Annotated in this window: 54 protein-coding genes (2 of these 54 cut by a window edge); 27 read left to right on the forward strand and 27 right to left on the reverse strand. The window is 60.7% G+C overall.

What is annotated here, in order from left to right; translation table 11 throughout:
- The 12 genes from sppA to VIN96_RS10945 all read left to right on the forward strand — a co-directional run.
- Positions 1–620, forward strand: partial view of a signal peptide peptidase SppA gene (gene sppA, locus VIN96_RS10890; protein ID WP_331896152.1) — the 3' portion only. Its footprint begins 328 nt before the window's first position; only the last 620 of its 948 coding nucleotides appear in the window; the start codon falls outside the window, past its left edge; its stop codon occupies positions 618–620.
- A 133-nt stretch (positions 621–753) separates the two neighbouring features.
- Positions 754–1035, forward strand: a complete 282-nt coding sequence (locus VIN96_RS10895; protein WP_331896154.1) for an integration host factor subunit beta — start codon at positions 754–756, stop codon at positions 1033–1035.
- Positions 1036–1106: 71 nt separating this feature from the next.
- Positions 1107–1535, forward strand: a complete 429-nt coding sequence (locus VIN96_RS10900; protein ID WP_331896156.1) for a lipopolysaccharide assembly protein LapA domain-containing protein — start codon at positions 1107–1109, stop codon at positions 1533–1535.
- 79 nt (positions 1536–1614) lie between these two features.
- Complete coding sequence (gene pyrF / locus VIN96_RS10905; protein WP_331896158.1) at positions 1615–2328, forward strand: orotidine-5'-phosphate decarboxylase; 714 nt, start codon at positions 1615–1617, stop codon at positions 2326–2328.
- Positions 2329–2416: 88 nt separating this feature from the next.
- On the forward strand, positions 2417–3322 hold the full coding sequence (locus VIN96_RS10910) for a hypothetical protein (RefSeq protein ID WP_331896159.1): 906 nt from the start codon (positions 2417–2419) through the stop codon (positions 3320–3322).
- A complete protein-coding gene (locus tag VIN96_RS10915; RefSeq protein ID WP_331896160.1) occupies positions 3319–3858 on the forward strand; it encodes a hypothetical protein in 540 nt (179 codons plus the stop codon). Before VIN96_RS10910 ends, VIN96_RS10915 begins: the two co-directional genes overlap by 4 nt.
- 8 nt (positions 3859–3866) lie before the next feature.
- Positions 3867–4508 carry a phosphoribosylanthranilate isomerase gene (locus VIN96_RS10920; protein ID WP_331896161.1) on the forward strand — a complete coding sequence of 214 codons (642 nt, stop codon included), beginning with the start codon at positions 3867–3869 and terminating at the stop codon, positions 4506–4508.
- 121 nt (positions 4509–4629) lie between these two features.
- Entirely contained in the window at positions 4630–5853 is a 1224-nt protein-coding gene (gene trpB / locus VIN96_RS10925; RefSeq protein ID WP_331896162.1) for a tryptophan synthase subunit beta, read from the forward strand.
- A complete protein-coding gene (gene trpA / locus VIN96_RS10930; RefSeq protein ID WP_331896164.1) occupies positions 5850–6701 on the forward strand; it encodes a tryptophan synthase subunit alpha in 852 nt (283 codons plus the stop codon). The genes trpB and trpA overlap by 4 nt, the downstream gene beginning before the upstream one ends.
- Positions 6702–6726: 25 nt before the next feature.
- Complete coding sequence (accD, locus tag VIN96_RS10935) at positions 6727–7704, forward strand: acetyl-CoA carboxylase, carboxyltransferase subunit beta (protein WP_331896165.1); 978 nt, start codon at positions 6727–6729, stop codon at positions 7702–7704.
- Positions 7705–7738: 34 nt separating this feature from the next.
- Positions 7739–9064 (forward strand): folylpolyglutamate synthase/dihydrofolate synthase family protein, encoded by a 1326-nt coding sequence (locus VIN96_RS10940; RefSeq protein ID WP_331896167.1) that lies wholly within the window; start codon positions 7739–7741, stop codon positions 9062–9064.
- Between the two features lie 32 nt (positions 9065–9096).
- Positions 9097–10212: an NADH:flavin oxidoreductase/NADH oxidase gene (locus tag VIN96_RS10945; protein ID WP_331896169.1), complete on the forward strand. Its 1116-nt coding sequence runs from the start codon at positions 9097–9099 to the stop codon at positions 10210–10212.
- A gap of 55 nt (positions 10213–10267) precedes the next feature.
- Here the strand turns inward: VIN96_RS10945 and trxA are convergent, their stop codons facing one another.
- From trxA to tsaE, 6 genes are all read right to left on the reverse strand, one after another.
- On the reverse strand, positions 10268–10582 hold the full coding sequence (gene trxA / locus VIN96_RS10950) for a thioredoxin (protein ID WP_331896171.1): 315 nt from the start codon (positions 10580–10582) through the stop codon (positions 10268–10270).
- A gap of 97 nt (positions 10583–10679) precedes the next feature.
- A complete protein-coding gene (gene addA / locus VIN96_RS10955) occupies positions 10680–14105 on the reverse strand; it encodes a double-strand break repair helicase AddA (RefSeq protein ID WP_331896173.1) in 3426 nt (1141 codons plus the stop codon).
- Positions 14102–17119, reverse strand: coding sequence for a double-strand break repair protein AddB (gene addB / locus VIN96_RS10960; protein ID WP_331896175.1), 3018 nt, complete (start codon positions 17117–17119; stop codon positions 14102–14104). The genes addA and addB overlap by 4 nt, the downstream gene beginning before the upstream one ends.
- Positions 17116–17838: a nucleotidyltransferase family protein gene (locus tag VIN96_RS10965; RefSeq protein WP_331896176.1), complete on the reverse strand. Its 723-nt coding sequence runs from the start codon at positions 17836–17838 to the stop codon at positions 17116–17118. The genes addB and VIN96_RS10965 overlap by 4 nt, the downstream gene beginning before the upstream one ends.
- Complete coding sequence (locus VIN96_RS10970; protein ID WP_331896178.1) at positions 17835–18851, reverse strand: aminoglycoside phosphotransferase family protein; 1017 nt, start codon at positions 18849–18851, stop codon at positions 17835–17837. Before VIN96_RS10970 ends, VIN96_RS10965 begins: the two co-directional genes overlap by 4 nt.
- Positions 18844–19326 carry a tRNA (adenosine(37)-N6)-threonylcarbamoyltransferase complex ATPase subunit type 1 TsaE gene (gene tsaE, locus VIN96_RS10975; protein WP_331896179.1) on the reverse strand — a complete coding sequence of 161 codons (483 nt, stop codon included), beginning with the start codon at positions 19324–19326 and terminating at the stop codon, positions 18844–18846. Before tsaE ends, VIN96_RS10970 begins: the two co-directional genes overlap by 8 nt.
- Positions 19327–19449: 123 nt before the next feature.
- On the opposite strand from tsaE, the gene VIN96_RS10980 reads away from it, so the two are divergent.
- Genes VIN96_RS10980 through VIN96_RS10990 form a run of 3 tightly spaced genes read left to right on the forward strand, consistent with a single transcriptional unit; the run spans position 19450 to position 21874 of the window.
- On the forward strand, positions 19450–20487 hold the full coding sequence (locus VIN96_RS10980) for an NAD(P)/FAD-dependent oxidoreductase (RefSeq protein ID WP_331896181.1): 1038 nt from the start codon (positions 19450–19452) through the stop codon (positions 20485–20487).
- A 15-nt stretch (positions 20488–20502) separates the two neighbouring features.
- The gene (locus VIN96_RS10985) at positions 20503–21240 is read left to right on the forward strand and encodes a c-type cytochrome (protein ID WP_331896183.1); all 738 of its coding nucleotides are present in this window, start codon (positions 20503–20505) and stop codon (positions 21238–21240) included.
- 37 nt (positions 21241–21277) lie between these two features.
- Complete coding sequence (locus VIN96_RS10990; RefSeq protein ID WP_331896184.1) at positions 21278–21874, forward strand: DJ-1/PfpI family protein; 597 nt, start codon at positions 21278–21280, stop codon at positions 21872–21874.
- Positions 21875–21890: 16 nt separating this feature from the next.
- Here the strand turns inward: VIN96_RS10990 and VIN96_RS10995 are convergent, their stop codons facing one another.
- The 9 genes from VIN96_RS10995 to VIN96_RS11035 all read right to left on the reverse strand — a co-directional run bounded on the left by VIN96_RS10995 (position 21891) and on the right by VIN96_RS11035 (position 32323).
- On the reverse strand, positions 21891–24209 hold the full coding sequence (locus VIN96_RS10995; RefSeq protein WP_331896186.1) for a sensor histidine kinase: 2319 nt from the start codon (positions 24207–24209) through the stop codon (positions 21891–21893).
- 201 nt (positions 24210–24410) lie between these two features.
- The gene (gene ahcY, locus VIN96_RS11000) at positions 24411–25826 is read right to left on the reverse strand and encodes an adenosylhomocysteinase (RefSeq protein ID WP_331896188.1); all 1416 of its coding nucleotides are present in this window, start codon (positions 25824–25826) and stop codon (positions 24411–24413) included.
- 137 nt (positions 25827–25963) lie between these two features.
- On the reverse strand, positions 25964–27724 hold the full coding sequence (gene ptsP / locus VIN96_RS11005) for a phosphoenolpyruvate--protein phosphotransferase (RefSeq protein WP_331896189.1): 1761 nt from the start codon (positions 27722–27724) through the stop codon (positions 25964–25966).
- 4 nt (positions 27725–27728) lie between these two features.
- Complete coding sequence (locus VIN96_RS11010) at positions 27729–28025, reverse strand: HPr family phosphocarrier protein (protein ID WP_331896190.1); 297 nt, start codon at positions 28023–28025, stop codon at positions 27729–27731.
- Between the two features lie 36 nt (positions 28026–28061).
- A complete protein-coding gene (locus VIN96_RS11015; protein WP_331896191.1) occupies positions 28062–28469 on the reverse strand; it encodes a PTS sugar transporter subunit IIA in 408 nt (135 codons plus the stop codon).
- Positions 28469–29434 carry an RNase adapter RapZ gene (gene rapZ / locus VIN96_RS11020; protein WP_331896193.1) on the reverse strand — a complete coding sequence of 322 codons (966 nt, stop codon included), beginning with the start codon at positions 29432–29434 and terminating at the stop codon, positions 28469–28471. The genes VIN96_RS11015 and rapZ overlap by 1 nt, the downstream gene beginning before the upstream one ends.
- 56 nt (positions 29435–29490) lie before the next feature.
- Positions 29491–29925, reverse strand: a complete 435-nt coding sequence (locus tag VIN96_RS11025; protein ID WP_331896195.1) for an HPr kinase/phosphatase C-terminal domain-containing protein — start codon at positions 29923–29925, stop codon at positions 29491–29493.
- A gap of 59 nt (positions 29926–29984) precedes the next feature.
- Complete coding sequence (locus VIN96_RS11030) at positions 29985–31625, reverse strand: stimulus-sensing domain-containing protein (RefSeq protein ID WP_331896196.1); 1641 nt, start codon at positions 31623–31625, stop codon at positions 29985–29987.
- A gap of 14 nt (positions 31626–31639) precedes the next feature.
- A complete protein-coding gene (locus VIN96_RS11035; protein WP_331896197.1) occupies positions 31640–32323 on the reverse strand; it encodes a response regulator transcription factor in 684 nt (227 codons plus the stop codon).
- A gap of 189 nt (positions 32324–32512) precedes the next feature.
- On the opposite strand from VIN96_RS11035, the gene VIN96_RS11040 reads away from it, so the two are divergent.
- The 8 genes from VIN96_RS11040 (at position 32513) to VIN96_RS11075 (ending at position 38388) form a co-directional block, all read left to right on the forward strand.
- Positions 32513–32689 (forward strand): hypothetical protein, encoded by a 177-nt coding sequence (locus tag VIN96_RS11040; RefSeq protein ID WP_331896199.1) that lies wholly within the window; start codon positions 32513–32515, stop codon positions 32687–32689.
- A 70-nt stretch (positions 32690–32759) separates the two neighbouring features.
- Positions 32760–33503, forward strand: coding sequence for a DUF1538 domain-containing protein (locus tag VIN96_RS11045; protein WP_331896201.1), 744 nt, complete (start codon positions 32760–32762; stop codon positions 33501–33503).
- A gap of 1 nt (position 33504) precedes the next feature.
- A complete protein-coding gene (locus VIN96_RS11050; protein ID WP_331896202.1) occupies positions 33505–34308 on the forward strand; it encodes a DUF1538 domain-containing protein in 804 nt (267 codons plus the stop codon).
- Positions 34305–34655 (forward strand): P-II family nitrogen regulator, encoded by a 351-nt coding sequence (locus VIN96_RS11055; RefSeq protein ID WP_331896204.1) that lies wholly within the window; start codon positions 34305–34307, stop codon positions 34653–34655. The genes VIN96_RS11050 and VIN96_RS11055 overlap by 4 nt, the downstream gene beginning before the upstream one ends.
- Entirely contained in the window at positions 34652–35053 is a 402-nt protein-coding gene (locus VIN96_RS11060; protein WP_331896206.1) for a CBS domain-containing protein, read from the forward strand. Before VIN96_RS11055 ends, VIN96_RS11060 begins: the two co-directional genes overlap by 4 nt.
- A gap of 6 nt (positions 35054–35059) precedes the next feature.
- Positions 35060–35809 carry a heme iron utilization protein gene (locus tag VIN96_RS11065; RefSeq protein ID WP_331896208.1) on the forward strand — a complete coding sequence of 250 codons (750 nt, stop codon included), beginning with the start codon at positions 35060–35062 and terminating at the stop codon, positions 35807–35809.
- Between the two features lie 117 nt (positions 35810–35926).
- Entirely contained in the window at positions 35927–36316 is a 390-nt protein-coding gene (locus VIN96_RS11070) for a hypothetical protein (RefSeq protein WP_331896209.1), read from the forward strand.
- A 245-nt stretch (positions 36317–36561) separates the two neighbouring features.
- Entirely contained in the window at positions 36562–38388 is a 1827-nt protein-coding gene (locus tag VIN96_RS11075) for a phosphoenolpyruvate carboxykinase (GTP) (protein ID WP_331896211.1), read from the forward strand.
- A gap of 80 nt (positions 38389–38468) precedes the next feature.
- Here the strand turns inward: VIN96_RS11075 and VIN96_RS11080 are convergent, their stop codons facing one another.
- The 3 genes from VIN96_RS11080 to VIN96_RS11090 all read right to left on the reverse strand — a co-directional run bounded on the left by VIN96_RS11080 (position 38469) and on the right by VIN96_RS11090 (position 40470).
- Complete coding sequence (locus VIN96_RS11080; protein ID WP_331896213.1) at positions 38469–38909, reverse strand: MarR family transcriptional regulator; 441 nt, start codon at positions 38907–38909, stop codon at positions 38469–38471.
- 133 nt (positions 38910–39042) lie between these two features.
- Positions 39043–40050: an ion transporter gene (locus VIN96_RS11085; RefSeq protein WP_331896215.1), complete on the reverse strand. Its 1008-nt coding sequence runs from the start codon at positions 40048–40050 to the stop codon at positions 39043–39045.
- A gap of 48 nt (positions 40051–40098) precedes the next feature.
- A complete protein-coding gene (locus tag VIN96_RS11090; protein WP_331896217.1) occupies positions 40099–40470 on the reverse strand; it encodes a DUF423 domain-containing protein in 372 nt (123 codons plus the stop codon).
- A gap of 54 nt (positions 40471–40524) precedes the next feature.
- On the opposite strand from VIN96_RS11090, the gene VIN96_RS11095 reads away from it, so the two are divergent.
- Positions 40525–41778 carry a GGDEF domain-containing protein gene (locus VIN96_RS11095; RefSeq protein WP_331896219.1) on the forward strand — a complete coding sequence of 418 codons (1254 nt, stop codon included), beginning with the start codon at positions 40525–40527 and terminating at the stop codon, positions 41776–41778.
- 3 nt (positions 41779–41781) lie between these two features.
- On the opposite strand, the gene VIN96_RS11100 is transcribed toward VIN96_RS11095, so the two are convergent.
- On the reverse strand, positions 41782–43254 hold the full coding sequence (locus tag VIN96_RS11100) for a TrkH family potassium uptake protein (RefSeq protein WP_331896220.1): 1473 nt from the start codon (positions 43252–43254) through the stop codon (positions 41782–41784).
- A gap of 193 nt (positions 43255–43447) precedes the next feature.
- On the opposite strand from VIN96_RS11100, the gene VIN96_RS11105 reads away from it, so the two are divergent.
- Positions 43448–44026 carry a DUF924 family protein gene (locus VIN96_RS11105; RefSeq protein ID WP_331896221.1) on the forward strand — a complete coding sequence of 193 codons (579 nt, stop codon included), beginning with the start codon at positions 43448–43450 and terminating at the stop codon, positions 44024–44026.
- Between the two features lie 76 nt (positions 44027–44102).
- Entirely contained in the window at positions 44103–44429 is a 327-nt protein-coding gene (locus VIN96_RS11110; protein WP_331896222.1) for a hypothetical protein, read from the forward strand.
- A gap of 73 nt (positions 44430–44502) precedes the next feature.
- On the opposite strand, the gene VIN96_RS11115 is transcribed toward VIN96_RS11110, so the two are convergent.
- The 4 genes from VIN96_RS11115 to gltB all read right to left on the reverse strand — a co-directional run bounded on the left by VIN96_RS11115 (position 44503) and on the right by gltB (position 51653).
- On the reverse strand, positions 44503–44739 hold the full coding sequence (locus VIN96_RS11115) for a DUF1178 family protein (protein WP_331896223.1): 237 nt from the start codon (positions 44737–44739) through the stop codon (positions 44503–44505).
- 69 nt (positions 44740–44808) lie between these two features.
- On the reverse strand, positions 44809–45000 hold the full coding sequence (locus tag VIN96_RS11120; RefSeq protein ID WP_331896224.1) for a hypothetical protein: 192 nt from the start codon (positions 44998–45000) through the stop codon (positions 44809–44811).
- A 577-nt stretch (positions 45001–45577) separates the two neighbouring features.
- Entirely contained in the window at positions 45578–47005 is a 1428-nt protein-coding gene (locus VIN96_RS11125; protein WP_331896225.1) for a glutamate synthase subunit beta, read from the reverse strand.
- Between the two features lie 4 nt (positions 47006–47009).
- Complete coding sequence (gene gltB / locus VIN96_RS11130) at positions 47010–51653, reverse strand: glutamate synthase large subunit (protein WP_331896227.1); 4644 nt, start codon at positions 51651–51653, stop codon at positions 47010–47012.
- 377 nt (positions 51654–52030) lie between these two features.
- Here gltB and VIN96_RS11135 point away from each other — a divergent pair, with 377 nt between their 5' ends.
- Positions 52031–52840 carry an undecaprenyl-diphosphate phosphatase gene (locus tag VIN96_RS11135; RefSeq protein WP_331896229.1) on the forward strand — a complete coding sequence of 270 codons (810 nt, stop codon included), beginning with the start codon at positions 52031–52033 and terminating at the stop codon, positions 52838–52840.
- 19 nt (positions 52841–52859) lie between these two features.
- Here VIN96_RS11135 and VIN96_RS11140 read toward each other — a convergent pair whose 3' ends face one another.
- The 4 genes in view from VIN96_RS11140 to VIN96_RS11155 are tightly spaced (at most 2 nt apart) and all read right to left on the reverse strand, a layout consistent with a single transcriptional unit that may run on beyond the window.
- Entirely contained in the window at positions 52860–53792 is a 933-nt protein-coding gene (locus VIN96_RS11140) for a glyoxylate/hydroxypyruvate reductase A (RefSeq protein ID WP_331896231.1), read from the reverse strand.
- The gene (locus VIN96_RS11145; RefSeq protein ID WP_331896233.1) at positions 53789–55414 is read right to left on the reverse strand and encodes an ABC transporter ATP-binding protein; all 1626 of its coding nucleotides are present in this window, start codon (positions 55412–55414) and stop codon (positions 53789–53791) included. Before VIN96_RS11145 ends, VIN96_RS11140 begins: the two co-directional genes overlap by 4 nt.
- Complete coding sequence (locus VIN96_RS11150; protein ID WP_331896235.1) at positions 55411–56484, reverse strand: ABC transporter permease; 1074 nt, start codon at positions 56482–56484, stop codon at positions 55411–55413. The genes VIN96_RS11145 and VIN96_RS11150 overlap by 4 nt, the downstream gene beginning before the upstream one ends.
- A gap of 2 nt (positions 56485–56486) precedes the next feature.
- Positions 56487–56818, reverse strand: the 3' portion of a protein-coding gene (locus VIN96_RS11155) for a microcin C ABC transporter permease YejB (protein ID WP_331896236.1). 790 nt of this gene lie beyond the right edge of the window; 332 of the gene's 1122 nt are visible here — the last part of the coding sequence; its start codon lies off the right edge, out of view — the gene reads right to left on this strand; it ends in the stop codon at positions 56487–56489.

A 56818-nucleotide genomic window follows, 5' to 3' on the forward strand; every position in this document is an offset into this window, starting at 1 on the left:
TCTATCTCGGTCTGCGCGACGTGGCTACAGAGAAACCGGTGGTCGCGGTGATGGGCTCGACCGCGACGTCGGCGGCTTATATGACGGCGATCGGCGCAGATCGCATTTTCGCCCGCCAAGGCACGCTGACGGGTTCCATCGGCGTGATCATGCAAACCGCTGACGTAACCCAATTGATGGACAAAATCGGGGTGAAGCCGGAAACCATCAAAAGCGGCGCGTTGAAAGCGCAGCCCAATCCGATGGAGCCGTTGTCCGACGACGCCCGCGAACACGTCCAGCAGGTGGTGATGGACATGTACGACCTGTTCGTCGATATGGTCGCGGAACGCCGCGCCATGGATATCGACGCCACCAAGGCGTTGGCCGACGGGCGCGTGTTCACCGGCAAAAAAGCTTTGGACGCCGGGCTGATCGACGCCATCGGCGGCGAAGCCGAGGCGGTCGCGTGGCTGGAAACGGAGAAGGGCTTGGAGGCCGATTTGCCTGTGGTCGACAAAAAGCCCAAATATCCGCGTCCCGACGTCGTCGAACGCGTTTTTGGAGCGTTTGGAAAAGCGCTGGTTTCAGAACGACTTACACTTGACGGGTTGCTCTCGGTTTGGCACCCTAATCTATAGCTGTTGGCCGCGCGGCGCTGGGATGGGCAATTGGGTCCAGTTTCGGAGATCGACCGAGGCGTTTTACATCGGGTTTTGGCCCGGATTGCCTGGGGTTTTGCCGCAATGGGTAGGTCCGACAGGAGGTGAAAGCATGACGAAATCTGAATTGATTCAACGGCTCGCGGAAGCCAACCCGCATCTCTATTTGCGCGATGTGGAGCGTATCGTCACCACCATTTTCGACGAAATCACCGATGCGCTGGCTCAAGGCGACCGGGTTGAACTGCGCGGCTTCGGCGCGTTCTCGGTCAAGGAACGCGGCTCTCGCACGGGGCGCAACCCGCGTACCGGCGAAGCGGTCGAGGTCCCGGCCAAGTACATTCCGTACTTCAAAACCGGTAAGCAGCTGCGCGAAAAACTGAACATGGGCTGATCCGTCCGCGCCGACGCACGTCTTGACCAAGACGGCGCGGTTGACGGATCGACCAAGACGGGGGCAAGCCTTTGAGGCGTCTTATCTCGTGGCTGATTATGGTGCCTGCGGCGGTGGCCGTGGTGATCTTCGCGCTCAACAACAAAGAGGCGGCGACGCTCAACCTGTGGCCGTTCGCCATGACGCTCGATGTGCCGTTGTATTTGCTGCTGACCATCGTGCTCGGCGCTGGCGTGGTGCTGGGCGGGGTGGTCTCGTGGGCGGGCGCAGGACGGCTGCGTTCGGAATTGCGCAAGCAATCCTATAACGGTGAAGTCGCACGCCGCGAATTGAAAACGGAACGTGAAAAAACCGCTCACCTGGAAGCCGAACTTAAGGGCATCAAGACCTTGCAAGATCATGCCGCCGCCAATGAACGGAAGGCTCGCGCCACGACCATCGAACACGGGCCCGCGTCCGGCGTCCAGGGTCAACTGCCCAAACCACAAAGCGCGGCCTGATTTCTTGCGCGATGTGACGCGATTTATTTTTGTACAATTAAGTCTTTGCCGTTGTGTAGGTGCGAGGTAAAAGAGTCTCATGGTTGGGATCGAACACGCATGGCAACGTATTTTCGTCGCGCTGGACACTACGGATGTCGGGCGCGCGGTTGAGCTTGCTCATGGCTTGAAGGGCTCTGTCGGCGGGGTGAAGCTCGGCAAGGAGTTCTTCACCGCCCACGGCCCCGAAGGTGCGCACCGCGTCACCGAATGCGGCATGCCGTTGTTTCTCGATCTCAAGTATCACGACATTCCCAACACCGTGGCGGGTGCGATCCGCGCATCGCTGGCGCTAAATCCATTCATCGTCAATGTGCACGCGGGCGGCGGACGGCGCATGATGGAGGCTGCCGTCGGCGCGGCCGATCAAGCTGAGGCAGGCAAACGCCCCAACGTCATCGGCGTAACGGTGCTGACCTCGATGGCGCGCGAAGACCTGGCCGAAGTCGGCATCGATGAAGAACCGCTCGAACACGTGCTGCGCCTCGGGCGCTTGGCTAAATCCAGCGGTTTGGACGGTGTGGTGTGCTCGGCCAAGGAAGTGGTCGCGTTGCGTGGCTCGGTCGGTCACGATTTCATGCTGGTTGTGCCGGGCATCCGCCCCGCCTGGGCCAGCGCCGACGATCAGCGCCGGGTGGTGACGCCGAAGGACGCCATTGATCTGGGCGCCGACTATCTGGTTATCGGTCGGCCCATCACCGGACACAAAGACCCCACCGAAGCCGCCCGCCTGATCGCCGAAGAACTGGCCTGAGGCCGATACCCTGTCCACCCGTTTTGCTCTAGCCCGCGCCCGCGTCACTTCCTATAGTGAGCGCGCATCGACCGCTTGAGAGGGCCTTATGAGCGACAACGACCTTGTTGAAAACACCGCCAAATTGAAAATTTTCGCGCTGGTGGCGGACAGCTACCGCGTGGTGTTCGGTAACCCAGGCACGATGGTGCGGATCTTGTGGCTGCCGATGGCGTTGATGGGGATCGTCAATTTTCGATTTCAGGATCGGAATTTTCAAGATCTCAATGCCGCACTGCAGGTGGACACTGATCCGGCCGCCTTGCAGGCCCAGTTGGACGCCGCGTTCGATCCGATGTTTTTCATCTACATGCTGGTGTCGTGGGTGGTGATGTGCGCGGTGTTCGTGTCGCTGCACCGTTTCGTTTTGTTGGGCGAGCAGCCGCCGACGCTGGGTTTTACGGTGCGCAAGCGCGAATGGCGCTATTTGGGCTATGTGATCGCTATTCTCGTGACTGCTTCTGTGGCGATGTTTGTTTCCATGATGGGCCTGATCATATTGGAATTGCTTGTTTCAGCCTTGGTTGGCACGGAGGGCGCCATGGTTGGCATTCTGTTTTTTATGGTGGTGCTTGTATTGATGGTTATAAGTGTGACCATCTACGTTCGACTGGGGTTCGTGTTGCCGACCATTGCACTCGATCAAGAAGGTGGGGTGCGACGTCGGTTTAAAGGGGCTTGGGCCCTGGCCAAGGGCAACACCCTGCGCATGTTCGTGGCTTTGTTCGTGGCGTCGCTGCCCTATATGCTGATTTTTGGTATTTGGTCGTACGCCTTCATGCAGTCCGTGGCTGAGGCGATGGCGATGGGCAGCGGTTTTGAACCGAACATGATCATCACGATGGTGGTGTTCGGGGTGATTTCGTGGTTGTGGTATGGGGTGACGATTGCAATGTATTCCATCGCCTACCGAACTTTGGAGCCGGTCGGACCGCAACAACAGGTCGAAACATGACGCCCGAACACAATACCGGGGATGCGAAGCCCTTTCGTAGCCTTTCATACCAAGCTATTCAAACGCTGACACTGGCCTATCCGGTGGTGTTGCGCTTGGCGCTGTTGCCGTTCGTGCTGTCGGTCGGCGTGGTGATTTTGGCGCGTTTGGTGGGGCCGCCGGAACGCTACGCCTTCGATGCGCTGCACGGCTTGTTTTTATTGTCGTTCATCACCTCGGTGTCGCGGGTTGCGCAGAGCCGGGCGCTGGGACGGCTGGTGACGGGGCCGAGCTTTTTGGGCTTGGCCGTGCCAAACCCGCGCTGGCCGGGGGTGATGGCGCTGCTGGGTATGATCGCCGAATGCCTGCTTTTGATGGTGCCGACCGCGTTGGTGTTGTTCGTGATCGCCGCGTTCATCGGCGGCGCGCTCGGCGACGTCGAGCTTGGTCACATGTCCGTGGCGCTGCACATCTTGCCGGAATTCATCCTCAACACCTGGTTGGGCTTGGTTATCGGTGCGGGGATGGCTAAGATCGCCGCGGATCGGAACGCTTAGGATACCTTATGTCCATCGACGTCAAAATTTGCGGCATCAATTCCGCCGAAGCGCTCGACGCCGCCGCAGCCGGCGGGGCGAAGATGCTGGGCTTTGTGTTTTTCGAAAAATCGCCGCGCAACGTCACCATTGACGAAGCGCGCGATTTGTTGACCCGCGTGCCCGAAGGGATCATCAAGGTCGCGTTAATGGTTAACCCCAACGATACCGAGACCCAATCCATCGCGCGTCAGTTGCCGTTCGACATGATCCAGTTGCACGGTTCGGAAACCGTCGAACGGGTGGCCGAACTCAAAGCCATTACCGGATTGACGGTGATGAAAGCCATCGGTATCGCAGGGTCGGACGATATTGCGCGTGCCCACACGTATGAAGAGGTGTGTGAACGCATCTTGCTCGACGCCAAGCCGCCGAAGGACGCGACGCTGCCCGGCGGCAACGCTTTGAGCTTCGATTGGTCTCTGATCGCGGGTGAAAAGTGGCAGAAACCTTGGCTTTTGGCCGGTGGCCTCAACGCAGGCAATCTGGCCGAGGCGGTCAAAACCAGCGGCGCGGGCTTCGTCGACGTGTCGTCGGGGGTCGAAGACGCGCCGGGGCGGAAATCGGTGGAAAAAATCCGTCAATTTCTGCAACGCGCCCATTCCCTTTAAGGTCACGCGAATGCCACATTCGGCGGTTCAAATCGTTGGCAATCCGGCGCGGAGCTTGCTATGGTCCGCGCTCGCCCCATTTCGGCGCGAACGCCCTTAACCAAGCCCGTGAGTTAAGCCTGTGAGCAAGCCCAATACGTATCGCGAAGGCCCGGACGAAACCGGCCATTTCGGCATCTTCGGCGGACAATTCGTCGCCGAAACCCTGATGCCGCTGGTCCATGAAGTCGCCGAGGCCTATGAAGCCGCCAAGGCCGACCCCGAATTCGCCCGCGAAAAGGCCTATTACCTGGCCCAATACGTCGGTCGGCCCAGCCCGCTGTTTCACGCCGAACGTCTCAGCAAGAAACTCGGCGGCGCGAAGGTCTATTTGAAGCGCGAAGACCTCAATCACACCGGCGCGCACAAGGTCAACAACACCATCGGCCAGATCTTGCTGGCCAAGCGCATGGGCAAGACCCGCATCATCGCCGAAACCGGCGCAGGCCAGCACGGCGTCGCCACCGCGACGGTATGCGCGCTGTTCGACATTCCGTGCACCATCTACATGGGCACCAAGGACATCGAACGCCAAGCGCCCAACGTGTTCCGCATGAAGATGCTGGGCGCCGAAGTCAAGCCGGTGACGGTCGGTTCGTGCTCGCTCAAGGACGCCATGAACGAAGCCATTCGCGACTGGGTCACCAACGTCGAAACCACCTATTTTCTGATCGGCACCGCTGCGGGCATGCATCCGTTCCCGATGATGGTGCGCGATTTTCAGACCGTGATCGGCGAAGAAGTCCGCGAACAGTGCATGGCCGCCGAAGGCCGCCTGCCCGACACCTTGGTCGCGTGCATCGGCGGCGGATCCAACGCCATCGGCCTGTTCCATCCGTTTTTGGACGACGCCGAGGTCAAGATCATCGGCACCGAAGCCGCCGGGCGCGGGATCGAAACGGGCAAACACGCCTCCAGCCTGACGGCGGGTTCGCCCGGCGTGTTGCACGGCAACCGCATGTACCTGCTGCAAGACGACGACGGCCAAGTGATGGAAGCCGACAGCATTTCTGCGGGCCTGGATTATCCCGGCATCGGCCCGGAACACTGCTGGCTGCATGACATCGGGCGGGTCCAATACGTGCCGGTGACCGACGACGAAGCGCTCGAAGCATTTCACACGCTGACCAAGTTGGAAGGCATCATTCCCGCGTTGGAAAGTTCCCACGCCATCGCCCACGTGATGAAAATCGCGCCGACCCTACCCAAAGATCACATCATCGTGGTGAATTTGTCGGGTCGCGGCGACAAGGATCTCAACACCGTTGCGGCCAGCATGGGTGTCGATATGGGGGTGAACCTGTGAACGCGATCAATGCAAAGGCCGTCAAAACGCGTCTCGCCAAACGATTCGAAGATCTCAAGTCCGAAGGCCGGGGCGGGTTGGTGACGTTCCTCACTGCCGGCGATCCCGACGGCGATACGGGGCTGGAAATTCTCAAAGGCCTGCCCGGTGCGGGCGCGGACATCATCGAACTGGGTATGCCGTTTTCCGATCCCATGGCCGACGGCCCCGCGATCCAAGCCAGTTCCCAGCGCGCGCTGGCAAACGGCATGACGTTGCGCAAGACCCTCGATCAGGTGCGCGAATTCCGCAAGGGCGACGACGCCACCCCGATCGTGTTGATGGGCTACTTCAACCCGATCCACCACTACGGCGTCGAGGCGTTCGTCGCTGACGCCAAATCCGCCGGGGTCGATGGCCTGATCATCGTCGATCTGCCGCCCGAGGAAGAGGCCGAGCTGTGCTTGCCGGCGCTCAAAGGCGGCATCAACTTTATCTATCTGACCGCCCCCACCACCGACGACAAGCGTTTGCCGCGTGTGGTGGAGAATGCGTCGGGTTTCGTTTATTATGTGTCGATCACCGGCATCACCGGCACGGCGTCCGCCGCCGTTGGCGATGTCGCGGCGGCGGTGACACGCATCCGCCGCCACACCGATTTGCCGGTCGCGGTGGGCTTTGGCATCACCACGCCCGAGGCGGCCGCCGATGTGGCGTCGGTTGCCGACGCTGCGGTGGTGGGGTCGGCGCTGGTTAAACGCATCCATGACAATCTGGATGCGGACGGTAAAGCCAAACCGGGCTTGGTGGGCGAGGTCTTGGGCTTCGTCACGCAGCTTGCGAACGGCGTTCGCGGTTCAAAAAAATAATGGGCAAGATGTTGAAGGAATACGCATGAACTGGCTCAAGGATTTCGTCAGGCCGAAGCTCAAGGAATTGGTGGGCGGCGGAAAGGACATCCCCGAAAACCTGTGGCACCAGTGCCCAAGTTGTCAGCAGATGATCTTTCATCGCGATCTGGAAGCCAACATTCACGTCTGTCAGCATTGCGGCTATCACATGCGCATCGGCGTTGGAAAGCGCCTTGAACTGCTGTTCGACGGCGGCGAATACAAAACCGCGCAATTCTCATCGAAAGTCAGCGATCCGCTGAAATTCCGCGATCTGAAAAAATATTCCGAGCGCATCAAGGACTCCCAATCCAAGACCGCCGAGGACGACGCCCTGATCGTCGCCCACGGCAAAATGGGCGGGCAGAACGTGGTCGTCGCGGCGTTCAATTTCGCGTTCATGGGCGGTTCCATGGGCACGGCGGTGGGCGAAGGCATCTTGACCGCGGCGCGCTTGGCGCAAGTGCAAGACGCGTCGTTGATCATCATTCCCGCATCGGGCGGCGCGCGCATGCAAGAAGGCATCTTGTCGCTGATGCAGATGGCGCGCACCACCATCGCGGTGGAAGAGGTCAAGGAAAAAGGCCTGCCGTATCTGGTGCTGCTGACCGATCCGACCACCGGCGGCGTGTCGGCGTCGTTCGCCATGTTGGGCGACGTGGCGATCGCCGAACCCGGCTGCGTGATCGGCTTTGCCGGACGGCGCGTGATCGAGCAAACCATCCGCGAGCAACTGCCCGACGACTTCCAAACCGCCGAATATCTGCTCGACCACGGCATGGTCGACATGGTCGTGCCGCGCAAGGAACTGCGTTCGACCATCATCCGGGTGCTGTCGTTGTTGCGCAACACCGGCGCACCGGCGGAAGTGGTGGAGCTGTTGACCGAGCCTGTGATGATGCCCGATACCAAACCGGCACCGATCATCGACGCGCCCATTCCCCACGGTTCGCGCCCGCCCGAAGACAAACCGAGATCTTGATTCAGCAGGGCATGCGCCCTACCTAAGGGCCACCATGAGCACCGAAACCATTCTCACGCGCCTGTTGGCGCTGCACCCCAAATTGATCGACCTAAGCTTGGAGCGCCTGGAACGGTTGCTCGAAGCGCTCGATCATCCCGAACGCAAATTGCCGCCGGTGGTGCACGTCGCGGGCACCAACGGCAAGGGATCGACGGTCGCGTTTCTGCGTGCCTTTGTCGAGGCTGCGGGTTATCGCGCCCACGTCTACACCTCGCCCCATTTGGTGACGTTCAACGAACGCATCCGCCTCGCCGGTCAGATCATCGACGACGACGAACTGAACGCGGTGTTGGAAGAATGCGAACGCGCCAACGCGGGTCAACCGATCACCTTTTTCGAAATCACCACGGCGGCGGCGTTTTTGGCATTTTCACGTCACGACGCGGATGTGGTGATTTTGGAAACCGGATTGGGCGGGCGCTTGGATGCGACCAACGTGATCGAACAGCCGCGCCTGACCTGCATCACCCCGGTGTCGATAGACCACCAGCAATACTTGGGTGAAACCATCGAAGACATCACCGGCGAAAAGGCCGGAATCTTGAAAGCGGGCGTGCCGTGCGTGGTCGCTGCGCAAGGCACCCGGGCGGGGGAAAAGGTTCTCAAAAAGAAGGCCAAGGAGGTCGGTGCGCCGCTGATCTGGGAAGGCGCGGACTGGTTCGCGCGTTCCGCCGGCGGGCGACGCTCACAAGCCGACAGCGGCATGCTCTACAAGGGCCACGGCGCGCAGGGCGAGATCGAGCGTGCCTTTCCCACGCCCGCCTTGGAAGGCCGCCACCAAATGCGCAACGCGGCGCTGGCGATTGCGTGCGCCGAGGCCTTGGCGCCCGAATTCGATATTTCCGACGCGGCCATCAAGATGGGTTTGAAAACCGTCACCTGGCCGGGGCGCATGCAGCGCCTCACCACCGGGCCGCTGGCCGATCAGCTCGCTGAGGGGTGGGAATTGTGGTTGGACGGCGGTCACAACCGCTCCGCCGCCGAGATGATCGCCCAGCACACGCGCCAGTGGCGCGGCATGGATTTGTGGGTGGTTTACGGCGCGCTCAACCAACGCCCGCCGCTGGATTTCCTCAAGCCGCTCGAAGGCAAGGTGCGCGGCATGCGCTGCGTGACCATTCCCGATCAGGAAAACGCGTTGCACGCCGATGAGGGGGCCGAGGTCGCCCGTCAGCTCAACATGAACGTCAAAACGGCGGACTCGGTCGAAACGGCGATTGGGTCTATTATTGACGCGTGCCAAGGGCAAGCGCCGGGGCGCATTTTGATCTGCGGTTCATTGTATCTGGCCGGGCACGTGCTCAAAACCAACGGCTGAGGCCGTCACACTAGACCATCGGGGGGACGACCATGATGTCCAGCGAACTGTTTCAACCGTTTCGCATGCGCGGGCTCGAACTTGCCAACCGCGTTGTCATCGCACCCATGTGCCAGTATTCGGCGACCGACGGCATCGTCGGCGATTGGCATCTGATGCACGTCGGTCAGTTCTCGGTGGGCGGCCACGGCCTGTTCATCGCCGAAGCCACGTCGGTCGAACCGCGTGGACGGATCTCGCTGTCGTGTCCGGGCATCTGGACCGACGAGCAGATGGCGGCGTGGAAACGCGTGGTCGACTTCACCAAGACCTGGGGCAATACCCCCATCGCCATCCAACTGGCCCATGCCGGGCGCAAGGGCTCCAGCCGCAAGCCGTGGCAAGGCGGCGCGCAAGCGCCTGAGGACGAAGGCGGCTGGCAGACCGTGGCGCCTTCGGCGGTGGCGTTCGACGCCGAGCGTCCCGCACCGCATGCGCTCACGGTTGCCGAGATCGATCAAATCAAACAGGACTTCGCCGCCGCCGCCCGGCGCGCCGACCAAGCCGGATTCGACGCGGTGGAAATCCACGCCGCGCACGGCTATTTGCTGCACCAATTCCTGTCGCCGTTGAGCAACCGGCGCGACGACGCCTATGGCGGCAGTTTGGAAAACCGCATGCGCTTGGCGTTGGAAATCTTCGATGTCGTGCGCGAAGCCTTTCCCAACGACAAACCCGTGGGCTTGCGCATTTCCGCCACCGATTGGGTCGAAGGCGGTTGGGATCTGGCCGACAGCATCGCCTTGGCCCAGGCTCTGGAAGACCGCAGCTGCGACTTCATCCACGTGTCCTCGGGTGGCTTGTCGCCGGAACAGGAAATCCCGCTTGGCCCCGGCTATCAGGTCGATATGTGCGCGGCAATCACCGAGGCTACCGAAATCGCCACCATCGCCGTGGGCATGATCAATGATGCGCTGCAGGCGGAAACCATCGTGCGGTCCGGTCAAGCCGACATGATCGCGCTGGCGCGCGGCATGCTCGACGACCCGCACTGGACTTGGCGCGCCGCCAAGGCGCTGAACGCCGAAGCGGCTTACCCGCGCCAATACGAACGCGCCCTGCCGCACTTTCAGACCATGGCCGCACCCAAAGATCCACCGCCGAAATAGCGGACACAAAAAAGCCCCGCTATTTTTAGCGGGGCTTTTTCTTGAGCGATGCGGATCAGATCGAGCTTTCGATCCATTCCTGCAACTTGTTCTTCGGCAAGGCGCCGATTTTCACCGCCGCAGGCTGGCCGTTTTTGAACATCATCAGCGTCGGGATTCCGCGCACGCCGTACTTGGACGGGGTCATCGGATTGTCGTCGATGTTGACTTTGGCGATGACGAGCTTGTCGCCCATTTCGCCGGCAATGGCTTCCAGTGCCGGGGCGATCTGCTTGCACGGGCCGCACCATTCTGCCCAGAAATCGACCAGTACCGGGGTGGCGGACTGGAGGACATCGGCGTCAAAGGTAGCGTCGGTAATCTCTTTCATGAGTTTAGATCCTGAAATCCATGATTTGAATGTAAGTTTGACACAAATCTAAGTGGGCGCGGGGAAGGCGTCAAGCCACCCCGAAACCCGGCGCAGATTATGGTCCGTAAGTCCTTAATATGTCGTCGTTCAATTCCATCACGTGGGGGCCGTCGGTCCACAGCAAAACGCAGCGCACCTGCTTGTCGGGGTAGATTCGAGCCAGAAGTTCACGGTATGTGGCCATCTGCGCCAGATATTGTTCCGGCACGCGGGCCGGATCGGTGGGCGCGGGGCGGTTGGTTTTGTAGTCGATCACCCACACCGCGTCGTCGCACACCAACAAGCGGTCCAGGCGGGCGGAAACCACCCGCGCGTTGATCACCCCCGACAGGCTGACCTCGGCCAGACTGTCGGGGCCGAACAGCGGCGCGAAGTCGGGATGGTCGAGCACATTGAGGGTTTCCGCGACGATGTCGGCCTGGGTTTCGGAATCCAGCCCATGAGCGGGCCGCGCCAGCCACTGTTCGGCGGCGGTGCGGCGTTTTTCGTGGGCCAGACTAGGCAAGGTTTCGAGCAGTTTGTGCACCAGCAGACCGCGTTTGAAGCGCGCGCCCTTGTCGCCGTCGAACGGGCCCAGCGCCGGCGGCGCTTCGGGTTCGGGCCGCGACGGGCTCAAGGGCTTAGGCGGGCTGTCTTCGCTGGGTGGCGGGCTGAGCGCCCAATCGGGTAGCGGGTGGTGGGGTTGCGCCATGGCCTGGACAGCGGCTTTTTTCGCGTCGACCTCTTGCGCGGTTTCGTATCGCCAAGCGGGCTCGCCGCTGGGGTGGGGGATTTCCGTGCCCAGCTCTTGCACCACCGGCTGGATCAGATCGTACCAGCAGCCGTCTGCGCGGCCGCGGCTGTCTTCGTATCCGGTGATGTACAGTCGGTCCTTGGCGCGGGTCATGGCGACGTACAGCAAGCGCCGGTATTCGCGCTCGCGCTCTTCGCGTTGGCGTTCGGATTGATCCTGAAACGCTTGGCATCGGGCATCCTTGTGCGGTGCCCACAGCATGCCCGGCGGGGTGGCGGCATCGCGACCGCCCAGCCATTGTACTCGTCCGTCGAGCCGCCCATCGGGGGTGGTGCAGGTGTCGGTCAGAAACACGATGTTGGCTTCCAGGCCCTTGGCGCCGTGCACCGTCATGACGCGGACCTGATTGCCCATCACCTCCATGTCGCGCTTGATTTGTTGTTGGGTGGCGGTGACCCAGTGCAAAAAGCCTTGCAGCGACGGGGTGTGGTTGCGCTCGAAATCTAGCGCCAGAGCGAGGAATTCGTCGATCGGGTCTTCGGCGTCGACGCCCAATCGCCGGGTCAGCGCCAAGCGTCCGCTGTCGCGCAGCAAGCCCGCATAAAATTCGTATGGCGGCATGAAATCGGCAGCGGCGAGCAGCTTGGCCAGCGCGTCGTGTGCGTGCGCGAAATGGGCATGGTCGTCCCGGCGGCGTTTCAGTTCCGCCCACAAGCTGGCTTTGCGGTCGTGGGCGAGGTCGAACAACTGCTGTTCGTCGAAGCCGATCAGCGGGCTTTTGAGCACTTCGGCCAAGGTCAGGTCGTCTTCGGGCAGCACCGCGAAACGACCGGCTGACAGCAAATCCATCACCGCGATTTGTTCGGTCAGCACCATGCGGTCGGCGCCGGCGACGGGAATGCCCCGGCTTTTGAGCTGGCGAACCATTTCTTCGGCAAAGCGCGCGCGGCGGCGCACCAAGATCAGCACGTCGCCCGCCGCGACGGGGCGGTTTTGCGAGGGCAGAATTTCCTGACCGTCAATCCAGCCCTTGACCGTGTCGGCGATGTCGCGGGCGAGGCGCATTTCCGCGCGTTCTTCGCTGACATAATCCAGCGGCGCGTCCCATGGGTCGGCGTCCGACTTGTCCAGCGGTTTGACGGTCGGCCACACTTCGACCAATCCGGCTTCGCCCAGGCGGTGGGAATCATGCGCCACCCGCTCGCCTGCGAAGGTCAAACCGTCGGCGGCCTGGGGATTGGCGAACACCCGGTCCACCACCCGCAGCACCGCGCGGGTGGTGCGGAACGAGGTGGTCAACGGCACCGAACTGAAACGTTCCCCGGCGCTTTGCACGCGGGCTTGGAAATGTTCTTTCATGCGGCCGAATTCGTGCGGATCCGCGCCTTGGAACGAATAGATCGATTGCTTTTCGTCGCCGACTGCAAACACCGTGCGGGGGTGGGGATGTTCGGTTTTCTGGATGTGGTCTTCGTGCGCGCCCAGGCCGGTGAAGAATTCCGCCGCAATGCGTCCGACGATGTCCCACTGGGCGGGGCTGGTGTCTTGGCTTTCATCGACCAAGATGTGATCGATGCCGCCGTCGAGCTTGAAGTGCACCCAGCTGACCCCGCCATCAGAGGCCAGCAATGCCCGTGCGGTGTCGATCAGATCATCGTAATCAAGGTGCGCGCGCACCTGCTTGAGGCGTTCGTACCCGTTCAACAAGGCGCTGCCGACGGTCAACAGATGCGCGGTCGCGTCCGCCGTGGCGCGGGCCTTGAGCTTTTCCAGCACGCCCATCACCCGGTCTTGTTCGGCGCGCAGAGTATCTTCGGCCGCCTCCGCGCCCTTGGTGGTGAGCTTTTTGCGCGCCTCGCCGGTGGTGGTGACGAACAGCGGCGCGTAGTCGCTTTCGAACCGCGCCGCGCGATCAGGGCTGTTGACGTAGGCCTTGATCTCGGCAGCCAGGGTTTGGCTGGTTTTCGCCCCGCGCGCCAAGGCTTCAGTGGCGCTCAACAAAGCCGCGCCGTCGAGCCGGGCGTCCGCATCGCGCACAATGGTGGCGGCATCGGTTTCGTGTTGGCCCAAACCGACCAACGCGGTCACGGCTGGGGCGATGCCGCCTTGGCGTTCAAAGTGTGTGAGCACGTCTTTGAGCCGTGCGCGGTTGCCCGCCAGATCTTGAATCAAGCTGGCGAAATCGTCTTCGGCGATCAGTTCGGCGATGGCCTCGACGGCGCGCGCCAATGCGGTGTCGGGGTTGTGCACGGTCTGCTCAAGCAGCCGTTCGCGGGCTTCCGACAGCAGCTCGGCGGTGGTGCGTTCGTCGATCACCGAAAAATGCGGCGCGACCCCGGCCTCGATGGGAAAGCGCGCGATGAGGCTTTCGCAGAACGAATGAATGGTGCGGATTTTCAACCCGCCCGGCACGTCGAGCACACGGGCGAACAGGCGGCGCGCGGTTTGCAGCATGGCGTCGTCGGGTTCGCGCTGGCTGAGCAGGCGGATGTCTTCGACCAGCGCTTTGTCGTCCATCACCGCCCAGTGGCCGAGCTGCGTGTTGATGCGTTCCGACATTTCCGCCGCCGCGGTTTTGGTGAAGGTCAGGCAGAGGATCTTTTCCGGCTGCGCGCCGTCCAACAGCAAGCGCGCGATGCGGTCCACCAGCACGCGGGTTTTGCCTGTGCCGGCGTTGGCCGACACCCACACCGAGCGATCGGGCTGCGCGGCGGCGTATTGACCGGCGGTGCGTTTAAAGCCGCTCATACCTCGCCTCCACCGTTGCCGTCGCCACCGGACCATTCCTTGACCCGGGCGAGATGGTCGAAATCGCCGAAGCGGCTTTCGAACATCGGGCGCGGGCGTGACAGGTACGGGGTATGTTCGTCGTCGTACTTGTGCACCAGCTTGACCAAGCCTTCATAAGCCTCTTGGGTTGCTTGTTCGGCGTCGAGATTGATGGGCTTGGTTTCACCCGCGACCCGTCCGCCCGACAGGCGCAGATAGAGCAGGCCCGCAATCGGGGCGTTGGAAATCAGTCCTTCAAACCCGCCGCTTTTGGCGATGGCGGCTTCCAACGGCAATTGCGGGGTCAGGCCGCTTTCGACTTGTTTGGTGGTCGGCGGCAAACCGGTTTTGTAATCGACGATCACCAAACCGCCCGCGCCGTCGCGATCGATGCGGTCGGCTTTGCAGGTCAGAGTGAAGGTGCCGTTGAGCCCGTCGACGTCCATGCGTCCGTCTTGTTCGATCAGCGCCGGGAAAATGCCGGCGTCGCGGCGGCGGCGTTCGAATGCGACGAACCACGCGGCGATGCGTTTGAAGCGCGGCCACCAGAACGCGCGCACGCTGGGACTGGCGATGTATTCATCGAACACTTGGCGGCCGATCTCGACCAATTCGGCCTCGGCGTTTTCCGGCCAGTCGTTCATGTGGCGCTGGATGAAGCGTTCCAGCGCGGTGTGCACGACGATGCCGCGATCCGCCGCGCCGGGGTCGGCTTCCAACGGGTCCAGCGGCTCGAGGCCCAGCACCCGGCGGGCATAGATGGCGTAAGGATCGCGGATCCAGGTTTCCACTTGAGTGACCGACAAACGGGTGGGACGTGCGGAGGTGGGCGGCGTTGGGCGGGGCGGGGAAATGGGTCCCGCGTCGGATGCGTCGGATATGTGCGGACGGGTCAGGGCATCGGCCCAATGCAGCCAGCTTTCGCCGTCGGGTTCGTTCAGCGCGATATGCTCACCGAGCAAGGTTTCCAGCCGCACCAGCCAGCGCGACGGCACCTGCGGGCTGCCGCCGCTGCGCCCCGATCGGGTCAGGTAGATTTGCGACGCGGCGAACGCCTGGACGAAATCGTGGGCGCTGAGACCGATGCGCCGTTCGGGCAATGGCAGGCCGAATTGACGCATCATCGGGCGGCTCATCCACGGGCTGGCTTCCGCTTCCGGCGGCCACACCCCTTCGTTAAGGCCGCCCAAAACCACCACGTCGGCATTTTGCAGGCGCGCTTCGAGCAAGCCCCAGATGGACAAACGCGGGTGCGCGGCATAGCGCGAGCGCACCGCGCGGCCCGCCATCAGGGCTTGGATCAGCGCCGGATAGTGCGCACCCGCGATCGGACCCAGCATGTCCAGTGCGTCGAAGGCCTCGGCGGCGAAGGCGCTGAGCGCTTCGCCCGCGTCTCCGGCCCACAAGCGCCGCTCGTTTTGCTCCGCCCCGCGTTCGCTCAAGGCCACGGCGGTATCGACGTGCAGCTTCAACAGCTGGGCGGCGTTGGCCTTCGGATTTTGCAAGGCGGCGGCGAACGGTTCGACGATCTCTTGCAGCACGGCGATCACGGTGCGGATGTCTTTTTGCGCTAGGCCGTGGCGGGTAAAGCGCTTGGCGGCGCGGGTGTCGTGCACGAACACCCGGTGTTGGTCTTCAAGGCCGCTCAAACCCTGGCCGGGGCGCGGTCCGCGCAACAGGGCGATTTCCAACGCCCGCACTGCGGCGCGCATCTGCGCGGGTTCGAACCCGCCTGCGGCCAACGGGTGCTTGAGGCACGCCAGCAGATGCACTGGTTGAAATCCGCCCGCCGCCATTTCAGCGAGCAAATGAAAGAACGTCCCCGGTGGGGTCTGGTCCAACGGCGTGCCGGCGGAATCGTCGACCTCCAACCCCCAGCGGCCCAACTCGACCGCGACGCGGCGGGCCAAGGCCCGGTCAGGGGTGATCAGGGCTGCGGTCTTGTGCGGGGTTTGCAAGGTGCGGCGCAAGATCAAGGCGATGGCGCTGGCTTCTTCGCGCGGGGTCGGGGCGTCCAGACGCACCACGCCCGCCAACGCGTCGGGCGGCGGCGGACCATCCGCGCGCCACAGATGGGTCGCTTCGGCGGGGACCATGGCGCGGGTGATGACCGCAGCGCGTGCCGCGTGCGTATCTTGGGTGTCGGTCCAATTGCCGACATCCGTGCGCGCCACGCCGATTTTGTCGAGCAGCTGGGCCATGCCGTATTGCGGATGAGTGGGGTCAAAATTGGCCCATACCTCGTCCGGCGCACCGCGTTCCAGTCCCGGCAACACCAATGCGCCGTGGGGCAGGCGCGCGACCACGTCCAAAAGCTCTGCGGTGGCGGGGATGGTGCCGGTGGACCCCGCCGCGATGACCGGCGTTTGCGGCGGGGTGTCGCGCCACGCTTGGGTGCGTGCGCGCATCAGGGCGTTGCGACGCTGAGCGGGGTCGAGCAAGCCTTGCTCATCGAGCACTTGAGGCCAAACCGCGCCGATAATATCCAAAAAATCGACGGTTTTTTGCCAGTGTTCGGATAGATCATTTCGGACCACCAGTTCCTTCAAGCGCGTCAGGTCGAGACCTTCGGTGTGCACCTGATCGACCAGACCGGCCAATTCACCGGCCAGCCGCACCGCTTGATCGGGCGTGGTGTCGGCGTCCTTGGCCATGACCAATCGCGCCAGCAGCGCGATGCGCTTGGCCCCGCCGATGGCGGGCGGCAGATCCAGCGCTTCGAGCAATCCGGCGCTTTCGCCGACGCTACCCAGCGCCAATTCGTCTTCATCGACATCGCCGAGCGGCGTCATCACCGGCAGCAACATCGGCGCGCCGTCACTGAGCCGCAAAAACGCTTCGCGCAGCGACCGACAGGCACGCCGGGTCGGCAGCAGGACGCGCACCTGGGCAAGTTTTTGCGGCGCGTCGCCGACCCGCGCCAGAATGCCTTTGGCCAGTTCGTCGACGAACGGCCTGGTTGGTGCGATGGTGTAGACCTTCGCCATGCTCATTGGCCAAGTCCGTGTTCGATCAGCCACGCTTCGGTGGCGTCGCGGGCCTCCGGCGTGCCGACGTGAAACCACGCGCCGTCATGCACCAGTCCATAAAGCCGTCCGGCGGCCAAGGCGCGGTCGTAGAGTACGTTAAGCGAATAGGCCCCGCCAGGCGTATCGGTAAACAAACGTGGATGCAGCAATTGTACGCCGGTAAACACATAAGCCTTGTTTGCGGGATCGTCCGTGCGGCGCGTCAATTGACCATTGCTGGCTATGGTAAAATCGCCGGGGCCGTCGTAACTCATCGCCTGGGCCGGATCATGCAGCAGCAAAACCCCGTCCATGGTATCGTCATCCCACATGTCGGCGAGGCGTGTCAGCGCGTTTTGCTGGCCGTCCAGCCACAAACCGTCGCTGTTGCAGGCGAAAAAGGGTTCTGTTCCAAGCTCAGCCAGCGCCCGTTCTATGCCGCCGCCGGTTTCCAAGATCGGATCTTCGGGGCTGAACGATATTGTTGGCGCGGTGCGGTCTTTCAGATGCGCTTGGATTTGTTCGCCCAGGTAATGCAGGTTGACCACCGCACGGCTGACGCCCGCGTCAGCGATGCGCGTCAAGGCCCAGTCGATCAGCGTTTGTCCGGCGACCTCGATCATCGGTTTGGGCCGATGGTCGGTGAGCGGGCGCATGCGCAAACCCAAGCCGGCGGCGAGAACCATAGCGGACTTTGGTCTCATGCAATGGGCTCCGGCGCCTGGCGCTTGTCGATGGGGATGTGCTCATCCATCCAGGCTTTCAGATCACCCAAAGCGGGGTGTTCCAAGGCCTGTTCCAGCAATCGCCATACCCGCGCGATATGCTTGAGGTACACCGGCTTGGCGTCGCGGCGGTCCAGGCGGGTGAAGATGCCGATGACCTTGGCATGTCGTTGGGCGGCGAGAATGGCGTAAGCGCGTGCAAAGTCGTCCCACGCGGGGCCGGACAGGTTCAAGGCGTCGCGGTAGCGCTCCAACATATCGGCTTGCAGGCGCGCCGATATGTCGCGCCGCGCATCTTGCAGCAGGCTCATCAAGTCATATGCGGGATGACCACCGAGCGCGTCTTGGAAATCCAGCAATCCGCACGCCTTGATGCTGTCGCGGCCGTCCAGGCGCATCAGGTTGTCGACGTGATAATCGCGCAAAACCAAAGTGCGCGGGCCGTCATGAACATGGGCGAACAACCCGAACCAGATGCGCTCAAAATCGGCGCGGGTGGCGGTGGAAACCCCCAGGCCCTGGGCGGGCATGAACCAATCCAACAGCAGCGCCGCTTCGTCGCGCAGGCGCGCGTCATCGTACGGCGGCAGCCAGTCGGGGGTGGTGCTGGACATATCCAACGCATGCAATGCAATCAGCGTGTCGGTGGCGAGGGTGTACAACGCGCGCTCATCGGCGCCGCGCGCCAGCAGTTTGGTGAAGGTGGCGTCACCGAAGTCCTCCAACAGCAAAAAGCCGTTGGTTTCGTCTTCGGCGAGAATTTCCGGGGCGCTGAAATCCAGTATGCGCAGGTGTTTGTCGACCAACACAAAAGGACGCACGTCTTCGTGGCTGGGCGGGGCATCCATGACCAGGGCTGTTTTGCCGTTATCGAACAAGCGGATGTAGCGACGGAACGAGGCGTCGGCGGCAAGCGGGTGGCGTTCGGCGTCTTGCCATCCGGCGCTGCGCAGAAAAGCCGTCAAAAGTTGGGTGCGGGTGCCTTCAGTCATGTACATAAGCTTTCAAACGGTCCGCCCATGCGGCGTTGTGTGCGATCAATTCCGCTTGGCGGTGATTTTTGCCTTTGCCGACGGTGAGACGGATTTCCAGGCGTTCACGGGGGATGTAAGGCCCCATGCGCTCGGCCCATTCGATCAAGGATACCGCGTTGTCGAGCGCCTCTTCGATGCCCAGTTCGAACACTTCTTCGGGGTGCTCCAAGCGATACAAGTCGAAATGCCAGATGTCGAAACGTTCCCCCTCGTAGGTTTGAACCAGGGTAAAGGTGGGGCTTGGAACGTCTTCGTCCGGTTCGGTGAGGGCGCGGATGAATGCGCGCGCGAACGCGGTTTTTCCAGCACCCAAATCGCCGCTCAACGCGATCACGTCGCCGGGTTCGGCGAGTTGCGCCAAATCGTGCGCCAGCGCATTCGTGGCTTTCAGCCCGGCCAGTTCGATGATCGCGGTTTGGTTGACGGTGCTCATGGGCCTTATCTTACGTCTTCGGGGGCTCACGGGGGACTTTTTCGCTCAAAACCTGATGTGAACCTGATATAAACCCAATAGGATTCGCAATACCAGTTTAATGCTCAAACACCGAGAGACGCTATGGCCAACGCACCGATCACCACCGACGTCGCCATCATTGGCGCAGGCCCCGTGGGTCTTTTCGCCGTATTTCAATGCGGCATGCTGAAGCTCAGCTGCCACGTCATCGACGCGTTGGACGATGTGGGCGGGCAATTGACGGCGCTTTATCCGGAAAAACCCATCTACGACATCCCCGGCCATCCGGAAATTCTCGCCGGCAACCTGATCTCCATGCTCGAAGCCCAGGCCGCGCCGTTCAAGCCGGTCTATCACCTGTCCCAACAAGTCATCGGCGTGGATGAACTGGACGATGGCCGCTTGCTGCTGAGCACCACCAAAGGCGTACAGATCGATGCCGGCGCGGTGATCATCGCCGCCGGTGTCGGCGCGTTCGGGCCCAACCGCCCGCCGCTCGACGGCATTAAGGATTTCGAGGGCATGGGCCCCGGCCGCGGTGTGAACTACATGGTCAAGCGCCGCGAGGATTTTCGCGGCAAGAAGGTGGTGATCGCCGGCGGCGGCGATTCGGCCGTCGACTGGGCGGTATCGCTGTCGGACGTCGCCGAAAGCATCAAGGTGGTGCACCGTCGGCCGAAATTCCGCGCGGCGCCGGATATGGTCGCACGCATGGAGGAGCTGACCAAGACCGGCAACGTCGAGTTGGTGGTACCCTACCAACTGGCGGGGTTGGACGGCGGGGCGGACGGTCTGACGGCGGTGACGGTCGCCGATCTCGATGGCAATGCACGTACGCTGGACGCCGACGTTCTGTTGCCCTTTTTCGGTCTGTCGCAAAACATCGGCCCGATTGCCGATTGGGGCTTGGGCATCGAGCACAACCACATTACCGTCGATCCGTCGGATATGAGCGCCGGGCGCTCGGGCATATTCGGCGCGGGCGACATCATCACCTATCCCGGCAAGCTGAAGCTGATCTTGATGGGCTTTTCCGAAGCCGCGCTGGCGGCGCACAGTGCGCGCGATTACGTGCACCCGGACGAGGCCTATCATTTCGAACACTCCACCTCTGCCGGCGTGCCGGGGGCGGCACACTAAGCATCGAGGGCGAATATGAGCAGTCGGGCCCGTTTGAGCGTCATTGCGACGCTGACCTTGACCCTGACCATGAGCACCATGGTCGGCGCGCAAGGCCCCGCGCCCGCTGGACTTGACGCTCAAGTCAAAGACGCCTTGCAGATGTGTTTCCAATGTCACGGTGCAGGCGGGGTGAGCACAGTCCCCACCCGACCGACCATTGCCGGGCAAAAAAGCGAATACATCCGCCGTCAATTGGTGGCCTTTAAAACCTCCGCGCGCGAGGCCGCCCAAGCGCCGAAAGACCGGGACGGGGACGCGGACAATGGACCAAACGCCGCCGTCGCCTCGCATCGCAACGATCCGGTGATGGAACATATGGCGGCCGATTTGCCCGACCAGCTCATCGCGCCGTTGGCCCAAGCCATGTCCGGACTGGCCTGCGACGGGGGTGCGGCAAAAGTGGCGCGTAAAAACCCGTTGCCCCGCCCGCCTGCCGCGGAGGCGTGCGTGGTGTGTCACGGCGCGGATGGAATCGGGCTGCAAAGCCAAGTGCCCAATCTCGCCGGACAGAATCGGGCGTATTTGCGCCGCCAGTTGCTGTTGATTCGCGAAACCGCCTGGGGCGCGCAGCCGCGCGAAGGCGAGGCGTGGCGCAGTCACCCGATCATGGAAGCCAAAGTCGCGCGTCTGCAAATCCCCGATATCGACGCCATTGCGCGCTATTTTGCGTCCCTGGATTGTCGCGGTACGAAAGCCGATTCCACAAATTAACCCGCGTGCCGATCCAGGCGCGCAGAGGGGGCAGAGCATGAAGATCGCCATCGTTACGTTGGAAGCTTTCAACGAGCTCGATAGCTTTGTGGCATCCGCAATCCTGAATCGGGTGCCGCGCAATGATTGGAGCGTGCAAATTTGCTGTCCAACCGACAGCGTGACCTCGATGAACGGGGTGCGCATTTCGGCCCAGCAACCGATTGAATATGCCAACGATGCCGATGTGGTCCTGTTCGGGAGCGGGATGAAGACGGCCGAATACGCCACTGACCGCGCATTTTTGGCGCGCTTTGCCCTAGATAAATCCCGCCAACTGATCGGCGCTCAGTGTTCCGGAGCATTGTTTCTGCATCGCCTGGGGCTCGGCACAGGCACCCTGTCCACGGATACGATGACCGCTCCTCATTTATCGAAAGAGGGCGTGATCATCAGCGATCGGCCTCTTCATGTTCAGGGGAACATCGCATCGGCGGGGGGCTGCTTGGCATCGCATTATTTGGCCGCCTGGGTGATCGCCATGAAAACCGATTGGCAAACCGCGGCCGAGATTATTCATTATGTCGCGCCGGTCGGGCAAAAGGACGATTTTGTAAGCCGTGCCCACGCCGTGGTGGTGCCGATGCTGCCATGAGCAGCCATGGGGCCGATCATTCGGTGCGGTCGACGAAACCCGAAAACAGATCCGGCTGACGCAGGCTGTCTTCATCGGATTCGGCCGGTAAGTGGCACGATACCGTGGTGCCGCGACCGGGACGGTTGGTCAGTTCGACCTCGCCGTTGTGCAATTCGATAAAGCGCGCGATCAGCGCCAGCCCTGGCGGCACCTTGTCTTCCTTTAGGCCCGTGCCGCCGTCGGTGACACGGAACACCACGTCACCGCCTTCGCGGCGTGCGGTCATCAGAACTTGCCCGCCCGGTGGGGTGTTGGACACCGCGCTCGACAGCAGCGTGAACAGTACCTGCTTGAGCCGCTTGCCGTCGGCGACCACCCAGCCGATGTCGGCGGGGCTGTCGAATTCGATGTCGACGTCTTTGCGTTTGGCGCGTTCGCGGACCAAGTTCATGGCGGTGACCAGCAGGCGGTTCACGTCCACCGTGTCCAGTTCCAAGGTCATCAGGCCGGCTTCCACCGAAGCCAGATCGAGCATGTTGTCGATGATGCCGAGCAGTTCTTCGGCGCTTTCCAAAATGCCGCGGCTGTATTCGGACTGGCGGCTGTTGAGGTCGCCGAAATAGCTGTCGGTGAGGATCGATGCAAAGCCGACGATGGCGTTCAAGGGCGTGCGGATTTCATGACTGACACCGGCCATGAATTCGGATTTCAGGACGTTGGCCTCGGCCATCGCGTGGGCCCGTTCCAGCAGGGCGTTTTCGACCCGCGCGCTGTCGGTGACGTCGAGATAGCTGAGCAGCACCGCGCCGTCGGGCAGCGGCACCTTGGCGTATTCGAGCACCCCGCCGTTGGTCAGGCGCACCCGGCCGCGATCAGAGTCGCGGTTCATCAGCTTGGCCGCCAAATGAATGGTGTCGAACTCGCCGTCGCCGTCATCGTCGCGCTGGATCAAAGTGGTGATGTGTTTGATGAAGCCACTCATGCGCAAAGGCGCGCCATCGGTCTTGGACGGCAGCGACCAGATGCGTTCGAACGACGGGTTCATCAGCTTGGCTTGGCCGTCGGCGCCGAACACCGCCACGCCTTCGTAAAGGTTGTCGAGCGTTTCACGCTGCACGGCGGACAGGGTTTTGTAACTGCGTTCCAAATCCAGATGGTCGGTGACGTCTTCGTAGGCGAACACCAATCCGCCCAAGGGATGCGGTGCGGCGACCGAGCGCAACGTGGTGCCGTCGGGCAGATGCATCATGGTTTCCTCAGGCCCTTCCAGGCGGCCGAACAGGCCGGTTTGTTCGGCCTTGAAAGCCCGGAAGTCGGCGACTTCGGGCAGACGGCGCTGTTCGCGCAGGCGTTCCAAAACGTCGGTATAGCTGGGTTCGTCCTCCAGCCACGATGGGTTCAGGTCCCACAATTGGGCGAACGCGGAATTGAAGAAGCTGAGCTTTTGTTCGCCGTTGTAGATCGCAATGGCGGTGGCGAGGGTTTCGAGAACTTGATTTTGCGCTTGGATATGGCGGGTGAAGGAACTTTCGGTTTCTTCCGCGTGGGTCATGTCCTGGGCGATGCCAAGCGTGCCGCCGCCGGGCAACGGCGCTTCAGTGATGTCGAGCAAATGGGTCTTGCCGTCTTCCAGCGTCACCAAGTGGCGTTCCTTGACGGCTTTCTTGTCGCCTTGGGCGCGTTCGGCCATGGTGCGTGCGGCTTCCAGGGCGCCCAGCACCCGCGCGGCGTTGTTGACCGCCTGCACCCCCAGCTTGCCGCCGCGCAGCCATGCGGGCAAGGGCATGGCTTCGATGATTTCTCGCGCGCTGATATTGGCGCCCTCGGCTGGCGGGGCGAGGTCGGAAACGTCGCGCATCCACAACACGTCGGCCAGCGACTGATCGCTTTCTCCGCCGCTGACGCCACCGCTGCCCGCGCGTACCCCGACCACCAGTAAGCGCCGCGCGCCGTCCTTGGTGGTGACCACGCATTCGAACGGCGCTCCTTCGCTACGCAGCTTGTGGGTCGCGCCCATCAACACCGCGGCGTCGTCGCCGGTGAAGCATTCCATCACCGAACGAAAGGTCGATCGCACCCCGTCACGCAAGCCCAACAGCACGGCTAGGCGGCGCGAGCACGCTTCGGAATTGTTAGCCACCACCCACAAAAACAAGCCGTCCGGCGCGGTGGCGAGGATTTCGTGGCTGATTTCGGCATCCGACAACAGTCGCTCGTGGGCGCTTTGCAGTTGGGTGAGCTGTTTGCGTTGGCGCAGCGCAAACACCACCAAAATCAGCGCGGCAACGGCCATCACCAGCGCCAAAAGCGGCGAAGCGTTGTTGAGATGCTCGGTAAACGTGAAACCGCCCATAACCTGTCAGATATGCCCCTTGGATGGCCTCGGATGTCCCCGCAGGGTCATTTTCCGGAATTTCTCTTGAATTCCAGGACGATGACCCGCCTTGGGGGGATGTTATGCCCGCACTGCTGTTAGAGCAACAAAAAGGCGGGTTCTGTGCGCAAACAAAAAAGGCCGCCCGAAGGCGGCCTTTGATGAAACGGTCGAAATCGCTTAGTAGCGATAGGTGTCGGGCTTGAACGGGCCTTCGACCTCGACGCCGATGTAGGCGGCCTGCTCGGGACGCAGCGTGGTCAGCGTGGCGCCGAGCTTGTCGAGGTGCAAGCGGGCGACCTTTTCGTCCAAGTGCTTGGGCAGAACGTAGACTTGGTTCTTGTATTTGCCGTCGGCGTTGTTCTTGAACAATTCGATCTGCGCCAACACCTGGTTGGTGAAGGATGCCGACATCACGAAGCTCGGGTGGCCGGTGGCACAGCCCAAGTTCACCAAGCGGCCCTGGGCCAACAAGATGATGCGGTTGCCATCGGGGAATTCGATTTCGTCGACCTGCGGCTTGATGTTGGTCCACTTGAAGTTCTTCAAGCCGGAAACCTGGATCTCGTTGTCGAAGTGACCAATGTTGCACACGATGGCGCGATCTTTCATGCCGCGCATGTGATCGACGGTGAGGATGTCCTTGTTGCCGGTGGTGGTGACATAGATGTCGCCTTCGGGCAAGGCTTGCTCGACGGTGACGACCTCGAAGCCTTCCATGCATGCCTGCAGCGCGCAGATCGGATCGACTTCAGTGACCAGCACGCGGCACCCGGAAGAACGCAGAGATTCAGCAGAACCCTTGCCGACATCGCCGTAACCGCAGACCACGGCGACCTTGCCCGCCATCATCACGTCGGTGGCGCGGCGGATGCTGTCGACCAGGCTTTCGCGGCAGCCGTACTTGTTGTCGAACTTCGACTTGGTCACGGAATCGTTGACGTTGATGGCAGGGAACATCAGCGTGCCTTTTTTCGCCATCTCATACAGGCGATGCACGCCGGTGGTGGTTTCTTCCGTCACACCCATGATGTCGGCAGCGGCCTTGGTGTACCATTGCGGGTCCTTGGCGATGTGGGCCTTGATCGCGGCGAACAGGACTTCTTCTTCTTCGGTGCCGGGGTTGTCGAGCACGGAGATGTCTTTTTCCGCGTCTTTGCCCAGGTGCAGCAGCAACGTGGCGTCGCCGCCGTCGTCCAAGATCATATTCGGCGCGCCGCCGTCATGCCAGGTGAACAGACGGTGGGTGAAATCCCAGTACTCTTCCAGGGTTTCGCCCTTGTGCGCGAACACCGGGGTGCCGTTGTCGGCGATCGCCGCGGCGGCGTGGTCTTGGGTGGAGAAAATGTTGCAAGATACCCAGCGCACTTCCGCGCCCAACGCTTCCAGGGTTTCGATCAGAACGGCGGTCTGGATGGTCATGTGCAAAGAACCGGCGATGCGCGCGCCCTTCAGCGGCTGCTCGTCTTTGTACTCATCGCGGATGGACATCAAACCGGGCATTTCGGTGTTGGAAAGGTCGATATCCTTGTGGCCCCACTCGGCAAGGCTGATATCGGCAACTTGATAGTCTTTGGTGTTCGGGGCGTCGCTCATGGACGAGTCTCCTGGACGTGAATTCGGTGAGATTCTTGCGAATGTCGTGACAGGGGGTTTACCAGCCCTGAAACCCAAGGGCAAGCAAGGAAATGTCCCGGTTTTGGGAGCGGAGATTGTCTCCCCATCCGGATGGATTAGACCAGGGTGTTGAAATCGTCCAACAGCATGGCGATACGGCCCGAGTCCGTTTGGCCCATGATGATGGTGGCGCGGTTTTGCGCGGCGGCGAGGTCGATTTCGCGCACCCGTTGTTTGACCGGACCCAAGGCGTGCGCGCTCATCGACAGTTCGCGGATGCCCAGCCCCATCAAAAGTGCTGTAAAGCGCGGATCGCCGGCCATTTCGCCGCACACCGAAATGGGAATGCGTGCGCGCAACGCGGCTTCGGCGGTGAATTGGATCAGGCGCAGGACCGAAGGATGCAGCGGGTTGTAGAGCGCCGCCACCTGTTCGTCGGTGCGGTCCACGGCCATGGTGTACATGGTCAGATCGTTGGAGCCGATGGCGAAAAAGTCCGACACCGCGGCCAGCGCATCGGCAGTCAGCGCGGCGCTCGGCACCTCGATCATCACCCCCACGGGGGGCAGGGGATCGGCGATTTTGACCTTTTTGCGCCTCAGCTTGGTGGCCAGTTTTTTGAGAATGTCGCGGGTTTTGCGCACCTCTTGCTGGGTCGAGACCATCGGCAGCAAGATGCGCACCGGGCCGTGCACGCCCGCGCGCAAGATGGCCGAGAGCTGACTTTCCAGAAGTTCCGGTTTTTTTAACGACAGCCGGATGCCGCGCAAACCCAGCGCGCTTTGGGCGCTGTCGCCGATGTCTTCGGTCATCGACTGGGCCAGCTTTTCGCCGCCGATGTCGAGCGTGCGCACCGTCACGGTGCGTCCGTCCATGGCTTTGACGATGTCGCGCAGCGCCTTGTATTGCTCTTCTTCGCCGGGGATGTCGTCGCGGTTCATGAACATGAATTCCGAACGCAGCAAGCCGATACTCGATGCGCCGGAATCCAAAACCCCGGGCATCTCGATGGGCAGTTCGACGTTGCAGCCGAGCGAGATTTCGGTGCCGTCGCGGGTGACGGACGGCTGACGGCGCAATCGCGCGAGGCGGCCCAGGCGGCGGCGGTGTCCGACCTGCTTGGCTTCGAACGCGGCCAACGTCGCGGGCTTGGGGTTGATGACGATGCGCCCTTGGTCGCCGTCGATGACCACGTGGTCGCCCGATTTGACCGCGCCCAGCAGTCCCGGCGCACCCAGCACGGCGGGCAGGCCCAAGGCGCGGGCCATGATCGCGGTGTGGCCTTGCGCGCCGCCCAGGACGGTGGCGAAGCCGGAAACCTTTTTGGGGTTGAGCTGGGCGGTGTCGGCGGGGGTCATTTCCTCGGAAATGATGATCGAGCCCTTGGGCACCGTGTTTAGCGGCTTGACGTGGGATTTGGTCAGCGCGCGGATCAGGCGGTTGGCGACCTCGCGGATGTCGTCCATACGCGCGGCAATGTAGCTGTCGTCGAGCGATGCGAAGCCCGCGGTGATGTCGTTGATTTCCGCCTGCACGGCGGCTTCGGCGTTGATTTTGTCTTCGCGGATACGCCGGTACGCGCCGCGCACCAGACGCGAATCGCCGAGCATCTGCTCGTAGGCTTCAAGTAGGAAACCCATTTCTTCCGCGGCGGCGGCGGGCATCGAGGCCGCCTTGGCCTTCAGGCGGCCGATTTGACGTTGCGCGGTTTTTAAGGCGTCGTCGAGGCGTACGCATTCCTCGTCGATACGGGCGCCACGGACCGGGTATTCGGGCACCGCAATGGCGCCGCTTTCGCGCACATGCACGATACCGATGGCGATACCGGTGGAAACGCCCAAGCCTTTGATGACGATTTCGCGCGACGCCGGGCTCATGGCCTTAACATTCCTCGCCGAACTTGTCGTCGATCAACGCTTCAATGGCATCCATGGCGGCAGTGGCGTCCGCACCGGTGATAGCCACCAAAATGTCGGATCCGATGCCCGCGGCCAGCATCATCAAGCCCATGATCGAACTGCCCGACACCGTTTGACCGTCTTTGGTCACGGAGATGTCGGCGTCGAATTCGCCCGCCAATTTGACGAACTTGGCGGCGGCGCGGGCATGCAGGCCGCGCTGGTTGCGGATTTCCAAGGTGCGCTCAAGGGCGGTGGCGGATGAAGATGCGGTGGTCAAAACAAAGGCCTCAATAACTTCGGAGAAACGGCGCTGTTAAGCGTTATCGGGGCCGAGCAGCTCAGACGCGATGTTGATGTATTTGCGCCCGGCATCTTGCGCCTGGGTCGCGGCGGCTTTGAGCGCGCTGTCGGCGCGCACGCTGGCCAGTTTGATGAGCATCGGCAAGTTGACCCCGGCGATGACTTCGACGTTGGCTTTTTCGATCACGCTGATGGCTAGATTCGACGGTGTGCCGCCGAACATGTCGGTGAGTAAGATCACGCCCGCGCCGTCGTCGACCTTGGAGATGCTGTCGAGGATTTGCCCCCGGCGCTCTTCCATATCGTCGTCCGGTCCGATGCAGATGGTGGCCACACCATCTTGCGGGCCGACCACATGTTCCATTGCGGCGACCAATTCATCGGCCAGACGGCCATGGGTCACGAGCACGATGCCGATCATCACGATTTTCCGTTTTCTTGCCCTTGATCCGGTTCGGCTTGCGGCATGTCGCGATGGGCCAGCCGGATACGGTTATGTGTGTTTTCCAGCCACGCCGCCAACTTTTCGGCGACGAAGACGGACCGATGTTTGCCCCCTGTGCACCCCACCGCGATGGTGAGATACGACTTTCCCTCATCCCGAAAGCGCTTGATCATGGGGGCGAGCAGCGCGCTCAGGTTGGAAAAAAACTCATCGAATCCGGCGTCTTCTTGGATATACGCCTGAACCCGACGGTCCCGCCCGGTGAGAGGCTTGAGCACCGGATCATAATGTGGATTGCGCAAAAAGCGAACATCGAAGACGAGATCCGCGTCGCGCGGCAATCCCTTGCGAAAGGAAAAGGACGTCACAAACACCGCCATGGCGCCGCTTGCATTGCCTTCGCCGAAGGCGTGGGCGAGGAAACTTTTGACGTCGTAAGGCGTGTCGCCGGTGGTGTCGAGGTGGATATCGGCGACATCGAGCAACGGTGAAATCAGCCGGCGTTCCAAGCGGATGCCGTCCAGCACCGGCAGGTCGTGGGCCAACGGGTGGCGGTGGCGGGTTTCGGTATAGCGGCGTACCAGTTCTTCGTCGCCGCAATCGACGAACAAGACCTTGACGTCGACGTCCGGCAAGGTGTGCAGGGCGTCGAGTTGACGAACGAACGCATCGGCGGCGAAATCGCGGGTGCGAATGTCCACGCCAACGGCGATCGGGCGGGGCGGAACGCTGAACCCGGGCAGAACCTCATGCGGGGGGGCGACGATGTTGGGCAGCAGCGACAGCGGCACGTTATCCAGCGCTTCGAACATCAAATCCTCGAACGCCTTCAAAACCGTGGTCTTGCCCGCACCGGACATGCCGGTGACCAAAACGACGTGACGGCGCTCGCTGTTTTGCGGCGCGGACGGTCGATGAGGGTCTGTATCGGTTGATGTCATGCGCGCCAGATTATCCGGGAATTGTTACGAAGAAAATTTTTTGTCGGATTGTTGATTCAGGTCGAATGAAACAGCTTTTCCGTCTGCGCCTTGAGGGCCATGCGGACCTTGGCTGGCGCCGAAGCATCAAGGCCGTGAATCGCATAATGTGCCACGTCGACGCCGGCGATGGAGATGGTGTGCTGATCGGGCAGACGTTTGACCTCGCTGGACGGCACCAAATCGAAAATGGCCGCCACCGGCACGCGCGGCACACAGCCCAGATGCACGATGCCAACGCCGCGCACTTCCAAAAGGCCTTGAATGGCTTGGGGTACGGTGGCGAAAAGTTCGCCGTCCTGGGTGCTGAGTTCGGTGTAATCGTCGGCCACCAGACCCGCGCCTTCGTCAATCAGGCGCAGCGCCAAATCCGACTTGCCGCTGCCGGATTCCCCGCGCAGCAGCACGCCGTGACCTTTGATGACGACACATGTGGCATGAATACGTTCCATATCCGGAGCGTGAAACGAGTGCGCGTGGGAGTCAATGGCTTTGGATCTCATAACGCACATTATGCCGCAGGCAGCCTCACCGTGAAGCGCGCGCCAAGCGGCTGGCCTTGTGCATCGCGCATCGTTTCAGCATTGATGGTGCCGCCATGAGCGTCGACGATCTGCTTGGAGATTGCCAAACCCAAACCAGAATGACGGCCGAAAGCTTCAGATTCCGGGCGTTCGGTGTAAAAACGGTTGAAGATGTCGCGTTCCTTGCCTTCGGGGATCCCGGGGCCTTGGTCTTGTACGGTGGCGACGATGAACTCGCCGTCACGCTGCGCCGCCAGACGGATGAATACACCGTTCGCCGACGTGTTCGGGGGGCTGAACGATACCGCGTTGGTGATGAGGTTGCGAAACACCTGCACCAAGCGGTCTTCGATACCGCTGACCAGTAGGCCGTCCTGCACATTGACGCTCAGCTGGGGCGCTTCGCTTCCGGCGGTGTGGGTGTGGATATCGACGAGGGTCGTGAGCATTTTACCCAGATCCACCGGTGTGGTGATCGCACGCGACAGCTCGGCGTCCAGGCGCGAGGCGTCGGAAATGTCGCTGATCAGCCGGTCCAGGCGTTCCACATCGTCTTGAATCACCGCCATCAGCTTGCGCTGCTGTTCGGGGTCTTTGAGCCGCGCGGCGGTTTCCACCGCACTTTTCAGGCTGGTCAGCGGGTTTTTGATTTCGTGGCTGACGTCGGCGGCGAACGCTTCGATGGCGTCCATGCGAGACCACAGCGCCTCGGTCATGTCGTTGAGCGCACCCGCCAGTTCGCCGATTTCGTCGCCGCGCCCGCGCATCCCGGGGATGGTGTGTTGGCGGTGATGGCCCTTGCGCACCCGGTCGGCGGCGCGCGCCAGGATGCGGATCGGCCGGGCGATGGTGCCAGCCAGATAGAACGACACCAAAACCGTGATCACCAAGGTAAAGGCGAACACCCGCAAAATATCCAGGCGCACCTCAAACAGAGCTGCGTCGATTTCGTCGGAGGTTTTGGACAGCATCAGCACGCCCAAGGTCTGCTTGTAGCGCGTCACCGGCATCGCCACCGACAACACCAAAGAGCCGTCGGGCATCGAGCGGCGCGCGACCCAAGTTTCGCCTTCCAGCGCGCCCATGGCCTCGCGGTAATCCTGGGCGTGTTGATCGATGTTTTCGCGATACGGCGGGTATTCCTCAATGCCCGGCAACCACATGTAAACGGTGTCAAACGCGCGAAACAGCTTGGTCAGCGCGCTGTCTTTTTCATCCGTGCTCATCGGTGGGGGGAGGGTTTCGGCCTGAACTTGGCCACCCGGTTCCAACAAAATGCGCGAATCGGCGACCAAGGCGCCGTCAAAGGCGAACAGCCGGGCGCGGGTTTCGGCGGTGAACGCCAGACGGCGCACGATCTGGCTGGCGAGGTCGGGCAGCAATTGCTGGCCGGCCTCCGACACCGCGCTTTCGCCCAACGCCACGGCGAAAATTTCCGCATGGGTACGCAACGCCGACAGTTCGGTGGCGATCAAATTGCGGCGATATTCGCCCAGATAAAACAACCCCGCCACCAGCAGCGCCGGGGCCAACAGGTTGACCGCCAGGATGCGCCGGGTCAGCGGCGAAAACCGCCGCGACAGCGCCGAGGGCGGATCACATTGGGGTGGTTTGCTCTGTTCGTTCATGGGGGCAGATTAAATCACTCGCCCGAATAACGATAGCCAACACCGTACAAGGTTTCGATCGAGGAGAACTCATCGTCCACTTCGCGGAATTTGCGGCGTAGGCGCTTGATGTGGCTGTCGATGGTGCGATCGTCCACGTAAATGTGCTCGCCGTACGCCGCGTCGATCAGTTGGTCACGGCTTTTCACGTGACCGGGATTGCGCGCCAGGGCTTGCAGCAACAGAAACTCGGTCACCGTCAAGTTCACCTGCTTGCCTTTCCACACGCACAGGTGACGGGAGCTATCCAGCGTCAGCTGGCCGCGCTGGATGACTTCCGACGTTGCGGTTTGCGGTTCGCGGCGACGCAGCACCGCGCGGATGCGTTCGATCAGCAGGCGTTGGGAAAACGGTTTTTTGATGTAGTCGTCCGCGCCCATGCGCAGGCCCATGGCTTCGTCCAACTCGTCGTCCTTGGAGGTCAGGAAAATCACCGGCAGGTCGTTGCGCTTTTTCAGTTCGGTCAGCAGTTCCATGCCATCCATACGCGGCATCTTGATGTCGAGCACGGCCAAGTCCGGCGGATTGCGCGACATTTCGCGCAAGGCTTCCTGGCCGTCCTTGTAGGTCATCACCACGAAGCCTTCCGCTTCCAATGTCATGGAGACGGAAGTGAGGATGTTGCGGTCGTCATCGACGAGGGCGATCGTTTGAGGCATGTCGGTTCCTGAACGCTTTCTGTGATCGGTGCGTGAAATTCTACTCTGAAATGCAAGGTCCGGCGCGAAAAAAGACGCATTTGCACCCTTAAGCCAATTGACCTTTGCTTTGTGGCAAAATTATAGTGTTTACAAGGCGTCACGGGGGCACCATGTTCAAGGTGCGCTCACAGATATTGGAGATCGACGATGCAAAACGCTTATGACAGCAAAACGCGCCGCCTGGCTGCGCACAACGCATCGCATCGCCAAAAGGCTCGCGTCCGGGCCAAGGCCGCGCAGGCCCCGGTCGTCGATCCGGTGCTGATCGGCTTTGGCGTTTTGAGCCTGATCGTCGCGGCGCTCATTTCTTTGCAATCCTTCTGACGGCCCGCAAACAGGCGACGCTGACGCTAAAGCGTTGAAAGCCTGGATCCAGGGGGAGAGTTGGGCTGCTGTGGATGAATTTGTAAAAATCGCCAAGGGTTTGGCGCGGTTGTTCATGGACGCCGCCCGCGATTTGCTGCCGATTGTGGTGGTGATCGCTTTCTTTCAGGCGGTGGTTATTCGCGAACCGTTTCCCAATTTGGCGGAAATCCTGGTCGGCACGCTGTTGGTGGTGCTGGGGCTGGTGTTTTTCGTACGCGGCTTGGAAATGGGCTTGTTTCCGTTGGGCGAGGCGATGGCCCAGGCGTTCGCCAAAAAAGGTAGCTTGATCTGGTTGATGGCCTTCGCCTTCTCCTTGGGTTTCGGCACCACGGTGGCCGAACCGGCGCTGATTGCGGTGGCCCAAGAAGCCGCCGACACGGCCGCCGAGGGCGGGCTGATCGGTCACGATCAAGCAAGCCTGGACGATTACGCCTATGGACTGCGCATGACGGTGGCGCTGTCGGTGGGTTTTGCCATCGTCATCGGCGTGCTGCGCATCATCAAAGGCTGGCCGATTCAGTGGCTTATCATCGCGGGCTATCTCGCCATCGTGGCGTTGACCTTTTTCGCCCCGCCGGAAATCGTCGGTATCGCCTATGACAGCGGCGGCGTGACGACATCCACCATCACAGTTCCGTTGGTCACCGCACTGGGCGTGGGCTTGGCGACGTCGATCCGCGGACGCAACCCGATGACCGACGGTTTCGGCTTGATTGCGTTCGCCAGCCTGACGCCGATGATGTTCGTCATGGTTTACGGGATGGTGTACTGAGATGATGGATTTTGCGCACCACGTTCTCAACACCGGCTGGGCGACGTTGTTCGACGTCGCGCCCATCGCGGCGATCTTGGTGTTCTTTCAAGCCGTGGTGATTCGCAGCGTGCCGCCCAACCCGAAGCGTATTGCAGTTGGCTTTTTGTATGTGCTGATTGGCCTGACGCTGTTCTTGGTGGGGTTGGAAATGGCTCTGTTTCCGGTCGGCGAAACCATGGCCCGGCAACTGACCGATCCGCAATTTTTGGGTGGCGAGGCGCTTTTGGGACGCGTCGACTGGGCGGACTATATGTGGGTATACGCGTTCGCCGCCGCCATCGGCTTCGCCACCACGGCGGCAGAACCGTCTTTGATCGCGGTGGCGTTGAAAGCCGAACAAATTTCGGGCGGCGCGATCAACGCCAACGGCTTGCGCATGGCGGTTGCCATCGGGGTGGCGGTAGGGGTGGCGCTGGGGGCGTATCGTATTGTCAGCGGCACGCCGTTGCATTGGTATATAATAGCAGGCTATGTGGTGGTCTTGGTGCAGACCATCTGGGCCTCGAAATTCATCGTCGCGCTGGCTTACGACAGCGGCGGCGTGACCACATCAACGGTGACGGTTCCGGTCGTCACCGCATTGGGACTGGGGTTGGCGTCGACCATACCCGGCCGCAGTCCGATATTGGATGGATTCGGGCTGATCGCGTTCGCCAGCCTGTTTCCCATCATGGCGGTTTTGGCGTACGCGAATTTAGCCCAGTGGCTGCAAAGACGAAGACAATCGAGAGATCAAAATGGGCAACAGGAGACGAACCCATGAACCTCAAAATGATTATGGCTCTTGTAAAAGACGAGATTACGCAAACGGTCATCGATGCCGCGCGAGAAGCCGGGGCGACGGGGGCCACGGTGATCACCAGCGCGCAAGGCGAAGGGTTGAAAAAGGAAAAGACTTTTTTGGGCCTGGACCTCGCCGCACAACGTGACATCATCTTGCTGATGGTGGCCGAACCCAAGGCACGCGAAATCTTGGAAACCATCGCCAAGGCCGGTAAGTTTGACGAAGAACCCGGCGCCGGAATCGCATGTCAGATCGCGCTGGAAGACGCGGTCGGTCTGTCTACCCAATTGCCGACATTGATTGATGAAGTTGAGAAAGAGATATGAGCGAAAAAAGCTATGTCAAAGTCGAGGACCTCATGTCCACGACGATCGCAACCATCGACGCCACCGCCACGGTGCAAGAAGCCGTGGTCCGTATGCGCGACGCGGGGGTCAGTTCCTTGGTTGCGGAACGCCGCGACGCGTCGGATGAATACGGGTTGGTGGTCGTTTCCGACATCGCCAAGCACGTGATCGCGGAAAATCGCTCGCCGGAACGCGTCAACGTCTACGAAATCATGTCCAAGCCGGTGCTGACGGTGCCCAAGGACATGAACATCCGTTATGCGGTGCGCTTGTTGGTGCAATTCGGCCTCAGCCGCGGTTTGGTGGTGGACGAGCACCGCGCCCCGGTTGGAATCGTCACGTTACGTGACATGGTTTTGCGCAATATCGATGAATGAGGCCTCGTGAGCAGCGCGTCCGCCGAAACCGCCCGTCTGGCCCGTCTGATTGCGCGTGGGGCGCTGAAAGGCGCGTTGGCGACCAATCGCCGCGCCGCCCGGCCGGACGCTAAGCACGGTTTCGGGGCGCAGCCCTATGTTTCCAAGGTCGGCGTGGCGACGGATTTGAGCGGCGCACCATTGTTTTTATTTTCGACGCTGGCCGCCCACACCCAGGATTTGCTTGCCGATCCGCGCGCGGCATTGTTGCTGGAAGCTCCGACAACCACCGCAAATCCCCTCGAAGGCGCGCGCTGCACCTTGGTGGGGCGGGTCGAGCAGCTTGTCGGTGTCGAATCGGATGCGGCGCGCGCTCTCTACCTGACGCGCCATCCCGGAGCCTCGCTGTACGCTGGGTTCGGCGATTTCTCGTTGTGGCGTCTGCACATCGAAAAAGTTCACTACGTTGGTGGGTTCGGCCGTGCCAAATGGGCCAAAAGTGGCGAATATCTCTGCGCGGCCGATGGCTTGGCGGATGCTCAAGCGCGCATCGTTGCGGCGCTGAACGGCGCAAAACGCAACGATTTGCAGGCTGTTTTTGCCCATCATACCGGGCGTTCGGGACGTGGGCAGACGGTCTTGGGCCTTGATGCCGACGGATTGATTGTGGTGGGGGGAAAAGGCGTTCAAACGCGCATCGACTTTTCTTCACCGGCCCGCGATGTGCGTGGTTGGCAGGCGCGTTTTCGATCATTGGTCAAAAAAACTCGAGCCTAATACCATTTCTCTCTACACCTCGGGGCGCTTTTTTGCTTCAATTGAGAGCGATGCTTCGAGTTGTATCGAGCAGAAGAGTTTCGCCTAACTTTATTGATTTTCGATTGGCTTTTTATCATGGCCCTTGCCACCATTCTTGCCGTGCTTGCCTTCGCCATCGCGCTGGTGGCGTTGTGGTTGACCAGTGACATCGTTAAGAAGGTCGAAGGCCAAAACGAAAAGTTCTTGCGTGCACACCTTTCGTCCTTGCGCGAAGAAATTCGCGATTTGGACAAAGCGTTGGGCAAAACCACCAAGATTTCAAAGGGCCATACCGAAGTGCAGGTGCTTTTCGACAAGCGTCTCAACGATCACACCAAGGAATTGTCCGATATTCGCGAGCGCATCGCCTTGCTGGCGGATCAATTCGAAGAGCTGGACCGCTCCATCCCGTCGCGCTACCGCGTGCGAGTGGTCAAGGCCGATCCCACGCCCGCAGGTAAAAGTCAAAAGCCGAGCATTCAATAGCCCGGCTCGGTCTTTGGGATCGAACGAAAACCCACCCGCGAATCACAGGTTTCGCCACCCCATTGGGGTGGTTTTTTTCGTTTTCGTGTCACGGTGCCTGTGGACAAGCCCAACGGGCCGCCGCAAATCGTTGTGTTTCAAGGCCTTTTCGCAAGTGCACAAAACCTTTTGACGGGAACGCTGCACCCGCTAACCTATTCGGCCCTGGGGAGGTATCTGTTTTTCGTTCGGAGGTTAATTTAGAAATGCTCAACAGCGCGCAGACGCCAACAGCACACACGAAACTGATCGCCTGGATCGACGAGATCGCGGCGCTCACCAAACCTGCGGCCATTCATTGGTGCGATGGCTCTCAGGAAGAATTCGATCGCCTGTGTGCCGAAATGGTCGCAGCGGGAACAATGATCAAGCTGGACGATCAAAAACGTCCCGGCAGCTATCTCGCGAGATCCAATCCGTCCGACGTGGCGCGTGTCGAGGATCGCACGTTCATATGTTCCACGCGCGAAGAAGACGCAGGCCCGACCAACAACTGGATGGATCCGGCTGAAATGCGCGCGACCTTGAGCGGCCTGTTCGACGGCTGCATGCAGGGCCGCACACTTTATGTCGTGCCGTTTTCCATGGGGCCGCTGGGCTCGCCCATCGCGCACATCGGCGTGCAGCTGACCGACAGCGCCTACGCCGTGGCGAACATGCGCATCATGACGCGCATGGGCGCGCCGGTGCTTGATGTTTTGGGCGCGGATGGCGAATTTGTTCCGTGCGTGCACTCTGTCGGCGCACCTTTGGCAGAAGGTGAAAAAGACGACATCTGGCCGTGCAACGATGAAAAATACATCGTGCATTATCCCGAAACCCGTGAAATCTGGTCGTTCGGTTCGGGCTACGGCGGCAATGCACTGCTGGGCAAGAAATGTTTTGCGTTGCGCATCGCGTCCGCAATGGCACGTGACGAAGGCTGGCTGGCCGAACACATGTTGATTGTCGGCCTGGAGAGCCCCGAGGGCGAAAAAACCTATGTCGCGGCGGCATTCCCGTCGGCGTGCGGCAAGACCAACCTGGCCATGCTGATCCCGCCGGAAGGCTTCGAAGGCTGGAAGGTGTGGACGGTCGGCGACGACATCGCGTGGATTAAGCCGGGGGCGGATGGGCGTCTTTACGCCATCAATCCCGAATTCGGCTATTTCGGCGTCGCGCCGGGCACGTCCACCAAATCCAACCCTTCGGCGATGAAGACGTTGGACAAGGACTGTATCTATACCAACGTGGCGCTGACCGACGACGGCGATGTGTGGTGGGAAGACATGTCCGAGCCCCCCGCCCATGCCGTCGATTGGAAAGGCAACGACTGGACCCCTGGCATGAGCCATCCCGCCGCGCATCCCAACGCCCGCTTCACCGCACCGGCTTCGCAATGTCCATCGATTGATCCCAGCTGGGAAGATCCCAAAGGGGTGCCGATCTCGGCCTTTATCTTCGGTGGCAGGTTGTCCAAGACCTTCCCGCTGGCCTATCAGGCGTTCGATTGGAACCACGGCGTTTATATGGCGGCGACCATGGGTTCGGAAGCTACCGCCGCGGCGGTCGGCCAGGCGGCGATCCGCCGCGATCCGTTCGCAATGTTGCCGTTTTGCGGCTACAACATGGGCGATTATTGGCAACACTGGCTGGATTTCGGCGCCAAGTTGGAAAACCCGCCGGCGATTTTCCGCGTCAATTGGTTTCGCAAGGATAAAAACGGCAAGTTCATGTGGCCTGGATTCGGTCAAAACATGCGCGTTCTCAAGTGGATCGTCGAACGGGTTGGCGGCAAGGCGAATGCAGTCGAGAGCCCCATTGGCCACATGCCGACCTTTGGCGATGTCAGTTGGAATGGCCTCGACTACGCCCAGGATACGTTTGAACACCTGATGGAAGTCGACCGTGCCGGTGCGATGGCTGACGCCGAAGACCAGGCCGAACTGTTTGGTCGCTTTGGCGACAAACTGCCCACAGAGATGGAGCGTCAGCGGCAAGCGCAGATCAAACGCCTTGCCGATGCACCAGAGGTATGGACGTTGCCCAAGTAAACGGCATCACTCGTGCAAACGCAAACCGCCGCCCGAGAGACCCTTGGGCGGCGGTTTTTGCATGTTGGGACCACGTCAGCCTATTTAGCCGTGGTATTTTCCAAATTCTCGATCATGTGGCCGAGCAAGTCCATCAGATGCTTGCGATCTTTTTTCTTGATGCCGTCGAAGATCGACTTGTTGACGGTTTTGGCCCCCTTGGTGAGCTTGTCTTCGAGCTTTTTGGCCATGCCGGTCAGGTGAATGCGCATGGCGCGGCGGTCCGCCGGGTCCGGTTCGCGGTAGATCAAACAGTCGCGTTCCATGCGTTTGAGGGTGTTGGACATGGTCGCCTGTTCAATTTTGACCCGTTCATAAAGCTCACGCTGGGTCAGGCCGTCTTGTTCCCACAAGCACAGCAACACCGGAAATTGGCCGGGCGCCACGCCATGGGCCTTCAATTGTTCGTGTAGAGCCTGGGTGACCAAACGCGACAGGTGGTTGATCACGTTGGTCGGTGATTGGTCGCGATCGAGGGACATGACGAGACGGTCCTTTGTTACGGTGCGGTCTAAATGATGAAGGAGTATCGGCGCGATATGCATACGCCAAAATAGAGTGTAGCCAATATAGTCAGCTATTGGCTAGGGACTGAGGGATATTTTTTTCTCACCGCTATGTGGATACGTTTGGATCGGGCGGTTGGTGCAGCGGTTTGCCACAATGGGGACAGCAGTCGTTCTTTTCTTGGGCTTGCTGGTGTTTGACCGCGTAAATGATGGCGTTGGCGTCAACCGTGTTGAGGTTGAGATGGCGGATTAGTTTTTCAAGCTCTTGTTCTTCTTGCGGTGAAATCACACCGTCTTTCATGGCGTCTTGGACGCGCTCTTGCAACATGGTGCGCCGGCGGTGCAGGGCGTTGTCAAAGCCCGACGCCAAGATACCTGCGGGTAGGGCGACCATGGCCAAGCCGACGATACCGATAAACGCGCCCAGAACTTTGCCCCATGGGGTGATCGGTACGATATCGCCAAAGCCCACCGTGGTCATGGTGATCACCGCCCAATACATGGCTGCGGGAATGGACGAGAATTTATCGGGCTGAGCCTCGTTTTCGACCACGAAAGCCAGGGTCGAGGCGACGAACACCAACAACATGGAAACGAACATCGCCGCACCGATGGTGCGCGATTCTTCGCGAAAGACCTGAAACAGCAGTGTCATGGCGCTGGAATAACGCGTTAGCTTGAATATCCGCAGTAAGCGCAACGCACGCAGCACGCGCAGATCGTCGGCGGCGAAGAAGCTCAGATAAAATGGCGCAATGGCCAGCAAGTCAATCAGCGCCATCCAGGTGAACATGTATTTGATACGCCCGGAAATGGGATGGGTGAGATCGGGCTGCCACGGGTTGTCGATCACCGACCAAACGCGTGCGATGTATTCAAGGCTGAAGACCGTGACCGAGAAGACTTCGAACGCATAAAAGAACTCACCGGCATTTTGATGAACGCTTTTGACCGATTCCAGAACCACGGCGAGAATGTTGAGCGTGATCAAAACGATCAGCCCGATGTCGACAAAGCGGGAAAGTTGGTCATCTTTGTTGGTGGTGAACAGGAGCTCCGCCGTGCGCAGGCGCGCCCGTCGATACAAGCTCAGTTGCTGGTCGATCGCGTTCATCCCTGAAAGATACTGCGAAAGAGGTTAATCAACAAAGAACGAAAGCGTTCACGCCGCCCGTAACTTGCGCCCACCAACGACGGCGAGAATCAGCCAGCCGAGCATCAACAACCCGCCGCCGAACGGCGCAGCGCCTTCGACCGGCACCATAGACAAACCGCCGAAGCTGTAGAGCGTGCCGGAAAACAGCACGATGCCGGTTTGCAAGCACGCACCTGCGACATGCAGGGCCCTTGCCGGGGTGCGATAGGTCATCAACCCCACGCCCATCATGCCCAACGCATGCCACATCTGATACTGCGAGCCCATCATGAAAATGTCGCGGATCTCAGGCGTATCGCCGAGCGCATGCCACCCATAAGCGCCTGCACCGACAGCCAGGGCCGCGTTCAGTCCGGCCAGAAAAATCCAGATGTTCATGTCGTCGTCCCCGTTTTTAACCGTATCTTGAGCGTTTGGGTTTACCACCAAATCATGACTTTGCGAAACGCCTTGTTGATCCTGGTGTTCCCGGCCTTGATGTTCGGCGCGGGATTGATCGTCATGACGTTGCAACCCCGCGTGCCGTGGTCGTTGAGCGCCGTGGTCGTGCTTGCGCCGTATTTGCTGGCGTTGTTTGCTGCGATCGCCGGCGGCTGGTTCAAGTGCCCCCGCGTGGTGTTGATGGCGGCCTTGATCGCGGGCGCGCATTGGGTGGTGCAGGCCTTTGTCGCGGGCACGCCAATTTACGATCGCGAACCGGAACTGACGATCATCTACGCCGCCGTGGCGGTGCTGTTTCCCATCAATGCTGCGCTGATCGCGGTGAAAGCCGATCGCGGGCTGCTGTCGCTGGGTGTGCTCAGCCGGGTGCTGTTTGTCGGCCTTCAGGTTGCGGCGCTGGTTGTGGTGTGGGATGCGGGTGAAAGTGCGCGGGCCTTCGCCGACGATCTGCTGCATGTCAGGGTGTTCGACAAGGATCTCGATTATTGGTCGCTGTTGCCCCAGCCGGCTCTGTTTCTGTTCGCTGCCGTAAGCGTCGGGCTGCTGGGACGGGCGGTGCTCAAAGGCGGGGTGCTCGATGGCGGTCTGTTCGGTGCGGTGGCGGTCAGTGCGCTCGCGCTTCACGCGGCGGCCAACGGTGCGGTGTCGTCGATGTTGTTCATCTTGGCAGGGATCGTGTTGCTGGCGGCGGTGGCACAGGAAAGCTATCGGCTGGCCTTCATCGACGAGCTGACGGGCCTGCCCGGACGGCGCGCGCTGATGCACGATCTAACGGCGCTCAGCGGCACGTATACGGTGGCGATGTTGGATGTCGATCATTTCAAGAAATTCAACGACACCTATGGCCACGATGTCGGCGATCAGGTGCTGAAAATGGTTGCGGCCCAGATGATGCGGGTCAGCGGCGGCGGGCGCGCCTTTCGCTACGGGGGGGAAGAGTTCACCGTGCTGTTCGCCCGCAAAGAGCTGGAAGATGCGATCCCCCATCTCGACAAACTGCGCAAATCCATTGCCGCAGCATCCTTTAAGCTGCGCGCCGAAGATCGCCCCAAACACAAGCCGAGCGATTTGAAAACGAAATCCCCGCCGCGTAAAAGCGCTGCTGCCAAAGACATCGTCAGCGTCACCATTTCCATCGGCGCGGCAGCGCGCACGGACGGTCAAACGCCGCAGGACGCGCTGAAAAGCGCCGATGAGGCTTTGTACCGGGCCAAGGACGCCGGGCGCAACCGGGTTTCAAAGTAGGCTTTAACTGCGCCAATAACCGGGCGTGAACAACACCAGCACGGTGAAAAATTCCAATCGCCCCAGCAGCATGGAAAACGCCAGCACCCATTTGGCGGTGTCGGGCAGGGGTTCGAAGTTGCCGGTCGGACCGATGATGCTGCCGAGACCGGGGCCGACGTTGGCGACGGCGGTGGCCGCGCCGCTCATGGCGGTGTCGAGATCCAGCCCCAGACTGGTCAGCACCAATCCCACCAGCCCGGTCAAAACCACGAACGTCAGCGTGAACACCAAAACGCCCACCGCGACATCGGTGGTGATAGGGCTGTCGCCAAAGCTGTTCGCGCGCACGCCGTGGGGGTAAATCAATCGCCAGACATAATTGGAAAACACCATGCGCAAGACCTGAAAGCGCAAAATCTTGATGCCGCCGCTGGTCGATCCGGTGCACCCGCCGATGAACGTCATCAGGAAGAACGCGCCCAGCGGCAACGGCCCCCACAAGGTGTAATCGGTCGAGGCGAACCCGGTGGTCGAAATCACCGAAACGATGTTGAACGACGACAGCCGCAAAGCGTCGAGCACGGGGAAACCGTCCTTGAACACCAGCCACACGGTCAGCATCAAGGTCATGGTGGCGAGAATGCTCAGCAATCCGCGAATTTGCGGATCGCGGGCAAAGGCCCTGGCATCGCCGTGCATGAATTTCAGATAGACGATGAACGGGATCGAGCCCGAAATCATGAATGCCAAGATGATGTATTCGATCAACGCGCTGTCGAAATAGGCGATGGACGCATCATGGCTGGAAAAACCGCCGGTCGACAGCGTGGTCATGGCGTGAATGATGGCGTCCAGCGGGCTCATGCCCGCCCACCACAGCGCCCCTGCGCACGAAACCGTCAACAGCGCATAGGTCAGGACCAGCCCGCCGGTCATGCGTTTGATGCGCGGCACCACACGTTCGGACATGTCCGACGATTCGGTGCGAAAAAGCTGCATGCCGCCTGATCGCAAAAACGGCAAAATAGCGATCGCCATCACAATGATGCCGATGCCGCCAATCCACTGCAAAATGCTGCGCCACAAAAGAATCCCCGGCGGCATGGAATCCAGGCCAGCCAGAACCGTCGACCCGGTTGTGGTCAGGCCGGACATGGCCTCGAAAAACGCATCCGTGACGCCGATGTCGAGATTGGAAAAGCGCAACGGCAGCGCTGCGAACGCCGCCATCAAGATCCACCCGGTGGTGGTCAGCATGAACGCTTGCTTGATGTTGAGTTCCAGCTCGGCACCACCTTGGGAAAAGACCAAAAACATGCCCGTCATCAACGTTACCAACGCGCTGGCGGCGAACACCTGCCAGTCGGGGTTGTTGGCGATCAGGTCGGCGATCAGCGACGGCGACATGCTGATGGCCAGAACCATCAGCAGCAAGCCGTTGATGAACATGACAGGTCGGAAGGTCTCGAACAGGTTCACGCGTTCGAACTCCAAGGCGAAAATCCTTTACGGCTGAGCGGTGGCGAATATTACGCCCATGCGCCAATGCTTTGCAGCTTTTTTCACGATAAGCATGCGCCAAACACATATCAGGCATGCGTATGGTGGGGTGGAAGCACAGCGCTAGATTCCGATGTCGACCGTCCCCATATATGGGACGTCAGGATGTTAGGTGAGGATGCCGCTTATGTCGACCAAGGTCATGTCCAACGTCATCGACGCGATTTTAACGTTTTGGTTTGGCGAGTCCGATTCCGAAGCCTATGGGCAAAATCGCGCCGCGTGGTTCACCAAGGATCCGGCTTTCGACGCGAAAATCCGCACGCGTTTCGCCCGCGTGATCGACGCTGCCGCACTGGGGCAGTTGGATATGATGGCCGAAAGCCCCGAAGGCGCGGTGGCGTTGGTGGTGGTGCTCGATCAGTTTCCGCGCAATGTATACCGCGACGTGGCGCGCGCCTTTGAAAACGACGCCCATGCCTTGCACATCGCCAAACAGGCCATCGAGAAGGGATTCGACCGCGAAGTGATCCCGGTGATGCGCAAGTTTCTCTATCTGCCATTTGAACACAGTGAAAACCTGGCCGATCAGGAACGGGCGCTGGAGCTATTCAGCGCGCTCGGCGGCGAGGACCTCGAATGGGCTCAAAAGCACCACGTCATCATCGCCCGGTTTGGACGCTTCCCTCACCGCAATGGGGTGCTTGGCCGCCTCAGCACGCCGGAAGAAAAAGCCTTTCTGTCGGAACCTGGATCGTCTTTTTGAGGGCATTTTCCACCCCTTGGACATTCTCGGAAAGGTTGTTAAGCTTCATCAGGTCTTCTATAGGATGGAGGGATGTATGGCCGAGCAACAGGACGCCGATAATTTGAATCGGCGGGTTATGGGGATACCCAACTATGTCTTGCTCCCCCTTAAAGCGGCGTTGTCGACCCTCGTGATTATTCCGCTTTTGATGTTCGTCTCGCCGGAAGTTTTTGAGGATTATCCATGGGTGTGGGGTGGGTTCGCTTTGGTCTTGGCATTCGATATTTTCTTGTTTCTGGCGCTACGAAAAGCTGCGTTCAAGCTGCGTGTTGAAACAGCCGCGAACGGCAGTGGGGTGGATGGGGCGTCCGACAGGGCTGTCGATGAACACAATCAACCGGCGGTGAAGCGGCGGCGTTGACCGGCATGGCCGGGCGCTCCTGGCCGCCCCGCCGTGGCTGCGTTCGGCTCGGTGCTCGGTTTGAAAACGCCGCTCAGCCCTTCATCGCGCACCCGCCGTTACCGCAACCGGCGGCAGCGGGGCAGGTGGGCATTTGAGGCGCGGCTTGGCCGCCGACATTGGGTGCGCTGAGACCCTTGACCAAGTTTGTCGAACCGCAGGTCGGGCATTTCAGGGTTTTTGCCTTCAGCTGAGCCTGGAGATCGTCGTAGCCGTCGAAGTGTTCGGCGAACTCATGGTCTTTGTCGCAAATCAGGGTGTAGGAGATCATCTTTGGACCCGCTCTGAACGTGGTGGTTTTGCAGAGTTATAGGCCTGTGCCGATGCGATGAAAAGGGGCTTATGCGGTGTCTTCATAATCGATATAGGTGCCGCCCACGGCGCTGTAGCACTGGATATAGGTGCGCAAAATCTCTTCGCGGCTGGCGCCTTTCAAGGGTTTGGACTCGGCGACGAAAATGCGGTCCAGCAATTTGTAGGCAATCTGCTCTCGGGTATTTTCGCCGATGAGCACTTTGTTTTGTTCGGACATGGTGAACTCCCCCATCCATGCATTTTTGTGAACGCAGCTGAAAACTCAGCGCACGTTCTTTAGACGCACAAAGAGCCGTCCTGTGAAGAACGGCCTATTTGTTTTTCTATGCAATAAATTTGATTTTGGAAACTGTAGAGAGTTTTTACGCGACATTGAAATCAATCGGGATAATACGTCCTTGCTTAAGCATCGGATTTATAATCAGCGCGTCGGGCCTAGATATTAGCGTTTTAAAATTACGAAAAACGTAATTATGAACTTGTCAAAACGTACGCAAATTGCGTACGTTTGTACCAACGCGAAAAACACCGCGCTTTGTGGTTTAGAAATTCCACAAAAAAACTCGGCGACTTTCTGTCACCGAGCTCTTTTTGCAAAGCTGAAACGCCATATGGACTGGCGCGGGGTGGAGTATGGACCTCCATCCCCATCAGCGAATCTATAAATACCAAAGATTCGAGAAATCCCAAAGAACTTCTCTGTGTTCACGGAATGTTTCCGCTCGCGTAGGTGACGTAATAAAAGACCGCCCTGTTAAGGACGGTCTTTTATTTTTTTACACTTTGTCTAGCTTTTAGCGCGGCAGTTCGGTCGAACCCATGAGGAATTCGTCCACCGCGCGTGCCGCTTGGCGGCCTTCGCGGATCGCCCACACCACCAAGGATTGGCCGCGGCGCATGTCGCCGGCGGCGAAGACCTTGTCGATGGAGGTCTTGTAGTCGTCGGTGTTGGCACCGACATTGCCGCGTGGATCTTTTTCGACGCCCAACTCTTCGATCATGCCCTCGTGGACCGGATGGACGAAGCCCATGGCCAGGAACGCGCGTTCGCAGGGGATTTCGAATTCCGAACCGGCGATTTCGGCCGGCGCGCCGTTTTTCCATTCGACGCGCACGCATTTGGCGGCCTTGAGGTTGCCGTCCGCGTCGCCGATGAATTCCTTGGTCAGAACGTTCCAGTCGCGCTCGCAGCCTTCTTCGTGGCTGGTCGAGGTGCGCAGCTTTTGCGGCCATTCGGGCCAGGTGGTGAGCTTGTCTTCCTTCTCGGGCGGCTTGGGCATGATTTCGATCTGCGTGATCGAGTTCGCGCCTTGGCGCGCCGAGGTGCCGACGCAGTCGGAACCCGTATCGCCGCCGCCGATCACCAGCACGTTCTTGCCGGTCGCCAGAATGTCGTCGACTTTCAGCGGCTCGCCGGCGTTGCGGCGGTTCTGCTGGGTGAGGAATTCCATGGCGAAATGCACGCCGTTCAACTCGCGTCCCGGCACCTGCAAGTCGCGCGGTTTTTCCGAGCCGCCGCTGAGCACGATGGCGTCGTATTCGTCCATCAGCGCTTTCGCCGAAACGTCCACGCCGACCGCAGTGTTGGGGCGGAAGTCGACGCCTTCGGTCTTCATTTGGCCGAGACGGCGGTCGATGATGGATTTTTCGAGCTTGAAGTCGGGAATGCCGTAACGCAGCAGACCGCCCGCATGGGCGTTCTTTTCAAACAACGTCACCTTGTGACCGGCACGCGCCAATTGTTGCGCACATGCCATGCCCGCCGGGCCGGCGCCGACCACGGCGACTTTTTTGTCGGTGTGGTGCTTGGCGATCACGGGTCGGATCCAGCCTTTGGCCCAGCCCTTGTCGACGATCGAACATTCGATGGTCTTGATGGTGACGGGCTTGTCGTCGAGGTTCAGCGTGCACGACGCTTCGCACGGCGCCGGGCAGATGCGGCCAGTGAATTCCGGGAAGTTGTTGGTCGAGTGCAACACGTCCAGCGCCGACTTGAGATCGCCGCGGTACGTCAGGTCGTTCCACTCGGGAATGATGTTCATCACCGGGCAGCCCTGATGGCAGAACGGAATGCCGCAATCCATGCAGCGCGCGCCTTGGGCCTTGAGTTCGGTTTCCTTCAGCGGAATGATGAACTCTTTGTAATGCTCGAGGCGTTCCTTGACCGGGCCGTAGGCGCGGTCGTGGCGATCGATTTCAAGAAATCCGGTTGGCTTACCCATAGTCTTAGTTCCCCACCGAAGTGTTGACGCCGTCATGCTCTGCGGCGCGGTTCTTCGCTTGCATTTCCAACAGCGCGCGGCGGTATTCCACCGGCATCACCTTGACGAACTTGGGCAGGTAGGCGTCCCAGTTGTTCAAGATGTCCTTGGCGCGCGGGCTGGCGGTGTAGTGATGATGCTTTTCGATCAGCATCTTCAAACGGTGTGCGTCATAGCGCGTCATATCGTGTTCGATGTCGACGCGGCCATGCGTTTCCAGATCGCCGCCTTGGGCTTCGGCTTCCATCAAGCGTTCTTCGGCTTCGATGGGTTCCAGATCGACCTGCGCCAGGTTGCATCGGGTTTCGAAATCGCCTGCTTCGTCCAGCACGTAAGCGATGCCGCCCGACATGCCGGCCGCGAAATTGCGCCCGGTCTGGCCCAGAACCACGACGATGCCGCCGGTCATGTATTCGCAACCGTGGTCGCCGACGCCTTCGACGACTGTCGTCGCGCCGGAGTTGCGCACCGCGAAGCGTTCGCCGGCGACGCCCTGGAAGAACGCCTCGCCCGACGTTGCACCATACAGGCACGTGTTGCCGGCGATGATGTTGTCGTGGGGCGTGATCGGGCTGTCGTCGGACGGCCGGATGACGATGCGTCCGCCAGCCAGACCCTTGCCGACGTAATCGTTGGCATCGCCCTTCAGATCGATGGACACGCCCTTGGCCAACCATGCGCCGAGCGATTGACCCGCAGTGCCGTGGGCATCGATGACGATGGTGTCGTCGGGCAAGCCGGCCTTGCCGTGTTTCATCGCCACTTCGCCCGACAGCATTGCGCCGACGGTGCGGTTGACGTTGATCAGCTTGGCTTCGATGCGCACAGGTTTGCCGCCGTCGATGGCGTCGCGCGCCTGGGCGATAAAACCGTTGTCGAGCGCCTTGTCGAGACCGTGATCCTGGGTCTCGCAATGGTGGATGGCGACGCCTTCGCCCGCTTCGGGCTTGTGCAAAATGCCGGAGAAGTCGAGACCCTGGGTCTTCCAGTGATCGATGGCTTCGTTCATTTCGATCAAGTCGGAACGCCCGATCATTTCATTGATGGTGCGGAAGCCAAGTTCGGCCATCAACACGCGGACTTCTTCGGCCATGAAGGTGAAGTAGTTGACCACGTGTGCCGGTTGACCGGGGAACAGCTTGCGCAGGTTTTCGTTCTGCGTCGCGATGCCCACCGGACAGGTGTTGAGGTGACACTTGCGCATCATCAAGCAGCCCGCCGCGATCAACGCGCCGGTGGCGAAACCAAATTCGTCCGCACCCAACAAAGCGCCGACAACGACGTCGCGCGCCGTGCGCAAACCGCCGTCGACCTGCACCGAGATACGGCCGCGCAGCTTGTTCATCACCAAGGTCTGGTGCGTTTCGGCAAGACCCGTTTCCCACGGACCGCCCGCGTGCTGCGTCGACGTCAGCGGACTCGCGCCGGTGCCGCCGTCGAAGCCGGAAATGGTGACGTGGTCGGCATGCGCCTTGGACACACCCGCAGCGACCGTGCCGACGCCGATTTCGGATACCAGCTTGACCGAGATACGGGCCTTGGGGTTGACGTTTTTCAGATCGTGAATCAGCTGCGCCAAATCCTCGATCGAATAGATATCGTGGTGCGGCGGCGGTGAAATCAGGCCGACGCCCGGCGTCGAGTGACGCACCCGCGCGATCCATTCGTTGACCTTGTGACCGGGCAGCTGACCGCCTTCGCCGGGCTTGGCGCCCTGGGCCATCTTGATCTGGATGTCGTCGGCGTTGACCAGGTATTCGGTGGTCACGCCGAAGCGGCCCGAGGCCACCTGCTTGATGGCCGAGCGCATGCTGTCGCCGTTTTCCAACGGCGCGTAGCGCACCGCTTCCTCGCCGCCTTCGCCGGTGTTGGACTTGCCGCCCAAACGGTTCATGGCGATCGCCAGCGTGGTGTGCGCTTCCCAGGAAATCGAACCGAACGACATCGCGCCGGTAGCGAAACGCTTACAGATGGCGTCGATCGGCTCGACCTCGTCCAACGGCACCGGCTTGCCTGTGCCCTTAAGCTTGAACAGGCCGCGCAAGTTCTTGAACTTGACGTCGTGATTGTTCATGACGCTTTCGAACTTGCGATAAGTATCGCGATCGCCCTTGCGTACGGCATGCTGCAGCAATTGAATGGTTTCGGGCGACCAGCAGTGGGTTTCGCCACGATGACGCCACGCCAGTTCGCCGCCGACATCCAAGTGCTTGGTGTACAGCGGGCTGTCGCCGAACGCTTCGCGGTGACGACGCACCGTTTCCTCGGCCACTTCGTCCAAACCGATGCCGCCGACCTTGGTCGCGGTCTTGGTGAAGAAGCGCTCGATAAAGCTTTCGTTCAGGCCGACGGCGTCGAAAATCTGCGCGCCGCAATAGGACTGGAACGTCGAGATGCCCATTTTCGAGAAGACCTTGAGCATGCCCTTGGCAACCGCCTTGATGTAGCGGTAGTGCGCTTCGTCGACGCTCAGGTCGTCGGGCAGCTCATCGGCAATATCGGTGATGGTGTCGAACGCCAGATAGGGGTTGATGGCTTCCGCGCCGTAACCCGCCAGCAGGCAGAAATCGTGCACGCGCCGCGCTTCGCCGGTTTCCACGACCAAGCCCGCCGAGGTGCGCAATCCGGTGCGGATCAGGTGATGATGCACGCCTGCGGTCGCCAGCAAGGCCGGAATCGCGATATGATCGACGTCGACGCCGCGATCCGACAGGATGATGATGTTGTAGCCGCCGCGCACGACCTCTTCGGCCTTGGCGAAGAGATTTTCCAGCGCCGCTTCCATGCCCGCAGCGCCCTGGTCGGCGGGATAGACCATGTCCAGGGTGTAGGCGTTGAAGGCGCGGTCCACATGGTTTTCGATGTGGCGGATTTTTTCCAGATCCAGGTTCGACAGGATCGGCTGGCGCACTTCCAGGCGCTTGCGCGTGCCGGCGTCGTCCGGCGCCAACAGGTTCGGGCGCGGACCGATCAGGCTCACCAGGCTCATCACCAATTCTTCGCGGATCGGATCGATCGGCGGGTTGGTGACCTGGGCGAAGTTCTGGGCGAAATAATCGTAGAGCATCTTCGGACGATCCGAGAGCACCGCCAACGGCGTGTCGCGGCCCATGGAACCGATCGGGTCTTGGCCCGTCAGCGCCATCGGTTTGATGAAGTGCTTGAGATCTTCCTGGGTATAGCCGAACGCCTGCTGAGCATCGAGCATGGTGTCGTGATCGGGCGCCATGGCCGGGTGCTCTTGAGGCAGGTCTTCGACGTGAATCTGGGTCTGGTCGAGCCAGTCCTGATAGGGCTTGGCTTTGGCCAAATCGGATTTGATTTCTTCGTCGTCGATGATGCGGCCCTGTTCCAGGTCGATCAGGAACATCTTACCCGGCTGCAGGCGCCACTTTTTGACGATCTTGCTTTCGGGGATCGGCAGCACGCCGACTTCCGAGCCCATGATGACGAAATCGTCATCGGTGACGACGTAACGCGCCGGACGCAAACCGTTGCGGTCCAGCGTCGCGCCGATCTGGCGGCCGTCGGTGAAGCACACCGCAGCGGGGCCGTCCCACGGTTCCATCAAGGCGGCGTGATATTCGTAGAATGCGCGGCGGTCGTCATCCATCAGCGGGTTGGAATCCCAGGCTTCCGGAATCATCATCATCATCGCATGGGCCAGCGAATAGCCGCCCGCGACCAACAGTTCCAGCGCGTTGTCGAACGTCGCGGAATCGGATGCGCCGTCGCCAATCAGCGGCCACAGCTTATCCAGGTCGTCGCCCAGCACGGCGGAGCTCATGGTCGCCTTGCGCGCCGCCATCCAGTTGATGTTGCCGCGTACGGTGTTGATTTCACCGTTGTGGCACAAATAGCGGAACGGCTGCGCCAGTTCCCAGCTGGGGAAGGTGTTGGTCGAGAAGCGTTGATGCACCAACGCCAACGCCGAGGTTGTGCGCTCGTCCTTGAGGTCGAGGAAGTAGTTCGCCAAGTTGCCCGACAGCACCATGCCTTTATAAACGATGGTGTGCGTCGACAGCGACGGCGTGTAGAACCCGGCGCGGTCGCCCGCTTCGTCCCAAATGGCGTGATGGGCCTGTTTGCGGATCACGAACAGTTTGCGTTCGAACGCCGCTTGATCGGGGGTGCCCGCTCCCTTCTTGATAAAGATCTGGCGCGTCACGGGTTCGTCGGCCTTGACGCTTTCGCCCAGGCACGAATTGTCCACCGGCACGTCGCGCCAGCCGAGCAGCTCCTGGCCTTCGGCGGCGGTGACGGTTTCGAACGCTTTGACACACGCGGCGCGCATGGCTTCGTCTTGGGGCAGGAACACCTGACCCACGGCGTATTCGCCCACGGCGGGCAGCTCAAAACCCAGCTTGGCGCACTCTTCGCTCAGCATATCGTGCGGAATCTGCATGATGATGCCCGCGCCGTCGCCAGCCAGCGGGTCCGCGCCCACGGCGCCACGGTGGTCCAGGTTCACCAGAATCTGCAAACCCTGACGGACGATCTCGTGGCTCTTTTGGTTCTTAATGTTGCAAATGAATCCAACGCCACAGTTGTCATGCTCGTTGCTGGGGTCGTAAAGGCCCTGCTTTTCGGGCAGTCCGCTTGCTTTCATGGTCGCTTCCAGTCTTGGCCAGCCGCACATCCGCGGCTTGTAAAAAGCTTTATGTTTCAAGGCGTTAGTGTCGCGTCCGCCGCCGGTGTTCCCCGGCGCGGCCAACGCCAATGTGCATAGTGTGTGAAACTTTGGAGGCGCGACATTACTAGAACTCACAGCAAAAGGGAACCCCAACGCAATATTTTTTGAAACACTTTGAAACACTCAAAGGATAATGGTCCGGCTTGATTCGAGACTGTCTCGAAGCGGGACTTTTCCGGTGCTGCGGCGCAATATGTCGTGCAACAAAAAAGCGGTGCGGATTCAGGTCTTTGCGCCGTGCGACGGGTGGGGTACAGTCGCGCCAGCTCATCGAAAAAAGGCTGATACCTGCCGTGCCTATCCTGCATATTGTCATTTTGGCGCTCGTTCAGGGCGTGACCGAATTTCTCCCCATCAGCTCCAGCGGTCATTTGGTTTTGGTGCCGTGGCTCGCCGGTTGGCCGGACCAGGGTTTGATCCTCGACGTCGCCGTGCATGTCGGCACCTTGGGGGCGGTGATGGCGTACCTGTGGCGCGATATCGCCGCCATGCTCGGTGGACTGTGGCGGTTTGTGCAAGGCAAAGGCATGAACGATGGCGTAAAGCTGGCTTTTTATCTGGTGCTTGGCACCTTGCCGGTGATCGCGGCGGGATTGTTGATGAAAAAATACGTTCCCGGCGGCATTCGCTCCATCGAGGTCATCGGCTGGGCGACCCTGGGCTTCGGTGTTTTGTTGTGGCTGGTGGATCGTTTCAGTGTGACGCTCAGGCGCATGGAACACCTCAAACTTTTTGACGTCGCCATCATCGGCGTGTCGCAGTGCTTGGCGCTGATTCCCGGTACCTCGCGCAGTGGCATCACCATGACCACGGCGCGCTTGCTGGGCATGGAACGGCGCGACAGCGCACGGTTTTCTATGCTGCTGTCGATTCCCGCCATCGTCGGCGCGGGCACCTTGATGGGGCTGGAGCTCTATAAAATCGGTGATCCGGTGCAGATTGACGCAGCGCTCGCCGGGGTCGCGTTCGCCTTTATCTCGGCGCTGGTCGCCATTGCGTTGATGATGGCGTGGCTCAAACACGCCAGTTTCACGCCGTTCGTGATCTATCGTTTGGCTTTGGGTGCGCTGCTGTTGGCGATTTCATACGGTTTTATCTCGTAGTCCCCGACAATACCTCCGTCTAATACCCCTGGTCGAAATCCACCAGATTGTCCGGTGCTTCGCCGTTTTCGAGCGCGCGGATCGTTTTGGCGATGATTTCGCTCGACGACATCGGCGTGGTCAGGCTGGCGATGTGCGGGGTGACGAAGACATTATCCATAGCCCAGTATGGATGATCGTCCGGCAACGGTTCGGTGTTGAACACATCCAGCGCCGCAGCCGCGATATGGCCGCTTTCAAGTGCCGCGATCAGATCGTCGTCGACCACCAATCCACCGCGCCCGGCGTTGACGATGAACGCGCCCTGGGGTAATTCGGCCAAGGTTTCGGCGTTGAGCAAACCTTGGGTGGCGGCGGTGTGGGGCAACAGGCACAGCAAGATCTCGCACTGGCGTAAAAACGGCTTCAAGCCGTCTTCGCCGGCGAAGCTTCGAACGCCCGGCAGATCCTTCGGCGTGCGGCTCCAACCGCTGAGGCTTTCAAACCCCAACATCAACAACGCATGGGCACAGCCTTGGCCCAATTCGCCGAGGCCCAAAATACCGACGCGGCGCTTTTGCGTATCGGCGTTGTCGTGCTGGGTCCAGACGCGGGCGCGCTGCTGGCGGGCGTAGACGTGTAGGTCGCGGTGAAAATGCAAAACCCAATGGACCATGTATTCGACCATGCCGCTGGTCAGGCGCTCGTCCACCAGCCGCACCAAGGGCACGGCCTGGGGCAGGGTGTGATCTTGCAGCAATGCATCGACGCCGGCGCCCAAGTTGATGATGCCTTTCAAGTTGCGAAAGCGCGCCAACAAGCCCGGCGCGGGCTTCCACACCAATGCGTAGTCGATTTCGTTCTCATCGATGCTGTCCACGCCCCACGCGAACACGTCGGCTTCGGGGATATTGAGGCGCAATGGTTTGCGCCATGGCGCGAAATCGTCGGGGCTGATGAAAACAATCTTCATAAGGATACCACGCCGCTATCGTCGGCTTCGATGTTGAAGGCCGCGTTCATCAGCGCCTGGGTGTAGGCCTGCTTGGGGTTGTCGAACACCTCGTCGGCCGGTCCTTGTTCGACCACGCGGCCTTTTTGCATCACCATCACGTCGTGGGCCAGGGCGCGCACGACTTTCAAATCGTGACTGATGAACAGGTAGGCGAGATCGTGCTTTTTCTGCAGATCGCGCAGCAGTTCGACGATTTGCGCCTGGACCGAAACGTCCAGCGCGCTGGTCGGTTCGTCCAACGCGATCAGTTCGGGCTTAAGCACCAACGCACGGGCGATGGAGATGCGCTGGCGCTGGCCTCCGGAAAATTCGTGCGGATAGCGGTCCATCATGTCGGAACTCAGTCCCACTTCGTCAAGCACGTCGGCGACCAGGGCGCGGCGCTCGGCGACCGTCTTGGCCAAGCCGTGGACTTCCAGCCCCTCGCCGATGATTTGCGCCACCGACATGCGCGGGCTGAGGCTGCCGAACGGGTCTTGAAACACGATCTGCATCTGGCGGCGCAGCGGCCGTACGGCCTTGCCGCTGAGACCGTGCAGATTTTGGTCCTTGAACGTGATCGCCCCGGATGAGCGTTCCAAGCGCAGCAACGCCCGCGCCAAGGTCGATTTGCCCGACCCGCTTTCGCCGACGATGCCGAGCGTCTGGCCGCGCTTGACCGTAAGCGTGACGCCGTCGACCGCTTTGATGTGATCGACGGTGCGGCGGATGAAGCCTTGCTTGATCGGAAACCATACCTTGAGGTCGGTGGCGATCATGATTTGCGCCGCGTTGGCGTCGGCCGGTTCGGGGCGGCCTTTGGGTTCCGATCCCAGCAGGTGCTGGGTATAGGGATGCTGGGGGGTTTCGAACACGTCTCGGGTCGCGCCGTGTTCGACCAGTAGGCCGTTTTGCATCACGTAGGCGCGGTCGGCGATGCGCCGCACGATGCCGAGATCGTGGGTGATGAACAAAATGCCCAAACCCATCTTGGCCTGTAGATCGGAGAGCAGTTTGAGCAACTGCGCCTGAATGGTGACGTCGACGGCGGTGGTGGGCTCGTCGGCGATCAACAGGTCGGGTTCGTTGGCCAACGCCATGGCGATCATGATGCGTTGTTGCTGGCCGCCGGAAAATTCGTGGGGCAGATTGCCGAGGCGCGGGATCTGAGCTTCCAGCCCGACCAAGTTCATCAACTCTTCGACCCGTGTGCGCACTTGGGTTTTGCTGCGCGCATGGTGGGTGGTGATGATTTCCGCGATTTGCTGGCCGATGGGGTGCAGCGGGTTGAGGCTGGTGAGCGGTTCTTGAAACACCATCGAGATGTCTTCGCCGCGCAAACCGCGCATCACCGCCTTGGGCGCGCCCATCAATTCTTGACCGCGAAATTTGACCGATCCGCTGGGGTGCTTGGCCAACGGATACGGCAACAGCTGCATGACCGACAGTGCGCTGACCGATTTGCCCGATCCGCTTTCGCCGACCAAGGCCACGGTCTCGCCCTTTTCGACGTGAAACGACACACCCTTGACGGCCTGGACCGCGTGGCGGCCATCGCCGAAGGTGACCGAGAGGTCTTGGACATCCAAAAGGCGGCTCATGAGCGGAACACCTTTCGCGGATCGAAAGCGTCGCGCACCGCTTCGCCGATGAACACCAACAGCGTCAGCATGATCGAAACGACGAAAAACGCCGTCAGCCCCAACCACGGCGCGTGCAGGTTGGCTTTACCTTGGGCCAGCAGCTCGCCCAACGACGCCGAGCCCGGTGGCAAGCCGAACCCCATGAAGTCCAACGCGGTGAGGATGGTCACCGATGAGGAGGTGATGAACGGCAAAAACGTGATGGTCGCGACCATGGCGTTGGGCAGGATGTGACGAAACATGATGGTGATGTTGTCGACGCCTAAGGCACGGGCGGCACGCACGTAATCGAGGCTGCGGGTTTTATAGAATTCGGCGCGCACCACGCCGACCAGACTCATCCAGCTGAACAGCAACATCAAGCCCAGCAGCCACCAGAAATTCGGTTCGATGATCGACGCCATGATGATCAGCAGATAGAGCATCGGCAGGCCCGACCAAATTTCGATGAAACGCTGAAACAGCAAATCCGTCAGCCCGCCGAAATAGCCCTGCACCGCGCCCGCCGCGATGCCGATGGCGGAACTGACGATGGTCAGCGTTAGGCCGAACAGGATTGAGATGCGAAAGCCGTAGATCAAACGCGCCGCCACGTCGCGGCCTTGGTCGTCGGTGCCCAGATAGTTGACCGCGTCGGGCGGGCTCGGCGCGGGTTGGGTCAGCGCGTAGTTGACCGAATCGTACGAAAAGCGGATCAACGGCCACACGATCCAGCCCTGTTCGTTGATCATGTCTTGGACTTCCAGATCGGAATATTCGGTTGGCGTTTCCAAAAAACCGCCGAAGGTGGTTTCGGGATAATCCATGACGATAGGCACATACAGCTCGCCCGCATAGCTGACCAAAATGGGCCGGTCGTTGGCGATCAATTCGGCGAACAGGCTGGTGACGAACAGGAACAGAAAGATCCACAGCGACCAATAGCCGCGACGGTTGGCCTTGAAGTTGTCGATGCGCCGCCGGTTGATGGGCGAAATGGTCATGCCGAGGAACCGGGGCGTTGAGCTGTGAGGGACGATGGGCGGCATGGTTAGCGCTCCATCTTTTCGAAATCGATGCGTGGGTCGACAACGTGATACATGATGTCGCCGATCAAGCTCATGATCAGGCCCAGCAGGGTGAAGAAATAAACCGTCGCGAACATCACCGGATAATCGCGTTTGATGGCGGCCTCAAAGCCCAGCAGGCCCAGCCCGTCGAGCGAAAAGATCACCTCGATCAGCAACGACCCGGTGAACAGAATGCCGATGAACGCGCCGGGAAATCCGGCAATCACGATCAGCATGGCGTTGCGAAACACGTGCCCGTACATGACCCGGCTTTCCGTCAGGCCCTTGGCGCGCGCGGTCATGACGTATTGTT

It is taken from the genome of Magnetovibrio sp., assembly GCF_036568125.1.
Lineage (GTDB): Bacteria > Pseudomonadota > Alphaproteobacteria > Rhodospirillales > Magnetovibrionaceae > Magnetovibrio.

Excerpts from the sequence above, each read along its gene's own strand:
- VIN96_RS10910 (WP_331896159.1), top strand. The coding sequence starts at position 2,417 with ATGAGCGACAACGACCTTGTTGAAAACACCGCCAAATTGAAAATTTTC.
- VIN96_RS10995 (WP_331896186.1), bottom strand. The coding sequence starts at position 24,209 with ATGGGCGGTTTCACGTTTACCGAGCATCTCAACAACGCTTCGCCGCTT.
- VIN96_RS11140 (WP_331896231.1), bottom strand. The coding sequence starts at position 53,792 with ATGAAGATTGTTTTCATCAGCCCCGACGATTTCGCGCCATGGCGCAAA.
- VIN96_RS11075 (WP_331896211.1), top strand. The coding sequence starts at position 36,562 with ATGCTCAACAGCGCGCAGACGCCAACAGCACACACGAAACTGATCGCC.
- VIN96_RS11015 (WP_331896191.1), bottom strand. The coding sequence starts at position 28,469 with ATGATCGGCATCGTGCTCGTGACCCATGGCCGTCTGGCCGATGAATTG.
- VIN96_RS11050 (WP_331896202.1), top strand. The coding sequence starts at position 33,505 with ATGATGGATTTTGCGCACCACGTTCTCAACACCGGCTGGGCGACGTTG.
- ahcY (WP_331896188.1), bottom strand. The coding sequence starts at position 25,826 with ATGAGCGACGCCCCGAACACCAAAGACTATCAAGTTGCCGATATCAGC.
- VIN96_RS10990 (WP_331896184.1), top strand. The coding sequence starts at position 21,278 with ATGAAGATCGCCATCGTTACGTTGGAAGCTTTCAACGAGCTCGATAGC.
- gltB (WP_331896227.1), bottom strand. The coding sequence starts at position 51,653 with ATGAAAGCAAGCGGACTGCCCGAAAAGCAGGGCCTTTACGACCCCAGC.
- VIN96_RS10945 (WP_331896169.1), top strand. The coding sequence starts at position 9,097 with ATGATGTCCAGCGAACTGTTTCAACCGTTTCGCATGCGCGGGCTCGAA.
- VIN96_RS10980 (WP_331896181.1), top strand. The coding sequence starts at position 19,450 with ATGGCCAACGCACCGATCACCACCGACGTCGCCATCATTGGCGCAGGC.
- VIN96_RS11040 (WP_331896199.1), top strand. The coding sequence starts at position 32,513 with ATGCAAAACGCTTATGACAGCAAAACGCGCCGCCTGGCTGCGCACAAC.
- VIN96_RS11060 (WP_331896206.1), top strand. The coding sequence starts at position 34,652 with ATGAGCGAAAAAAGCTATGTCAAAGTCGAGGACCTCATGTCCACGACG.
- VIN96_RS11085 (WP_331896215.1), bottom strand. The coding sequence starts at position 40,050 with ATGAACGCGATCGACCAGCAACTGAGCTTGTATCGACGGGCGCGCCTG.
- VIN96_RS11150 (WP_331896235.1), bottom strand. The coding sequence starts at position 56,484 with ATGCCGCCCATCGTCCCTCACAGCTCAACGCCCCGGTTCCTCGGCATG.
- VIN96_RS10915 (WP_331896160.1), top strand. The coding sequence starts at position 3,319 with ATGACGCCCGAACACAATACCGGGGATGCGAAGCCCTTTCGTAGCCTT.
- trxA (WP_331896171.1), bottom strand. The coding sequence starts at position 10,582 with ATGAAAGAGATTACCGACGCTACCTTTGACGCCGATGTCCTCCAGTCC.
- pyrF (WP_331896158.1), top strand. The coding sequence starts at position 1,615 with ATGGTTGGGATCGAACACGCATGGCAACGTATTTTCGTCGCGCTGGAC.
- VIN96_RS11105 (WP_331896221.1), top strand. The coding sequence starts at position 43,448 with ATGTCGACCAAGGTCATGTCCAACGTCATCGACGCGATTTTAACGTTT.
- VIN96_RS10940 (WP_331896167.1), top strand. The coding sequence starts at position 7,739 with ATGAGCACCGAAACCATTCTCACGCGCCTGTTGGCGCTGCACCCCAAA.
- addB (WP_331896175.1), bottom strand. The coding sequence starts at position 17,119 with ATGAGCATGGCGAAGGTCTACACCATCGCACCAACCAGGCCGTTCGTC.
- VIN96_RS11055 (WP_331896204.1), top strand. The coding sequence starts at position 34,305 with ATGAACCTCAAAATGATTATGGCTCTTGTAAAAGACGAGATTACGCAA.
- VIN96_RS11070 (WP_331896209.1), top strand. The coding sequence starts at position 35,927 with ATGGCCCTTGCCACCATTCTTGCCGTGCTTGCCTTCGCCATCGCGCTG.
- VIN96_RS11120 (WP_331896224.1), bottom strand. The coding sequence starts at position 45,000 with ATGTCCGAACAAAACAAAGTGCTCATCGGCGAAAATACCCGAGAGCAG.
- tsaE (WP_331896179.1), bottom strand. The coding sequence starts at position 19,326 with ATGAGCACCGTCAACCAAACCGCGATCATCGAACTGGCCGGGCTGAAA.
- VIN96_RS11025 (WP_331896195.1), bottom strand. The coding sequence starts at position 29,925 with ATGGAACGTATTCATGCCACATGTGTCGTCATCAAAGGTCACGGCGTG.
- VIN96_RS10920 (WP_331896161.1), top strand. The coding sequence starts at position 3,867 with ATGTCCATCGACGTCAAAATTTGCGGCATCAATTCCGCCGAAGCGCTC.
- VIN96_RS11110 (WP_331896222.1), top strand. The coding sequence starts at position 44,103 with ATGGCCGAGCAACAGGACGCCGATAATTTGAATCGGCGGGTTATGGGG.
- VIN96_RS11125 (WP_331896225.1), bottom strand. The coding sequence starts at position 47,005 with ATGGGTAAGCCAACCGGATTTCTTGAAATCGATCGCCACGACCGCGCC.
- accD (WP_331896165.1), top strand. The coding sequence starts at position 6,727 with ATGAACTGGCTCAAGGATTTCGTCAGGCCGAAGCTCAAGGAATTGGTG.
- VIN96_RS11095 (WP_331896219.1), top strand. The coding sequence starts at position 40,525 with ATGACTTTGCGAAACGCCTTGTTGATCCTGGTGTTCCCGGCCTTGATG.
- VIN96_RS11030 (WP_331896196.1), bottom strand. The coding sequence starts at position 31,625 with ATGAACGAACAGAGCAAACCACCCCAATGTGATCCGCCCTCGGCGCTG.
- VIN96_RS10895 (WP_331896154.1), top strand. The coding sequence starts at position 754 with ATGACGAAATCTGAATTGATTCAACGGCTCGCGGAAGCCAACCCGCAT.
- VIN96_RS11145 (WP_331896233.1), bottom strand. The coding sequence starts at position 55,414 with ATGAGCCGCCTTTTGGATGTCCAAGACCTCTCGGTCACCTTCGGCGAT.
- VIN96_RS11035 (WP_331896197.1), bottom strand. The coding sequence starts at position 32,323 with ATGCCTCAAACGATCGCCCTCGTCGATGACGACCGCAACATCCTCACT.
- addA (WP_331896173.1), bottom strand. The coding sequence starts at position 14,105 with ATGAGCGGCTTTAAACGCACCGCCGGTCAATACGCCGCCGCGCAGCCC.
- VIN96_RS10985 (WP_331896183.1), top strand. The coding sequence starts at position 20,503 with ATGAGCAGTCGGGCCCGTTTGAGCGTCATTGCGACGCTGACCTTGACC.
- VIN96_RS10965 (WP_331896176.1), bottom strand. The coding sequence starts at position 17,838 with ATGAGACCAAAGTCCGCTATGGTTCTCGCCGCCGGCTTGGGTTTGCGC.
- VIN96_RS11090 (WP_331896217.1), bottom strand. The coding sequence starts at position 40,470 with ATGAACATCTGGATTTTTCTGGCCGGACTGAACGCGGCCCTGGCTGTC.
- VIN96_RS10970 (WP_331896178.1), bottom strand. The coding sequence starts at position 18,851 with ATGACTGAAGGCACCCGCACCCAACTTTTGACGGCTTTTCTGCGCAGC.
- rapZ (WP_331896193.1), bottom strand. The coding sequence starts at position 29,434 with ATGACATCAACCGATACAGACCCTCATCGACCGTCCGCGCCGCAAAAC.
- VIN96_RS11080 (WP_331896213.1), bottom strand. The coding sequence starts at position 38,909 with ATGTCCCTCGATCGCGACCAATCACCGACCAACGTGATCAACCACCTG.
- VIN96_RS11115 (WP_331896223.1), bottom strand. The coding sequence starts at position 44,739 with ATGATCTCCTACACCCTGATTTGCGACAAAGACCATGAGTTCGCCGAA.
- ptsP (WP_331896189.1), bottom strand. The coding sequence starts at position 27,724 with ATGAGCCCGGCGTCGCGCGAAATCGTCATCAAAGGCTTGGGCGTTTCC.